Annotated in this window: 48 protein-coding genes; 31 read left to right on the forward strand and 17 right to left on the reverse strand. The window is 66.5% G+C overall.

Annotation, left to right across the window (positions count from 1 at the left end; genetic code table 11):
• The first annotated feature begins 632 nt into the window (after positions 1–632).
• The 10 genes from AC1RWI_RS25075 to AC1RWI_RS25120 all read left to right on the forward strand — a co-directional run bounded on the left by AC1RWI_RS25075 (position 633) and on the right by AC1RWI_RS25120 (position 14,917).
• On the forward strand, positions 633–1,628 hold the full coding sequence (locus AC1RWI_RS25075; RefSeq protein ID WP_492869426.1) for a fimbrial protein: 996 nt from the start codon (positions 633–635) through the stop codon (positions 1,626–1,628).
• A 126-nt stretch (positions 1,629–1,754) separates the two neighbouring features.
• On the forward strand, positions 1,755–2,015 hold the full coding sequence (locus AC1RWI_RS25080; RefSeq protein ID WP_492869428.1) for a hypothetical protein: 261 nt from the start codon (positions 1,755–1,757) through the stop codon (positions 2,013–2,015).
• A 365-nt stretch (positions 2,016–2,380) separates the two neighbouring features.
• Positions 2,381–4,066, forward strand: coding sequence for a ShlB/FhaC/HecB family hemolysin secretion/activation protein (locus AC1RWI_RS25085; RefSeq protein WP_492869430.1), 1,686 nt, complete (start codon positions 2,381–2,383; stop codon positions 4,064–4,066).
• Between the two features lie 180 nt (positions 4,067–4,246).
• Complete coding sequence (locus AC1RWI_RS25090) at positions 4,247–6,025, forward strand: filamentous hemagglutinin N-terminal domain-containing protein (protein WP_492869432.1); 1,779 nt, start codon at positions 4,247–4,249, stop codon at positions 6,023–6,025.
• A 610-nt stretch (positions 6,026–6,635) separates the two neighbouring features.
• Positions 6,636–7,373 (forward strand): hypothetical protein, encoded by a 738-nt coding sequence (locus tag AC1RWI_RS25095; RefSeq protein WP_492869434.1) that lies wholly within the window; start codon positions 6,636–6,638, stop codon positions 7,371–7,373.
• 396 nt (positions 7,374–7,769) lie between these two features.
• Positions 7,770–10,961 (forward strand): autotransporter outer membrane beta-barrel domain-containing protein, encoded by a 3,192-nt coding sequence (locus tag AC1RWI_RS25100; protein WP_492869436.1) that lies wholly within the window; start codon positions 7,770–7,772, stop codon positions 10,959–10,961.
• Positions 10,962–11,012: 51 nt separating this feature from the next.
• Complete coding sequence (locus tag AC1RWI_RS25105) at positions 11,013–11,183, forward strand: hypothetical protein (RefSeq protein WP_492869438.1); 171 nt, start codon at positions 11,013–11,015, stop codon at positions 11,181–11,183.
• An 81-nt stretch (positions 11,184–11,264) separates the two neighbouring features.
• Entirely contained in the window at positions 11,265–12,041 is a 777-nt protein-coding gene (locus tag AC1RWI_RS25110) for a COG4705 family protein (protein ID WP_492869440.1), read from the forward strand.
• Between the two features lie 199 nt (positions 12,042–12,240).
• The gene (locus tag AC1RWI_RS25115; protein ID WP_043346091.1) at positions 12,241–12,576 is read left to right on the forward strand and encodes an ElaB/YgaM/YqjD family protein; all 336 of its coding nucleotides are present in this window, start codon (positions 12,241–12,243) and stop codon (positions 12,574–12,576) included.
• A 40-nt stretch (positions 12,577–12,616) separates the two neighbouring features.
• A complete protein-coding gene (locus tag AC1RWI_RS25120) occupies positions 12,617–14,917 on the forward strand; it encodes a heavy metal translocating P-type ATPase (protein WP_492869442.1) in 2,301 nt (766 codons plus the stop codon).
• A gap of 35 nt (positions 14,918–14,952) precedes the next feature.
• On the opposite strand, the gene AC1RWI_RS25125 is transcribed toward AC1RWI_RS25120, so the two are convergent.
• Positions 14,953–16,212 (reverse strand): MgtC/SapB family protein, encoded by a 1,260-nt coding sequence (locus AC1RWI_RS25125; protein WP_492869444.1) that lies wholly within the window; start codon positions 16,210–16,212, stop codon positions 14,953–14,955.
• A 310-nt stretch (positions 16,213–16,522) separates the two neighbouring features.
• On the opposite strand from AC1RWI_RS25125, the gene AC1RWI_RS25130 reads away from it, so the two are divergent.
• The gene (locus tag AC1RWI_RS25130; RefSeq protein ID WP_492869446.1) at positions 16,523–17,008 is read left to right on the forward strand and encodes a phasin family protein; all 486 of its coding nucleotides are present in this window, start codon (positions 16,523–16,525) and stop codon (positions 17,006–17,008) included.
• On the opposite strand, the gene AC1RWI_RS25135 is transcribed toward AC1RWI_RS25130, so the two are convergent.
• From AC1RWI_RS25135 to AC1RWI_RS25150, 4 genes are all read right to left on the reverse strand, one after another.
• Positions 17,005–18,363, reverse strand: a complete 1,359-nt coding sequence (locus tag AC1RWI_RS25135; protein WP_492869448.1) for an MBL fold metallo-hydrolase RNA specificity domain-containing protein — start codon at positions 18,361–18,363, stop codon at positions 17,005–17,007. The two genes, AC1RWI_RS25130 and AC1RWI_RS25135, sit on opposite strands and share 4 nt — an antisense overlap.
• Positions 18,364–18,374: 11 nt before the next feature.
• Positions 18,375–19,211, reverse strand: a complete 837-nt coding sequence (locus tag AC1RWI_RS25140; protein WP_492869450.1) for a universal stress protein — start codon at positions 19,209–19,211, stop codon at positions 18,375–18,377.
• Between the two features lie 112 nt (positions 19,212–19,323).
• Entirely contained in the window at positions 19,324–19,968 is a 645-nt protein-coding gene (locus AC1RWI_RS25145; RefSeq protein WP_492869452.1) for a response regulator, read from the reverse strand.
• Positions 19,965–21,191: a PAS domain-containing sensor histidine kinase gene (locus AC1RWI_RS25150; RefSeq protein ID WP_492869454.1), complete on the reverse strand. Its 1,227-nt coding sequence runs from the start codon at positions 21,189–21,191 to the stop codon at positions 19,965–19,967. The genes AC1RWI_RS25145 and AC1RWI_RS25150 overlap by 4 nt, the downstream gene beginning before the upstream one ends.
• A gap of 241 nt (positions 21,192–21,432) precedes the next feature.
• Here AC1RWI_RS25150 and AC1RWI_RS25155 point away from each other — a divergent pair, with 241 nt between their 5' ends.
• The 3 genes from AC1RWI_RS25155 (at position 21,433) to AC1RWI_RS25165 (ending at position 23,443) form a co-directional block, all read left to right on the forward strand.
• Positions 21,433–21,951 carry a response regulator gene (locus tag AC1RWI_RS25155; RefSeq protein ID WP_492869456.1) on the forward strand — a complete coding sequence of 173 codons (519 nt, stop codon included), beginning with the start codon at positions 21,433–21,435 and terminating at the stop codon, positions 21,949–21,951.
• Positions 21,952–22,092: 141 nt separating this feature from the next.
• Positions 22,093–22,893: a helix-turn-helix domain-containing protein gene (locus tag AC1RWI_RS25160; protein WP_082054846.1), complete on the forward strand. Its 801-nt coding sequence runs from the start codon at positions 22,093–22,095 to the stop codon at positions 22,891–22,893.
• Between the two features lie 268 nt (positions 22,894–23,161).
• Positions 23,162–23,443 (forward strand): DUF1488 family protein, encoded by a 282-nt coding sequence (locus tag AC1RWI_RS25165; RefSeq protein WP_043346078.1) that lies wholly within the window; start codon positions 23,162–23,164, stop codon positions 23,441–23,443.
• Here AC1RWI_RS25165 and AC1RWI_RS25170 read toward each other — a convergent pair.
• Positions 23,440–23,721, reverse strand: a complete 282-nt coding sequence (locus AC1RWI_RS25170; RefSeq protein WP_492869459.1) for a hypothetical protein — start codon at positions 23,719–23,721, stop codon at positions 23,440–23,442. The genes AC1RWI_RS25165 and AC1RWI_RS25170 overlap by 4 nt on opposite strands.
• 204 nt (positions 23,722–23,925) lie before the next feature.
• Here AC1RWI_RS25170 and AC1RWI_RS25175 point away from each other — a divergent pair, with 204 nt between their 5' ends.
• Positions 23,926–25,497, forward strand: a complete 1,572-nt coding sequence (locus AC1RWI_RS25175) for a bifunctional aminoglycoside phosphotransferase/ATP-binding protein (RefSeq protein ID WP_492869461.1) — start codon at positions 23,926–23,928, stop codon at positions 25,495–25,497.
• Positions 25,498–25,533: 36 nt separating this feature from the next.
• Here AC1RWI_RS25175 and AC1RWI_RS25180 read toward each other — a convergent pair whose 3' ends face one another.
• From AC1RWI_RS25180 to AC1RWI_RS25190, 3 genes are read right to left on the reverse strand one after another with little or no spacing between them, the layout of a single operon-like run.
• Entirely contained in the window at positions 25,534–26,064 is a 531-nt protein-coding gene (locus AC1RWI_RS25180; protein WP_492869463.1) for a flavodoxin family protein, read from the reverse strand.
• 10 nt (positions 26,065–26,074) lie between these two features.
• A complete protein-coding gene (locus AC1RWI_RS25185) occupies positions 26,075–26,683 on the reverse strand; it encodes a lipid-binding SYLF domain-containing protein (RefSeq protein WP_492869465.1) in 609 nt (202 codons plus the stop codon).
• Positions 26,680–27,180, reverse strand: coding sequence for a universal stress protein (locus tag AC1RWI_RS25190; RefSeq protein ID WP_043346069.1), 501 nt, complete (start codon positions 27,178–27,180; stop codon positions 26,680–26,682). The genes AC1RWI_RS25185 and AC1RWI_RS25190 overlap by 4 nt, the downstream gene beginning before the upstream one ends.
• 276 nt (positions 27,181–27,456) lie before the next feature.
• Here AC1RWI_RS25190 and AC1RWI_RS25195 point away from each other — a divergent pair, with 276 nt between their 5' ends.
• The 4 genes from AC1RWI_RS25195 to AC1RWI_RS25210 all read left to right on the forward strand — a co-directional run bounded on the left by AC1RWI_RS25195 (position 27,457) and on the right by AC1RWI_RS25210 (position 31,510).
• Positions 27,457–27,912, forward strand: a complete 456-nt coding sequence (locus AC1RWI_RS25195; RefSeq protein WP_492869501.1) for a universal stress protein — start codon at positions 27,457–27,459, stop codon at positions 27,910–27,912.
• Positions 27,913–28,018: 106 nt separating this feature from the next.
• Positions 28,019–29,602, forward strand: coding sequence for a L,D-transpeptidase family protein (locus tag AC1RWI_RS25200; RefSeq protein ID WP_492869468.1), 1,584 nt, complete (start codon positions 28,019–28,021; stop codon positions 29,600–29,602).
• 34 nt (positions 29,603–29,636) lie between these two features.
• A complete protein-coding gene (gene mepK / locus AC1RWI_RS25205; protein WP_492869470.1) occupies positions 29,637–30,206 on the forward strand; it encodes a peptidoglycan L,D-endopeptidase MepK in 570 nt (189 codons plus the stop codon).
• A 221-nt stretch (positions 30,207–30,427) separates the two neighbouring features.
• Entirely contained in the window at positions 30,428–31,510 is a 1,083-nt protein-coding gene (locus AC1RWI_RS25210; protein WP_492869472.1) for an AraC family transcriptional regulator, read from the forward strand.
• Positions 31,511–31,583: 73 nt separating this feature from the next.
• On the opposite strand, the gene AC1RWI_RS25215 is transcribed toward AC1RWI_RS25210, so the two are convergent.
• The 5 genes from AC1RWI_RS25215 to AC1RWI_RS25235 form a co-directional block, all read right to left on the reverse strand.
• Positions 31,584–32,315 (reverse strand): DUF4410 domain-containing protein, encoded by a 732-nt coding sequence (locus AC1RWI_RS25215; protein WP_492869474.1) that lies wholly within the window; start codon positions 32,313–32,315, stop codon positions 31,584–31,586.
• Positions 32,316–32,577: 262 nt separating this feature from the next.
• Positions 32,578–33,969, reverse strand: a complete 1,392-nt coding sequence (locus tag AC1RWI_RS25220) for an ATP-binding protein (RefSeq protein ID WP_492869503.1) — start codon at positions 33,967–33,969, stop codon at positions 32,578–32,580.
• Positions 33,969–34,682, reverse strand: coding sequence for a response regulator (locus AC1RWI_RS25225; RefSeq protein ID WP_492869476.1), 714 nt, complete (start codon positions 34,680–34,682; stop codon positions 33,969–33,971). Before AC1RWI_RS25225 ends, AC1RWI_RS25220 begins: the two co-directional genes overlap by 1 nt.
• A 56-nt stretch (positions 34,683–34,738) precedes the next feature.
• Complete coding sequence (locus AC1RWI_RS25230) at positions 34,739–35,032, reverse strand: EF-hand domain-containing protein (RefSeq protein WP_043346057.1); 294 nt, start codon at positions 35,030–35,032, stop codon at positions 34,739–34,741.
• A gap of 89 nt (positions 35,033–35,121) precedes the next feature.
• Positions 35,122–36,051, reverse strand: a complete 930-nt coding sequence (locus tag AC1RWI_RS25235; protein WP_492869478.1) for a hypothetical protein — start codon at positions 36,049–36,051, stop codon at positions 35,122–35,124.
• A gap of 288 nt (positions 36,052–36,339) precedes the next feature.
• Here AC1RWI_RS25235 and AC1RWI_RS25240 point away from each other — a divergent pair, with 288 nt between their 5' ends.
• From AC1RWI_RS25240 to AC1RWI_RS25285, 10 genes are all read left to right on the forward strand, one after another.
• Positions 36,340–37,260 carry a sterol desaturase family protein gene (locus tag AC1RWI_RS25240; protein ID WP_492869480.1) on the forward strand — a complete coding sequence of 307 codons (921 nt, stop codon included), beginning with the start codon at positions 36,340–36,342 and terminating at the stop codon, positions 37,258–37,260.
• A 172-nt stretch (positions 37,261–37,432) separates the two neighbouring features.
• Positions 37,433–38,488 carry a LacI family DNA-binding transcriptional regulator gene (locus AC1RWI_RS25245; protein WP_492869482.1) on the forward strand — a complete coding sequence of 352 codons (1,056 nt, stop codon included), beginning with the start codon at positions 37,433–37,435 and terminating at the stop codon, positions 38,486–38,488.
• Positions 38,489–38,694: 206 nt separating this feature from the next.
• A complete protein-coding gene (locus AC1RWI_RS25250; protein ID WP_043346052.1) occupies positions 38,695–39,498 on the forward strand; it encodes a transporter substrate-binding domain-containing protein in 804 nt (267 codons plus the stop codon).
• Between the two features lie 55 nt (positions 39,499–39,553).
• On the forward strand, positions 39,554–40,312 hold the full coding sequence (locus AC1RWI_RS25255; RefSeq protein WP_043346051.1) for an amino acid ABC transporter permease: 759 nt from the start codon (positions 39,554–39,556) through the stop codon (positions 40,310–40,312).
• On the forward strand, positions 40,309–40,959 hold the full coding sequence (locus AC1RWI_RS25260; protein WP_492869485.1) for an amino acid ABC transporter permease: 651 nt from the start codon (positions 40,309–40,311) through the stop codon (positions 40,957–40,959). Before AC1RWI_RS25255 ends, AC1RWI_RS25260 begins: the two co-directional genes overlap by 4 nt.
• Entirely contained in the window at positions 40,946–41,680 is a 735-nt protein-coding gene (locus AC1RWI_RS25265; protein WP_492810102.1) for an amino acid ABC transporter ATP-binding protein, read from the forward strand. Before AC1RWI_RS25260 ends, AC1RWI_RS25265 begins: the two co-directional genes overlap by 14 nt.
• Positions 41,677–42,465 (forward strand): sugar phosphate isomerase/epimerase family protein, encoded by a 789-nt coding sequence (locus AC1RWI_RS25270; RefSeq protein ID WP_492869487.1) that lies wholly within the window; start codon positions 41,677–41,679, stop codon positions 42,463–42,465. The genes AC1RWI_RS25265 and AC1RWI_RS25270 overlap by 4 nt, the downstream gene beginning before the upstream one ends.
• Positions 42,462–43,406 (forward strand): sugar kinase, encoded by a 945-nt coding sequence (locus tag AC1RWI_RS25275; protein ID WP_492869489.1) that lies wholly within the window; start codon positions 42,462–42,464, stop codon positions 43,404–43,406. Before AC1RWI_RS25270 ends, AC1RWI_RS25275 begins: the two co-directional genes overlap by 4 nt.
• Positions 43,407–43,426: 20 nt before the next feature.
• Positions 43,427–44,404: a 2-hydroxyacid dehydrogenase gene (locus tag AC1RWI_RS25280; protein ID WP_492869491.1), complete on the forward strand. Its 978-nt coding sequence runs from the start codon at positions 43,427–43,429 to the stop codon at positions 44,402–44,404.
• A gap of 88 nt (positions 44,405–44,492) precedes the next feature.
• Entirely contained in the window at positions 44,493–45,308 is an 816-nt protein-coding gene (locus tag AC1RWI_RS25285) for a shikimate dehydrogenase family protein (protein ID WP_492869493.1), read from the forward strand.
• Between the two features lie 147 nt (positions 45,309–45,455).
• On the opposite strand, the gene AC1RWI_RS25290 is transcribed toward AC1RWI_RS25285, so the two are convergent.
• The 3 genes from AC1RWI_RS25290 to AC1RWI_RS25300 all read right to left on the reverse strand — a co-directional run bounded on the left by AC1RWI_RS25290 (position 45,456) and on the right by AC1RWI_RS25300 (position 47,924).
• The gene (locus tag AC1RWI_RS25290) at positions 45,456–46,004 is read right to left on the reverse strand and encodes a hypothetical protein (RefSeq protein WP_043346036.1); all 549 of its coding nucleotides are present in this window, start codon (positions 46,002–46,004) and stop codon (positions 45,456–45,458) included.
• 186 nt (positions 46,005–46,190) lie between these two features.
• The gene (locus tag AC1RWI_RS25295; protein WP_492869495.1) at positions 46,191–46,679 is read right to left on the reverse strand and encodes a GNAT family N-acetyltransferase; all 489 of its coding nucleotides are present in this window, start codon (positions 46,677–46,679) and stop codon (positions 46,191–46,193) included.
• 357 nt (positions 46,680–47,036) lie between these two features.
• On the reverse strand, positions 47,037–47,924 hold the full coding sequence (locus tag AC1RWI_RS25300) for a LysR family transcriptional regulator (protein WP_492869505.1): 888 nt from the start codon (positions 47,922–47,924) through the stop codon (positions 47,037–47,039).
• Between the two features lie 195 nt (positions 47,925–48,119).
• Between AC1RWI_RS25300 and AC1RWI_RS25305 the strand changes: the two genes are divergently transcribed.
• Together AC1RWI_RS25305 and mug are read left to right on the forward strand one after the other, a co-directional pair.
• Entirely contained in the window at positions 48,120–49,109 is a 990-nt protein-coding gene (locus tag AC1RWI_RS25305) for an SLAC1 anion channel family protein (RefSeq protein WP_492869497.1), read from the forward strand.
• A gap of 13 nt (positions 49,110–49,122) precedes the next feature.
• Positions 49,123–49,710, forward strand: a complete 588-nt coding sequence (mug, locus tag AC1RWI_RS25310) for a G/U mismatch-specific DNA glycosylase (RefSeq protein ID WP_492869499.1) — start codon at positions 49,123–49,125, stop codon at positions 49,708–49,710.
• Positions 49,711–49,772: the final 62 nt, after the last annotated feature.

Genomic DNA, 49,772 nt, shown 5'->3' on the forward strand with positions numbered 1-49,772 from the left:
CTCCGACGTCAAGGTGGCGCTTTTGGTCCTTGTCACGCTGGATCTGCGCAATGAAGCCCGCCCGCAAGCCGACGGCAACGCCGTGGGGCGAGCATTGCACTATGTCTACGCGCCCTGGAGCTTGCAGTTTGCCTATCGGCAATTCAATCACACCGGCCCTGTTCCTTGCTGAAAGCCCATGGCACCGCCCTTGTTGCGCCAACGGCGAAACGCCTTCTCGCCGACGGCGCGCAGTTTAGTACTCGTCCTATTCCAAACGGCCTGCAATCTCGATATCCTTGTTGCTTCAGGACGCCTTGTCGCCGGCATTTGCCAGCTCAATCACACCGGCCCGCTGCCTTGCTAATGTACTCGCTGCCGGTGCGGAAACGCACGGCGAAGTACGCGCCGCGCCAGAGCCTCGATCTGCCGTGCGTACGACTATGTGCCGACCGTGTCGAGTCGTGCGACTGCGCCGCACGGGATGCGACGTCAACGCGGGCATCTAGCCCAGGCAGAGATGGGAGCATGCACCCGATGATGCATTGCGGTGTTCGGATGGCATCAGGAACTTTGATGTATCCGACACGTATATGGCAAGTGGACTTCTTATGCTATTTAAAATGACTTCGAGCGCTCTAATCCTGGGCGTCATGTTTCTGTCTGAATCAACATTTGCTGCTTGTACGTTAGTTCCGAGTGTTACTTCGTTATCGCCGACACTTCCGACCACGCTCAGCCATGTTCGAGATTCGTTAGCCCCAGGGATTCAGTTTCCGTCATCGACTGGCGGAAGCGGATTTGTTGCAGGAATCTCCGAAACCGGCTGCCAGATCGATGCAATGGTCGTAACGCCGCTCGGGAGAGTGGTTCCGGGTGTGACGTATCAGGGCTACACCGGCCCCGCGGCTGTATTTGAAACCGGAATTCCCGGCATAGGTTACGCACTGGAAACAAAAAATGTCAACACGTCATGGGTGTCTATTGGGGCTGGGCCAACTGTGTTTCCGGCCGGGCAAACCGGCTCTAACGGTTGGGGTTACAACCAGCTGGCGACGCTCGTCGTAACGGGGGCTGTCGCAACGGGAACCTATCGTGTCCCGGCTCAAACCACCTCGACCCTAGGCGCCATGCTGAATGGAACTGTCGTGTCGAATCGACTGTCGTTAGGTATAGGTGCATTGAGCATCGCCGTTACGGCAAAAACATGCACGATCACGTCCGGCGCAACCAACGCGGTGGTCATGCCGCAGTTGGTGACGTATAGCCTGAAAGCGGTAGGAGATGTCTCTGCCGCCAAGTCGGCGCCGTTTTCGTTGGGACTCAAATGCGATGCGAACGTCAATGTCTTTGCAACCTTGACGGATGCGACCAATCCCGCGAATACCGGCAATATCCTTAGCCTGGCGAAGAATTCGACGGCAACTGGCTTGGGTATTCAGATAATGAAGCAAGGTACGACCAGTCCGTTGAATTTTGGGCCGGATTCATCGGCCAAGGGCAATAAGAATCAGTGGCTGGTTGGTAAATCGGCGGCATCTGGCAGTGTGATCTCGGTGCCCCTCGAAGCGCGCTATATCAAGACGGCGGAAACGATCAAGCCGGGTGCCATGAGCGCGCTCAGCACCATCACTTTTTCGTATCAGTAGTATCCACCGAATCCGGACGGAGAGACGCAGGCTTTCCGGCTGATGCTGTAAGTTTTCGGGAGATGGAGATGCCAGCAATGCACTGACAGGCCCGTTGGCGGCAATTCCACCGCCACCGGCATGGGCATGGGCATGGGCATGGGCATGGGCATGGGCATGGGCATGGGCATGGGCATTCAAATGTTCCGCTCGGGCGAAGCAACGCCGCCGGGGCTCGGTCCGGATTCGTCGGCGAAGGGAAACACCAACCAATGGTATGTCTGCCGCTCGCGGGCGTCGGGTGGCAACTTCAGCATTCCCCTGGCCGCAGAATATGTGAAGACCGAGCCGACCATCAAGCCGGGCTCGGTTGGCGCGCGGAGTACGATCACGTTCTCGTATCAGTAGCATCAACCCGCTTCAACCGGTTTCGGTTCGGTCTGTCTTGCCGCCCCCGCCACCGTCCTCATCTGGCGATGCGGCAGCACGCATCGGCCGCCGCGCCGGGTTTTCTTGCAAATTCCGCCGCATTTTCAAACTTGTCCGATTGTCTTCCCTGCACAAGACACTCAGAATCTTGTTACCTCGCTAACGACAGCAGCGACGCACGATGCACGACACGCACGCGCGTGCAAGACACCAAACGCAAGACACCAAACGCAACACACAGCGACTGCCACCCTGGCCCATCAAGCGGCTCGGGCATTGGCGGGCTGGCGTTTTCGCAACAAACCTGCGCCTGCGTTCCAGGCAACGCGCGCAGCATGGGCAGCATGAATTCCATCCGCATTATCGGCGGCGCAGTTGCGCTGCTCCTGCTTCGGCCCCCCGCGGCCACCGCACAGTCACTGACACCGCATGCGGCCGCCGAGACCACGGAAACGACACGCCGCCAGGCGCAGCAGGTCGACGAGGCGTTCTCACGCGCCTCGTCCGCGGCGCCTGTGCTGTCGGGCGGCGAGGCATCTCCACACGCGACACTGGTCTTTCCCGTGGAGTCGCCTTGCTTCAACATCTCGCGCCTTGCATGGAAGCACGCCGAGGCGTTCGCATGGCTCGTGCGCGCGGTCCAGGTGCAGGACGTGTGCGTCGGGTCCGAAGGCATCACCCGCCTGCGCGACCATCTGCGCTACCAGCTCATCGAGCGCGGCTACCTCACCACGCAAGTGCTCATCGGCGAGCAGGACCTGCGCGCCGGCACGCTGGAAATCGAACTCGTGCCCGGGCGCATCGGCAGCATCGCCGAGACCGGCGATGCCCCGGGCCGCCGCCAGATGGCAATGCCGATGCGCGAAGGCGACGTGCTCAACCTGCGCGATCTGGACCAGACGCTGGAGAACATCCGCACCGTGGCCGGCGATGCATCGGTACGGATGGTGCTGGAGCCAGGCAAGGCGTTTGGCCAGACCGATCTCGCCATTCACCATGCGCCCGAGGTGCGCCGCTGGCGCGCCATCGTCACCGCCGACAACTCCGGGATCGACGCGACCGGCAAGAATCAGCTCGGCGGCGTACTGGTGCTTGACTCGCCCCTGGGGCTTTACGACCAGCTCGTCGCCACCTACAACAACGATGCGCACCTGCGCAACCGAGCCGTCGGCTCGCGCGCGATGGGCCTGCAATGGACCGTGCCGCTTGGCTATGGCTCCTTCTGGCTGGGCGCGAACCAGTATGATTTCCTGCAGACGATCTCAACGACCGCCGGCAGCCTGCCCTACACGGGCCGCACGCGTACGTTCGAGGTGGGCGCCAGCAGCGTGGCTTACCGTACCGGCACGATGAAGGGCACGGTGCGCGCCAGGCTGTCGCGGCGATCGGACGACGTCCGGCTTGGCCAATGGCCGATCGGCGTGCAGACACGCGACATCACCAGCTACACACTCAGCTATTCCCACTATCAACGCACGAGCCGCATGACGTTCACCGCGGGCCTCGGCCTGCGCGGGAGCATTCCCGCGTGGTCGGCCAACAGCGGCTATGTGAGCGGAAAAACGCAATGGAACGGCCGCTACAGCATCCTCAGCGCCAATGCGAGCGTCGATGCCCCCTTCTCTCTCGCCGGGCAACGCCTGGGCTATCGCGCCAGCGCCAATGCCCAGGCCGCGCCGAATGCGATCCCGGCGACGGAAATGCTCTCGATCGGCAGCCGCTACACCGTGCGTGGCTTCGATGGCTCGCGCACGCTGATGGGGCAAAGCGGGTGGGTGCTGCGCAATGAAGTGGCGCTGGCGATCGGCAACACCGGGCAGGAAGCCTATGCCGCGGCTGACGCGGGCGGCGTGGGTGGCAGCGTGACGCGCGAACTCGCGGGGCGAACCCTCGTGGGCGCCGCACTCGGGGTCCGGGGCGCGTATGGCAGGGTTGGCTACGACGTGTCGGTTGGCATGCCGGTGGCCAAGCCGGCCGGGTTCGAGGCGGCCCGCGTGGCGGTGGCCGTGCAGCTATCCATGAGGCTATGACACCGGATGCACTGACATTGAATGGATCCACAACCTGACGGAGGAAGCCAACCACAGCCATCACTGAATCTCCCCCCCTGACCCGGCATGCCCGCCCCCAATCGGCACGGATCTCCGTATGCCGGCGGCCTGCCGTCTCTCACGTTACTTACCATGGCCCAAATGATGAAAACAACATCCATGATTACCCGCCCGCCCAGCTGCAGCATCCTGCTGCGCGCACTGTTGCTGGCCGTCCCGGCGCTTCACGCCTCCATCGCGTCCGCACAGATCAGCGCGGCGCCTGGCGGCCCGGCTATCGGCGCGACCGCCAACGGCGTGCCGCTCGTACAGATCAACGCGCCGAACGCCGCCGGCGTATCGCACAACCAGTTCCAGAACTACAACGTGGGCGCCAATGGCCTGGTGCTCAACAACAGCGCCAACGGTGCCGCCACGCAGATCGGCGGCAACGTCGCGGGCAATGCCGCGCTCGCCAATGGCGCCGCCAGCGTCATCCTGAACGAGGTGGTCGGCAGCTCCCGCACCATGTTGAATGGCGCCACGGAAATTGCCGGGCAGCGCGCCGCGCTGATCGTGGCCAACCCGAACGGCATCTCCGTCGATGGCGGCAGCGTGCTGAACGCCTCCCGCGTCACGCTGACCACGGGCACCCCGACCCTCACCAGCGGCGGCGCCGTATCCGGCTTCGCGGTGGCTGGCGGCGACATCGCCATCAGCGGCCGGGGGTTCGATGCCGGCACGGTGGACAAGGTCGACCTGCTGTCGCGCTCCATGAAGATCGACGCGGCAGTCCGTGCCAAGGACCTGATCCGCACCGTGGCGGGGCGCAACGATGTCGCCTATGACGGCGAACGCATCGATGCCGCGCAGACGACCAACGGGAAAGATATCGTTCCCGTGCACGCGATCGATGTGGCCGCGCTGGGCGGCATGTACGCCAACGCCATTTCGCTGCGAAGCACCGAAGGTGGCGCCGGCGTGAACATCGCAGGCAAGGTGCAGGCGCTCACGGGTGACCTGACGATCAAGAAGACCGGCATGGTCGTCACATCGGCAGGCCAGGGCGGCGAGCAGGCCAACGCCGGCATCGAGCCCGGTTTCGTCGTCGCCGGGAAAGCCACCGAGGACAAGCTCAGCGTACGGTCGGGCGCACAGCTGCTCGCGGCAGGCACCACCGATATCAATTCGAACAGCCTGGACAATGCCGGCGCGATCCGCGGCGGATCCGGCGCCTCGATCAAGGTGGCATCGCTGATCAATGACGGCACCATCGCGTCGGACGGCGACATCACGCTGAACACGGCCACGCTGCAGAACACGAAGACGATCAAGGCCGGCGGCACGCTTTCGGCCAAGACGGCGGACTTCTCCAATGGCGCGCAAGGCACGATGGAAGCGCAGCAGGACCTTTCCGTATTCGCCGCAACCCTGATTAACGATGGCGTTGTCCGTTCCAACGCGGGTGAGCTCAAGCTCGATGCCGCAACCATCACCAACACGGGCACGGTCAGCAGCGCGACTGGCATTGCCACGGTGAAGGCGGCGGAATTTTCGAACTCCGGCAAGATCACCGCGAGCCGGGACCTGTCGGTCAAGATAACGTCCGGCAGGAACGAAGGCACGCTGTCCAGCGAGCACGGCAACCTCGACGTCTCCAGCACCACCTTCACCAACCTCGACCGCCTGTCCGCCAAAGAGGGCGAGGTGACGGTGCGCTCGCCGATCTTCGTCAACTCCGGGACCATCGAGCAGGCCCAGCTTGTGGAGCTGCCCTTGGTGCCGGTCAAGCCTGTGGAGCCTGAGGAGCCAGTCAAGCCCGTGAAGCCGGTGAAGCCACCCAAACCCGTGAAGCCAGCCAAGCCCGCCAAGAACTGGTGGGCACAACAATGGTCCGCACCCGTCGTCGGCGCTTGGGGGCAAGCGACGCCCGTCAGCTGGAATACGCGCTGGAACTGACGCGCTGAAGGCATCCGCGGCATAGCGCGACGCGGATGACGAAAGGCGAAGCGGGCGCCTTCCCGGCGCCCGCCTTTCGCGGGCGTTTCGTATGCCAACCTTGGTGTCTGTTCTTTTGATCGCTGCCGCAACGCACCGGCGCGCTGCCAAAGCCGGCTTTGCCAACTTCGCGGACTTCGCCAGCATGGCTGGCTTTCGTGGCGCCGGCAAAAAAAAACCCAGGCTGTCACGGGGATAACAGCCTGGGGCGCGATTGCGGGTCGGAGGGGGTCCCCCACTCTGCAAATGTAGACCGTCGGCACATAGGGGTATGCCGACAAACGAAAGTCTAACGAGATTGCAGCGCGCAGGAAATCGGATAAGTCTGATTTTCTATGGCGCTCGCAATCGGATAAGTCCGAATTTAAAAACCGGCGCAATTGCCCTGCACCTCAGTCCAGGCGCGCATCGAGGCCGAAAACGCGGATTTCGAAAGCCGGTTCTGCGGTGATGCAGATTCGTACTTGTCCGATTTTCATCTGATTTTAGCGATGCTAATATCACTCCACTGACCAGCTTCGCCCGGATAGGCCGGCCGCGTTGCGTCGTTTTTGCGCTTCGGAGATAAGCCTTGTCTAGTTCCGTTATTCCTTCCCAACTCGATGTGCCGCCACCATGGGGCACACGCTTCGATGTGCGCGATACGCTTGCCGCGTACCGTGCGGAGGCCGTCAAAGTCCATCTTGCCACCACGGCCCCCACCCTGGCGCGGGCGTTGCGCCGCGCGCGGCTGCGCGGGCTGGCTGCCGGCACGGTGGGCTGCGGCATGGCGGCGGCGGCGGCGTGGCTGTTGGCGGCTTGGTTGACGGGCCCCGCGCCCGAGCCCTTGCCTTCGTTCCAGCCTGTGTCCATGCCCGGGTCCATGCCAGTGACCTCGCCTGCGCGATTGCCCGCACCGGATGCCGGGCTGCAAGCCGCTGTGGCCGACCGGCCGGAAGCCGTGGCGGCCACGGTTGACTCGCTCACGCCTGCGGCGCCTCTGCCCGCCCCTTTGCGGGCTGATAGCGCAACCGCCAGCACAACCACCAGTCCTGTGGCCGCACCGGTCGAGCACGTCGTGGCCCGCAGGCATTCGCATGCCGAACCGGTTCCTCCCAGGCAGGTGGCCGCGCGCAGTGCCAGGACGCCGGTAGCCGATGATGCTGGAGATAGCGCTCGCGATAGCGCCGGCCATAGCACTGGCGATAACGCTGGCTATATGTTGGCTGCGCCTGCGTACGATGCCGGCTCGCGCCCGAGCGCCGTGGCCTATCTGCCGCCCGACTCGCACTTCACGTTGCATGGGCACTCCCGGCTGATCGACGAGTAAGGCTGCTGCCTTCCACGTGCGCCGGTTTCATCGGCTCGATCCCGGGCGCCGTGGAAGTCAAACTGGCCGCGAGCCAAGCGCAACGCGCGTCGCTCCCGGCCAGCATCCTGACATCGACTTTTCCAGGCGCCCGCTTCGCTTTCGCTTTCGCTTTCGCTCGCGCTTTCGTTTTCGGTTGAGCAATGCGCCATGCCCGGAGACCGCGCTTTGTCGTCGAGCGCCACGCTTTTCGTACTTGTCCGATTCAAATCTGGCGAATGCGTATCTAGAATGCCCCGGCTGATCCCATTCTCTCAACGCTCCCCGTCAACGCCTCCATACTCACTTCATTATTTTAAATAACGGATTCAGGTCTGGTGTATTTGGTATTGGGCGGAGCAAGCCGGGCACGCCTCCATGAAACTGCAACCAACCGGAATTTCCGTCGCCATCCTCACCATGCTGTTCCCGGCCATTCCGCTGGCCACGGCAGCGACAGCCTACCCCAGCATCGATCTCTCCTCACCCGATGGGGAGAACCGGGTGCTCTTCCCCGGTGACACGGTCACGCGTGCGGATGCCGGCGCAGCGGTCAATATCAGGGGAACCAACAACTCCCTTTCGGGTAACGGCGTCAGCATCCGGGCCGGCATCGCAGGCACGAGCGTCGGCGCGCAGGGCGTCACCGTCAGCGCCGGCGGCACGCTGGGACTGTCCGACAGCAACCTTACCGCGCTGGGCGAGTTCAACGCCGATGCCTTGGTCGTGCGCGATGCGGGCAGCCTAGCGACCCTGAACGGCACGCGGACAACGACCGAGGGTCGATATTCCTACGGCGTGCACGCCATCGACGGCGGGCGCATCGAGGTGACCGGCGGCTCGGTTTCCACCCAGGGAGACGAAGCCCATGGCCTGAACGCAGCGGGCAAGGATGCCGTGATTACCGCCCGCGAAACGCAGATCACCGTCCTTGGCGACGGCGCCTCGGCAGTCCACGCAGCAGATGGCGCCAGCGTCGTCCTGGATCAGGCGAGGCTCCATGCCACCGCCGCCACGAATTGGGGCGGCAAAGGCATCAGCGTCGAGCGTGGCGCGGTGACCGCAACCAACACCGAGATCGTCTCGGTCCGTGGCACCGGCATCCACGCGGCTGGCGGCAGCATCTCGTACTTCAACGGCACCATCGACGCGTATCGCGACGGCGTGTATCTCACCAGGGCCGGTTGCGCGGTATTCACCCCGTCCAAAGCCAATTTGCGCGATGTGGTGGTGCATGCCGAGACGGGTTCCGGCATCGACGCAAACGGCGATGGTGTCTATGCCAGGCTGGAACGCGTGCGGATCAGCAGCAATGGTTCGTTCGTCGCTGGCATCCGGGTTCCGAGCGAGAGCGTCGTGCTGGCCAAGGACGTCTCCATCAGGATGACCGGGGAAAACGCCTTGGGCGTGGACAACCGGGCGGGCGCAGTCACCATGGACGGCGGCTCGATCACGACGCTTGGCGCCAGCGGGCACGGCATCTACGTAGCCGAACTCTATGGCGGCAGCGGCACCAGAGCGACGACCACCGCGCACGGCGTCGCCATCGAGACCTTCGGCAACGCTGCCATCGGTGTGGTCTCGCGCGGGTCCGGGTCCCGCGTCGTGCTGGAAGGTGGCTCGGTCACCACGCACGGCGACACAGCCTACGGCCTACTCGCCAACGGCGCGCGCCTGGAAGCAACCGGTACCATCGTGCGCACCGCTGGCGACAACGCCCATGGACTGATGATGGGCAACCAGGGCGCGCAAGCCAGCCTGGACGGCGTCGACATACGCACCGGCGGCAAAGGCGCCAATGGCTTGCAGGCCTACTCAAACACGCCAGGCGTCGACAACGCGATAGGGATCCGCAACAGCCACATCGAGGCCGCACTCGGCAATGGCATCTCGGTCGAAGGCGGCGGCCTCATCGCCAACCTGGTCGACACCACGATCATCGGCGGATCCCGCAGCGGCGAAGGCACATTGTTGTACCTGGGCGAACGGCGCCTCTCCACGCCAAGCGGCAGCACCACGATCGCCGCACGCAATGTGCAACTCAACGCGCAGCGCAGCCACCTGGAGGGTGACGTGCTGCTCGACAGCGGGTCGGCCAGCGTAACCCTGCGCGACCACTCCGTGTTGACCGGCACCTTGCGCAACAACGCCGGGCGGACGGTGGATACGCTGAGCATTGACGGCAGCAGCACCTGGCGTGTGCGCGGGAACTCGGCGGTGGCGCGGCTGGACAATGCGGGCACGGTGTCGTTCGCCACCCCGGGCAGCGGCTTCAAGGTGCTGGACGTGACCGGCAACCTCGGCGGCGGCGGCCTGTTCGAGATGCGCACCGACCTGGGCGCCGGCCAGGGGGACCTGCTGCGTGTCGCCGGCACCGTCACGGGCAATCACCGCGTGCTGGTCGCCAACAGCGGCGCCGAGCCATTGGCCGGCCACGGGTCCCTGAGGATCATTCAGAGCGAGGGCGGCCCGGGGTCGTTCGCGCTCGCCAACCGCGATCAATTGGTAGACGCCGGCACCTATCGCTATGCGCTGAAAAGCAGCGACACGGTTAACGGCCGCGCCACCGACTGGAGCCTCGTCAACGCCATCGAACTGTCGCCGGAAGCGGTGCCGGCGCCAGACCAGTCCCGGATCGGGCCGCCTGACAACCTGTCCACGGCCGCCAACGCCGCGGTCAATACGTCCAGCGCAGGTACCGCGCACGCAATCTGGCATGCCGAAACAGGCACGCTGGCCAAGCGGATGGGTGAGTTGCGCCAGGGCAAGAACGAAGGTGGCGTCTGGGTGCGGGGTTTCGGCGAGCGCCAGAAGCTCGACAATCGCGGCGGCCGCTCGTTCGAGCAGACCGTGGGCGGCCTGGCGGTCGGCGTCGACAAGTCCCTGCCGGTCGAAGGCGGGCGTTGGTACGTCGGTAGCATGACCGGATACAGTTCGACCGACCGCCGTTTTCGTGACGAAGGCACGGGCGGCGCCGATAGCTACCACTTCGGTGGCTATGCCACCTGGCTGGCTGACGCCGGCTGGTACGTCGACGGCGTGTTCAAGGCCAACAAGATCCAGCAGAACTTCGCGGTGGTGGCGACCGACGGCCAGTCGGTGAAGGCCGCCTCCCACCAGAACGCCATCGGCATGTCGGTGGAAGCCGGCCGCCAGATGCCGTTCGGTTTCGGCTGGTTCGTCGAGCCTCAGGTGGCGTTGTCGATGCTCCGCGCCAGCGGCGCCAGCTACCGCGCCAGCAACGGTCTGCAGGTCGATGCCGGCAGCGGCAATTCGATGCGCCTGCGCGTTGGTTCCCTGCTCGGCCGCCGCATTGCATTTGCCAATGGCAACGCCGTGCAGCCCTACCTCAAGCTGAGCCTGTCGCAGGAGCTTGACGGCAAGAGCACGGTACGCACCAACGGCGTGGCTACCCGGACCGATCTGTCCGGCGGCCTTGCCGAGCTGGGCCTGGGCGTTGCTGCGTCACTGGGCACGAACCACCGCCTGTACGCCGACTACGGGTACGCAAGCGGCGCCAGGCTCGACAAACCGTGGACGCTCAGCATGGGCTACAGGTACAGCTGGTGATCTCGGGCCAAAAACCCGAACCCAAACCCGAACCCGAACCCGAATGGTGTGGTGAACAGCGAGACGGCGGTCGCACGCGTCGAGGCAGCGTTGCAGACGGGCCTGGGCAAGGACAAGGTGGCCCGCACGCCGCCTCTGGCGACCAGTGAGTATTTCGCGGAATACGGCGGCGAGGGGATGCCCTTGATGCTGCTCTTTATGCTGTCCTTAATGTTGCCTTAAGCCGGCGCGGACTAGCATCTGCCAATGCTGGCGGGCAGGCGTTTGCAGCGCCACGCCCAACGCAGCACAAAGGAATTCAACATGACAGCACGCCCCACTTGCGAGGCCGGCGCGGCCGCAGCCAGCAAAGTGCCGGAAGTTACACTGGCATTCTGGCTGATCAAGATCGCTGCGACCACGCTCGGGGAGACCGGCGGCGATGCGCTGTCCATGACGATGGGACTGGGCTACCTGGTCAGCACAGCGATCTTTGCGGCGGTGTTCCTGGTGGTGGTCTGTGCCCAGGTGCGCGCCAGGCACTTCCGGCCGCTGCTGTACTGGGCCACCATCGTGGCCACCACCACGGTCGGCACAACGCTGGCGGACTTCGCGGACCGCTCGCTCGGCATTGGCTACGCCGGGGGATCCGCGTTGCTGGCACTGCTGTTGCTGCAGTCGCTGGCGTTGTGGTATCGCTGGCTTGGCACGGTCTCGGTTGACAGCGTGCATTCGCCGCGCGCCGAACTGTGCTACTGGGTCACCATCATGTTCTCGCAGACGCTTGGCACAGCGCTGGGAGACTGGACTGCCGACACGGCCGGGATGGGCTACGTCGGCGGCATGGCGATCTTCGGCTCGTTGCTGGCATTGCTAGCCCTGGCCTACTACCGCACGCGGATCTCACGCACGCTGCTGTTCTGGGCGGCCTTCATCCTGACGCGCCCGCTTGGGGCGGTGGTGGGCGACTTCCTCGACAAGCCCCTGCAATCCGGCGGGCTGGCACTGGATCGCTTCAGTGCTTCGGCAGCGCTGCTGGGCTTCATGGCGCTTTGCCTGCTGCTGATGCCGCAGCGGGCCGCGGCCCGGGCCCGGCACTAGCGGCCGGAGCCCGATGCATTCGCCTGCGGCGAGGATGCGAGCAGTGCCAGGAAACCAGCGGGGGCACCCTTCGTCCGACCCGGGTTTGATGGGCGGATTGATACCGATCAACCACCGGGCCGGCGCCGTACCTATAGTGTTATGTGGCTTGGCTTCATCCCGCCGAACCTTCATCGTTTCCATCCGCCAGGAGTGCGCCATGAACGACGTCAGATCCGCATTTTCCGTCCACCGCGTCGTGCTACAGCGCGATGTCAACGTCCTGCTGGCCGATGTGCAGGCATTGCTGCGCGACGCCGCCGCCTTGACCGGCGAGCAAGCCGGCCAGGCCCGTGAACAGTTCAAGGCGCGGCTGGAGGCGCTGCAGCTGCGCCTGCGTGAACTGCAGGCGCAAGGCCGCGACCAAGTGCGCGATCTGGCCGATGCGGGAGAAGCGTACGTGCAGTCGCACCCATGGCGCGCGCTTGGCGCGGCCGCGGCCGTTGCCGCCGTATGCGGGGTGCTTGTCGCGATGTCGGTCTCGCGCCGCGATTGAAGGCGGAATGATGGCGGATTGAAGGCGGATTGAAGGCAATATGGCGTCTGCGCAGCCTCGCTACCATCGCTGGCTCGACCTCGGGCTTTTGGCGACCTGCGCGCTCACGCTGAGCGCGGGATCGCTGCTGTACTGGTTCGAATCGGCGGCGCTTGCCCGCACCGCGTGGCTGATCGGCGTCCTGCCGGTACTGATCGCCCTGGCCGCCAGCACCGTGCTCGCGGCGTGGCGCCGCAAAGCCGGCGTGGATGTCCTGGCTCTGCTGGCCATCGGCTTCGCATGGTGGCTGGGCGAGCACTTTGCCGCCGCCGTGATTGCCCTGATGCTGGCCAGCGGACGCGCACTGGAAAGCTATGCGCAAGCGCGCGCCGCCAGTGAGATGAGCGCGCTGCTGCGCCACGCGCCGCGCGAAGCCAGCCGGTTCGAAGACGGCGAATGGCGCCCGGTACCGCTGGAGCTTGTGCGCCCCGGTGACCGGCTGCTGGTGCGCGCGGGCGAGGTGGTGCCCGCCGATGGGACGCTGCTCCAGGCTGCCGAGCTGGATGAATCCACCCTGACCGGCGAGGCCATGCCGCTGCGCCGCGCGCCGGGCGAGCCACTGCGCAGCGGCGTGGTCAACGCCGGCGCGCCGTTCGAGATGCTCGCCGGCGCCACGGCGGCACAAAGTACCTATTCGGGCATTGTCCGCCTTGTGATGGCGGCGCAACAAAGCCGCAGCCCGTCCATGCGCCTGGCTGACCGCTACGCCCTGCTGCTGGTACCGCTGGCGCTGGCCGTCGCCGGTGCGGCCTGGATCATGACCGGCGATGCGCGCCGGGCACTCGCGGTGCTGGTGGTCGCCACCCCCTGCCCGCTGATCCTGGCGGTGCCGGTGGCCATCGTCTGCGGCATGTCGCGCGCTGCCAGCCGGGGCATCCTGGTCAAAAGCGGCGGTGCGCTGGAGCGGCTGGCGCAATGCCGCGTGCTGTTTTTCGACAAGACCGGAACGCTGACCACGGGCCAGGCCCGCATCTCGGCCATCGAGGCGGCGCCGGGACACGCGCAGGACGAAGTGCTGCGCCTGGCAGCTTCGCTGGCGCAAGCCTCGGTCCATGCCAGCTCCCGCGCGCTGGTCGCCACGGCGCGCGAGCGCGGCCTGGCGCTGGCGTTGCCGGGCAAGGTCGCGGAGGATCCGGGCGCCGGCCTGCGCGGCACGATCGACGGGCATGTGGTCACCATCGGCTCCCTGGCGCACGTGGCCAGCGAAACCGCGCCCACGCCGTGGAGCACGGCATGGGTGCGGCGCATGGGCCATGAGGGCGCGTCGGCCGTCTTTCTTGGCGTCGATGGCGCCATGTGCGGCGCGCTGCAGCTTGCGGACCAGATCCGGCTTGACACGCCGCGCGCGCTCAGGCTGCTCAGGCAGGCCGGCATCCAGCGCATGGTGATGCTGACCGGCGACCGCGAAGACGTGGCGCGGATGACAGGCGCGATGCTGGGCGTGACGCAAGTGCGCGCCCAGCAAACGCCCGCGCAAAAGCTAGCGGCAATCCGCGAGGCACAACGCGACGGCACGGTCATCATGGTTGGCGACGGCGTCAACGACGCGCCCGCGCTGGCCGCCGCCGATGTCGGCGTGGCCATGGGCGCGGCAGGCGCGGCCGCGTCGGCGCAGGCTGCGGACGTGGTACTGCTGGTCGACCGCCTGGACCGCCTGGCCGAGGCGATGCAGATCGCCCGGCGCACGCGCCACATTGCCGTGCAAAGCGTCGTGGCGGGCATGGCGCTGTCGCTGGTGGCCATGATCGCGGCCGCATTCGGCTACCTGCCGCCACTGGCGGGCGCGCTGCTGCAAGAAGTGATCGATGTCGTTGTGATTCTCAACGCGCTGCGGGCACGCAAGCCTGGGCCTGAATGGCAGCCCGCGCAAATCACCGCGGCCGAGGCCGCCAGGCTGAAGACCGAGCATGGCGAGCTGGGGCAGGTGCTCGACCAGGTGAGATCGATGGCGGATCGCGTAGCCAGCCTCCCAGGTCAAGCTGCCGCGGCCGAACTGGCGGCGCTCAACCAGGCACTGCGCGAGCAATTGCTCGCGCATGAGATCCACGACGACGCCGACCTCTATCCTGAACTCGCGCGGCGCCTCGGCGGCCAGGACCCGCTGGCGGCGCTCAGCGGCGGGCATCGCGAGATATTCCACCTGGTCGGCATGCTGGAGCGCATCGCCGCGGACCAGCCCGCGGACGGCATTGAGCTGCAAAGCGCGCAGGAAATCCGGCGTCTGCTCTATGAGCTCAATGCGATCCTGCGCCTGCATTTCGCGCAGGAAGACGAGCTGTATCACGCGCTGGGGGACGTCTGACGATCTGCCCGCGGCACAGCATGCCCAGGCCGGCGTCAGCGCAACCACGCCAGCGCGAGCGCCGCGGCCCAGGTCACCGCGCCAGCCAGCACAAGCCCCGCACCGACACGCAAGGCAAAGGCACGCCCGCCCGCGGCAGCCAGCACGATCTTGGTCGCGGTGTTGGCGGAAAATGCCGCCAGCACCGGCCACACCGCCGCCTCTGCCGGCATGCGTCCCGCCGCTACCTGCGCGGCAACCGACACGGTTGCGGCATGCGCATCGGCAAACCCGCCGGCCACGGCAACCACCATCAGCATCCCGGCCCCGGACGAGGCCCGCGTGGCGCCATTGACCAGCAAGAGCAAGGCCATGAGCAGCACGAACCCTGCCGCTACGCGCCAGTCCAGCGAGCGGCCCGCCAGTTGTGCGCCATCTTGTGCACCGTCCCGCACGGCTGGCCTGCGCGCTGCCAGCCAGAGCCAGACGCCGGCATAGAGGCCCATTGCCGTGAGTCCGGCCGCAAGAGGCAATGCCAATGGCCGCAGCGCTGCCGCGCTGGTCGCGGCCAGCAACAGCAGCATCTGCACGAACGTGGCCACGCTGGAAAGCAGCGCGGCCGCCACGGCCGCATCGCGCAGGCCCGGCGCCCTGCGCACCATCGCCGCCATCGAGCCGATGGTCGCCGCGCTGGAGACGAAGCCACCGAAAAGGCCGGTCACCGGCAGGCCTACCCGCTCGCCGAACAGCCGCGTGGCAATATGCCCGGCAGCGCCCATCAGCATCACCAGCATCGCCACCAGCCAGAGCGTGCGCGGGTTCCAGGCGTCGAACGGGCCCATGTAGCGGTCGGGCAACAAAGGCCAGATCACCAGCGCCGCTACCGCCAGCATCAAGGCATCGCTCAGCTCCTGCCGGCTCAGCGCGTTGCGCACCAGGCCGTGCAGGGTTGCCTTGCCGTGCAGCAGGATCGCAAGGACGGTGGCAATGCCGGCGGCAAGGGCCGGATGCGTCACGGCCAGCGCGCCGAGCAAGACCGTGCACAGCAACGCAATCTCCGTGGTCATGCCGGGATCCCTGGCCGCTGTGTGGCGGTAGCCCAGGGCTGCCAGGCCGGCAATCGCCAGGAGGACCGCCGGCAATAATCCCGCGTTGGGCAGGAACGCGCCCAGCGCGCCGCTGACGCTGGCAATGGCAAACGTGCGCAAGCCGGCCGGCGCCTCGCCACCATCGGCCGCCTGGCTGCGCTCCCGCTCCAGCCCGATCGCAAGGCCGATGCCGAGCGCGACGCTAAATGCCACGACCGTGTGATCCATGCTATCCCCCCCCGGAAACGGTCAAGCTTACCGGCACCATTGCATCCAGTCTGGACCATGCCTGCGCAACCGGCTTGATGTGCCGCAAGCTTGATGCGGATCAACCAGCGCCGGCGGCACGCTTCTAGAATCATCGGATGGGCGAAACCGGGATCTTCCGTCGTCGCGCGACTTGCGTGAGACATATCCGGTGAGACAGGCCCGGTGAGACAGGCCCGCCCTGACCGCTGACAATAGTTGGCGGCACAGCAACAATCCACGCGCATTACCGCACTATCTCGTGTTACCGCGCGCATCCAGGAGATTCACCATGACAGACCAGACCGACATCCCCCTCGCATTTTTCACCGCCAATTGCGAGGCGGGCCTGCGCGCGCTGACCTTGATGCAGGAGAGCCGGCAGCGCTTTCTCGAACTCCAGCTCGATGCGGTACGCAAGGACATCAAGACCTTGCACGACGCAGGCGCGCAGCTGGCGAATGCCGGCGACTTCGCCACGCTCGCCACCCTGCCGGCCACCTTCGCGCAAAACCAGGCCGAGCACTACGCGCAGCGGATGCAAGCCTGGATGAATCTCGCCATTCACAATCAGACCGCCATGGTGGAACAAATGCGGGAAGCCGCGGAGACCTGGCAGCGCTGCCAGGCAGCGACGCTGCAGCAGGCCGGGAGCACCGCTTCGCTGCCCGCGCCAGTGCAGGAGATGTTCGAAAAATTCAGCCAGGCGGCGGCCATGCTGAACGGGACCGCCGGCGGCACCGGCGCCGCTACCCGGAAGCGGACCATGCCTGCCTAATCCAGCGCATACGAACGAAGATACTCCGGCATCGTGACAGCCCAGCGCAGTTCCCGCTCGATGCGCTGGCGCAGGGCATCGCTCGCGGCGGGCTCGCCGTGCACCACGAAGGTCTGCCGGGGCGCGCTGCCGAAGCCGCCGAGCCATGTCATCAGCTCACCGGCGTCGGCATGGGCCGAGAGCGAAGTAATCTGCTCCACCGAGGCCTGGATGGCAACCTGCTTGCCATGGATGCGCAGTTCACGCATGCCCGAGGCCAGCGCCGCGCCCCGCGTACCGGCGGCCTGGAAGCCGGATAGCAATATCGTATTGCGCGCATCCTGGCCATAGGTCTCCAGGTGATGCACCACCCGCCCGCCGGTTGCCATGCCGCTGCCGGCCAGGATGATCTTGGGCGCGCGGTCGCGGTTCAGCCACATGGACTGCTGCATGCTCTGGACCAGGACGGCGATATGGCAGGCCGCCGCGCAGGCGGTGCGGTCGATCCGCAGTTCGTCCGGGTGCAAGGCGAAGATCGTGGTGGCGTCGATCGCCATCGGGCTGTTGAGGTAGATCGGCACCTGGGGAATGCGGTTTTGCTCGCGCAGCTTGTAGAGGCAGTACAGCAGCGCCTGGGTGCGCCCGACGGCAAACGCGGGAATCACCACGCTGCCGCCGCGGCCGATGGTGCGGCTGACGACCTCGCCCAGCGTGTCGAGCGGATCATCCGCGGGATGGGCGCGGTCGCCGTAGGTGGACTCGACCAGCAAGTGATCCGCTTCGCGAAGGATCTCCGGGGGGCGCATCACGATGTCCTGCTGGCGCCCCAGGTCGCCCGAAAACACGATCCGCTTGCCATCCACATGCAGCGTCACGATGGCCGAGCCGATGATATGCCCGGCGCGATGAAACTCCGCCTCCACGTCGGGCGTCACCCTCACCCGCGTGTCGTAGTGAATCGGGTCGAGCCGGCGCAGGGCGCGCACGGCGTCCGCGCCGTCGTAGAGCGGCAACGCCGGCTGGTGCCGCGAGTAGCCCTTGCGGTTGGCGTAGTGCGCGTCCTCCTGCGCCAGGTGCGCGCTGTCGGGCAGCAGGATCTGGCACAACTGCGCGGTGCCCATGGTGCAGAACACCCGCCCCCGAAAGCCGTTGCGCACCAGCAGCGGCAGGTATCCGCTATGGTCGATATGCGCGTGCGTGAGCACCACCGCGTCCAGCGTGGACGGATCGACCGGCAAGCGGTCCCAGTTGCGCAGGCGCAGCGCCTTGTAGCCCTGGAACAGCCCGCAGTCGACCATCACGCGGCTGCGGCCGGTGTCCAGCACATACTTGGATCCCGTGACCGTGTCGGTCGCGCCGAGAAATTGCAGCTGCATGGCGCGCTCCGTCAATGCGACAACAGCAGAGGCACCGGCGCGTGATGCATCAACGTGCGCGTGGTGCCGCCCATGATCAGTTCGCGCATGCGCGAGTGTCCGTAGCCCCCGGCCACCAGCATGTCGGCGCCCAGCGCGCCAACCGCGTCGAGCAGCCTGGCGGCGACGGGCCCCGCCTTCTGCACGTTGCGCACGCCGGCCACGATGCCGTGGCGCTGCAGGTAATGCCGCAAGCCGGCCACCGGCTCCGAGTCTGCCCGCGGTTCGCCGCGATCGTCCCAGACGCCGATGATGGTGACGTGGCTGGCGCGCAGCAGCAAAGGCATGGCGTCGGCCACGGCCCGGGCCGCTTCGCGCTGCCCATCCCACGCGATCGCCATGTGCCCGCCATGCAGCCGGCGAAACGCCTGCGGCACCAGCAATACCGGGCGCCCGGCGTTGAGCAGCACATACTCGGCCGCCCCGGCGCCCAGGGAAGGCACTTCCTGCGTTGCCACCGGCCGAGCCATCACGGCCAGGTCGGCTACGCGGGCCTCCTGCGCCAGGACCCAGCCGGTCTCCTCCTCGACCACGCCGTGCGAGAACGGCACGCCCGGCGCATGCGCTGCCATGGTGCTGTTCAGTATCTCGCCCTGCAGCGTGGCCTGCGACAGCAGCCTGCCGCGCGACGCCGCCATATGCCGCGCAACGTCATCGCCCGCGCCCCGGGCCGGGTCCAGGCGCAGGCCGGTGGCGCTGACGCCGGTAACATGCGCGCCAAAGGAGGCTGCCAGGTCGGCAGCCATCCTGACGCGAGATGCGCAGTCGGGATCCGCTCCGAGCGCGACCAGCACGGTCCGGTAGTCCATGATGTGCTCCGTGTATTGGCGAGCCTGCCTGCGGGCAGGCCCAGTCCAATTCATGGTGGCACAGCACGCCGGCCGCACTTTGTCCCAGATCAAGCGCAGGCAAGCGCAGGGACTAGATCTCGCCTTCGCCGAACAGGCGATGCCGGATCGCGTAACGCACCAGCGCCGCCTCGCTGGGCAACTGCAGCTTTTCCATCAGCCGCATCTTGTAGGTGCTCACGGTCTTGGCACTGACGCACAAGCCAGCGGCGATCTCGGTCAGCGGCTCGCCCAGCACCAGGCGGCGGTAGACTTCCATCTCGCGGTCCGACAGGCGCAGGTGGGGATCCTCGCGGTGCTCGTCCTGCAGGCTGTTGGCCAGCTTCTCGCCCATCGCGGCGCTCACGTAGGTGCCGCCCGCGGCGACCTTGCCGATGGCGCTGACCAGCTCCGTGGCCGCGCTTTCCTTGGTCAGGTAGCCTGCCGCCCCGGCCCGGAAAGCGCGCACCACGTACTGCTCCTCGGCGTGCATGGTCAGCACCAGAATACGCAACTCGGGCTGCTCCACGCGCAATTGCCTGATCAGCTCCAGCCCGCTGCGACCTGGCATGGACAGATCCAGCAGGACGACCCGGGCCTTGCAGTCGCGCGCCATCTGCAGCACGGCCGCGCCATCCACCGCCTCACCCACCACCGCGAAGCCGCCCGCGCGGCTCAGGATGTGGCGCAGCCCGTCGCGCATTACGGCGTGGTCGTCGGCAATCATCACGGGGATCATGGGCTTGCCTCCTCGCTCGCGGTTGTGGCTGTGGCTGTGGCTGTGGCTGTGGCCGTGGCCGTGGCCGTGGCCAACGGAAAGCGCACGGTCAGGCAGAAGCCCTCGCCAGGCGCTTGCCTTGTCGCGACCGTGCCGCCAAGCAGCCGTGCGCGCTCCCGGATCCCCACCAGCCCCAGCGATACCCGCTCGCCACCGGCAGGCTGCGTGGCGGCGTCGCCGCGGCCATTGTCCCGTACGGTCAGCTCAAAATGGTCATCCTGGCGAACCAGCTCGATATCGACCCGGTCGGCCTGCGCATGCTGCACGACATTGCTGAGCGCCTCCTGCACGATACGGAATACCGCAGTGGCCGCATGCTCGCCGACGTCTTCCTCCTCGGCGGCATGGATGATGACATTGACGCCGTAGCGGGCGGAGAACTCCTTTGCCAGCCATTCGATCGCCGGGATCAGGCCAAGCTCGTCCAGCAAGGCCGGGCGCAGGTCGGCGGCGATGCGCCGCACCGAAGCCACGGTTTCGTCGATGACCAGATGCATGGCGGCGGCTTGGTCCAGCAAGGCAGGCGCCGTGCCGGCGTCCTTGAGGTCGCTGGCGAGGATGGCCAGGTCCATTTTCAGCGCGCTCAGGCGCTGGCCCAGGTCGTCGTGCAACTCGCGGGCGATGCGGCGGCGCTCCTCTTCCCGCGACGCCTGGACCCGGTCGGAGAGTTGCTGGAGCTCCTCGCGCGACTGACGCAAGGCCGTCTCCGCCCTCACCCGCTCCGTGGTGTCCCGCAGGATGACGGTAAACAGTCTTCCGGCGCCGTCCTGCGTCTGGGAGATCGAGGCCTCGATGGGGAACTCCGTGCCATCCTGGCGCAGCGCGTGCAGTACCCGCTGCTGGCCCATCTGCCGGTCCGTGACCCCGGTGACGCCGAATCGGCGCACATGCGCCTCATGCGCCACACGAAAGCGCGCCGGAATCAGGTCCGCCAGGGGGCGCCCGGCCACCTGCGCGGCGGTGTACCCAAAAAGACGCTCCGCCGTGGGGTTGAACAACACGATGCGCTGCGTTTCGTCCACCGTGATGATCGCCTCCATCGACGAGCGGATGATCGCTGCCAGGCGGGCCTCGCTGTCCTGGGTATGCGGCAGGTTGCCTTCCCCCGCGCGCCGCGGCCGCCGCAGGCGCACCAGCAGCAGGGAGAGCATCACGGCCACCGCCAGGCCCCAGGCGCCGAGCATCGGCGCGCGAGGCAAATTTGGTGAAGTAGGCTCGTTGGTCGCCATGGCTGGTCGCGAAGTGCTCCCGGAGGGTCGGCAAGTCCTACGTGGATCCCGCGAGGATCGCCGGAGGCTCTCCTGTAAAGGTAGGCGATTTGAGCGAAATGCACACGCCCTCTGTGATGCACGCGCAATATGGCGAGGTGAGCGCAGTGGGCACGGTTCGTGCTGTCGGCCGAGTCAGCGATGGTCCTTGTCAGGGTTGCCTGACAAGGACCTGCTTTTTTCCGACATCACTATCAGCCTGCGCTTCTTTCCGCCTGCCGCGGCGCAAGCCATACTCGATTGCATGGCTCCCATGACTCTTCCTGAACGTCTGACCGTCCTGCTGCTCGAGGACTCCGCCCTGATCGGCGCGCGGCAGGCCAGGATGCTGAGATCGATCAAGGACGTGGAACTGCTCGCCCTGGCCCGCGAGCCACGTGCCGCGCTGCTGGCCGCGCAGATCCTGCTGCCCGACATTGTCATCCTCAGCCTGAGCCGGTATGGCGGCTCGGGACTGTGCGCACTGCGGGGCCTGCGAAGAATGCGCCGCCAGGCGACCGTGGTCGTCCTGAGCAACTGCCCGGCGCCGCCAATGCGCAGTGCTTGCCTGCGGGCCGGGGCGTCGTATTTCTTCGACAAGACCATGGAATTCGACGCCTTGCGCAGCACCATGCTGCGCCTTGCGGCGGAAAAGATAACCGCCCGGGCGGCGGCGCCGGAACACACCGCGGCGTAGTGCGCGCAGCCCCGGCCCTTTGCCCGGCACCGGCGGCAAGCACGCCCGGCAGCGGTGGCCGGTCCGAGCGGCCAGGGGCAAGAGATAAGAGACCAGAAACCAAAAACCAAAAACCAAAAACCAGAGACAAAGGAATCAGCCATGTCAGCGTACCTGCAACAGCAAGCGAAAGCGCCTGCGGCGATGCCCCAGGCCTATCACGGCCCCCAATTGCTGGATTTCCTGCCCCTGGAACCCACCCCGCCGGCCACGGTGTCCCACAAGACAAATTGCTCGAGCTGCGCCATGCGCGCCATCTGCATGGGTGGCAACCTGAACGACGCGGATCGCTCCAGGCTCGATACCGTGATCCACAACTGGCGCATGGTCCGGCGCGGCGAAGCGCTCTACCGGGCCGGCGACGCCTTTCAGAGCATCTACGCGCTGCGTTCCGGTTCGTTCAAGACGGTGTTGGCGCACCAGAACGGCTGCGAGCAGGTCAGCGGCTTCTTCCTCACCGGCGAGACGCTCGGGCTCGATGGCATCTGCACGGAGCACCACGCCTGCGACGCCATCGCCCTGGAAGACAGCGCGGTGTGCGTCATTCCCTTCCATCTGCTCGAAGCGCTCTGCCGCGAAATGCGCTCGCTGCAGCAGCACGTGCATCGCATGCTGAGCAGCGAGATCGTGCGCGAATCGGGCGTGATGCTGCTGCTCGCCAGCTTGTGCGCGGAGCAGCGCGTGGCGGCATTCCTGCTCAATATCTCGGCGCGCCAGCATGCGCGCGGCTACTCCCGGCGCGACCTCGCGCTGCGCATGACACGCGAGGAAATCGGCAGCTACCTGGGCATGAAGCTCGAGACCGTCAGCCGCACCCTGTCGCGCTTCCAGCGCGACGGCCTCATCGAGGTCAAGGGCAAACGCGTGACCCTGCTGGATCTTGAGGCGCTGGACCGCATCTAGCCGCGCGCCGTCGCGCAAGCCGCTCCTGCCAGCCTTGTGCAAGCCGTGAGAGCGCGGCCCACCATCTTGCGCGCCTGGTTGACGTTGGCTTGACGTTGATCAGCAAACGCGCACGGTTCGGCTTGCGGCTGCAACCGTAGTGCCTAGACTGGCAGAAAGCACGCTGCTGCGTGCCCGCGGCGCTCGCCCTCCCGTGCTCCGCCTTGCACTGCATTGCGCCTTCCTTTTTGCGCCTTCCTCGTTTCCCTTCCCGGGGGAGGCAGATGCCATGACCATCGAGATTGTCTTTGCAAAAGCCATCCCCTCGTATTGCCCGGCTGACCTGTGCCTCGAATGCGCTGCCAGCGTCGATGGCGTCCCGGCCAGCTACGCGATCACGGCGGAGGCACTGGAAGACCACTTCGGTGCGCGTTCGCACCAGCCGGACGACCTCATCCAAGCCTTCGAAGGGCACCGCGAGGATATCGAATGCGTGGCACGGCAGTTGTTTGAAATCACCGCGGCTCACCACATTGTGCTGCACAGCGGTCATTTCCGATTCGCGCTCTAGGCCTGCCTGTGCGCCTGCCGGCGCGGCCCCTCGATGGCAACGGCACCGATTGCCAGCAACGGATCGAACGAATCGAACGAATCGGACTGATCGGACAGGCACATGGCATTCCGGGCATGCATCGCGGCGGCGGGTGCGACCGTGTCGGCCTTGGGCCTGGGCGGCCGCCACCACCCCGGTCCCGGCGCGCAGCCGGCGCAAAGCATGGCGGCCAGGCAAGCCGCAAGGCCGCGCCACAGTATGCAGCCGCCCGCGGCACCTTGGTGGGGAACTCTCATCTTCATCGCCGCCTCCAGTTGCCGGCGCTTGCGGGCACCGGCTTGTCACGCCCGCGGCCTGCCGCGTCGAACCCTCGTTCCGCTTCAATATAGGCGCGTGGTTGCCGCTCGGCTTGATCCGCATCAAGCTAACTTCCAGGCACGCGCATAGCATGAGTGCATGACCTGCCCGATCGGGGCGGCAGGCACCTGGGAGAGCGCGGCATGGAACCGGCGGCACTCACGCAAGCGTTGATGCGACCCGCGGCGTACCCGCATCCGGTGGGCAAGGTCAGCCTCATCGAGACGCACATCTCGCAAGTCTTCCTTGCCGGGCCCTTTGCCTACAAGGTGCGCAAGCCCGTGCGCCTGGACTTCGTCGACTTCGCCACGCTGGCCGCCCGCAAGGCGGATTGCCAGGCCGAACTCGAACTGAATCGCAGGATGGCGGCGGCGCTCTACCTCGGCGTGGTGCCGATCGTGGCGGGCGCCGGCCCCGGGGAGGTCCGGATAGGCGGTACTGGCCAAGCGCTGGAGTACGCGGTAAAGATGCGCCGCTTCCGCCAGCAAGACCTGTTCTGCGCGATGGCGCAGACAAACCGGCTAACCAGCACCCATGTCGAGACGCTGGCCCGCAGGCTTGCCGCGATCCACCTGGCTGCGCCGGTCGCCGACGGCGGCACGGGGCACGGCACGCCGGCACGGATCGCGGCGGTGGCGCAACAAGCCATGGCGGGCGTTGCCGCCCTCGCCTCGGACACCGGCGCGGCGGCACGCTTGGCGGCGCTGTTGCGCGAGCGGGCCGTAGCGCTGCAACCGGCATTTGCCAAACGGCTGGCAAGCGGCCATGTCAGGGAGTGCCACGGCGACCTGCACCTTGGCAACATCGCCTTGATCGACGGCGAGCCCACGCCATTCGATTGCCTGGAGTTTGATGCCGGGCTACGCTGGATCGACACCATCAGCGATACCGCCTTTGTCTTCATGGACCTGCTCCATGCCAGCCGGCAAGACCTCGCCTACCGGCTGATCAATACCTATCTGGAGTGCAGCGGCGACTATGCCGGCCTGGCGATATTGCCGTTCTACACGGCGCTGCGCGCCGTGGTGCGCGCCCGCGTGCTGCTCGAACGCGCGCACCAGCGCGGCGCCGCGGGAACCGGTACCGCCGCGGAAATGGCGGCGGCTCAGATGCGCTGCAACGATCTGCTTGCGCTGGCCAGCGCCGCGCTGACGCGCAATCCGGGCGCGATCACCATCATGCATGGCCTCTCGGGCAGCGGCAAAAGCACCGTTGCCCACCACTTGGCGCTGGCCGCGGCCATGGTGCGCGTGCGCGCCGATGTGGAGCGCAAACGCCTTGCGCCTGCACATGGCGATCAACAGGGCAATCAACCGGGCGATCAACTTGCCGATGCACCTGGCAAGCCGGCTGCGCACGGCGACCGGTACACGGCGCAACGCACCGCCCGCGTCTACCGCAGGCTGCTGGCAATCTGCCGGCTGGGCAGCGGCGCCGGATTCCCCATGATTGCCGATGCGACCTTCCTCGCGCGGGCCGAGCGGCTGCGCTTCGCGTCGCTGGCCGCGCGCCGGGGAGCGGACTTTTCCATCGTCGACTGCCATGCGAGCCTGGCCACCCTGCGCGAACGGATCGTCACGCGCGCGCGCCGGGGCGGCGATCCTTCCGAGGCGGATCTCCAGGTGCTGGAGTGGCAGCGGCGCGCGCAGGAGCCATTGGGCAGCGATGAATGGCGCCATGTGGTGCGCATCGGCGAGACCGTTCTGTCCGGCTGATGGCGCTTCGTGGAAATTTCGTGGAAATTTGCCCGCTCAGGCTTCCTTGGGCGATAGCCATGCCGGGCGCTGCGCGGCGCCGCTGCGCCCGTTCGCGGCTTCCACCTGCTCGGCAAAAGCGCGCAGGGCCTGCGTGGCCGCCCCGCTGGCCACGTCGGCCTGGAGCAGCGCCAGTACCGGCGACGGTGGCTGCGTGGCCAGGCGGGCGATCTCCTCTGCCGCCCTGAAAGCGCCTTGCCGGGCCATCACGCAGATCACCGACGTCTTGCAGGCCAGCGGCATGTGGTCGCGCAGGAAGCTGCGCATGGGCGCGGCCAGGTGGCCGACCCAGATGGGCGCGACGATGACAAGCCGCTGGCAATCGTCCAGCGCCGGGCCGGCGTAGCGGTAGCCTACATGCCGCTGCAACAAGATATCCAGCACGCAGCGCGCATCGCCCAGCAAGCCGGAGCGGCTGGCCTGGTCGCCGACTTCCGCCAGCGGCCAGCCGGATTGCGCCGCCAGTTCTTCTGCGGCCTGGCGCGCCGTGCCGGTGCGCGAGTAATAAACGATCAGGATCTTTTCCATCAATGGCTCCTCAGCTCTCGATCCGGGTTATGCGCGTGCCGACCAGCGACAGGCTGATCATGATGCCGCCGTTGGTCAGCACGAAGCCCACGATATCGCCCCGCACGGTGTTGCTATCCACGCTGGCACCGATGCCCAGGCTCAGGACGGACACCGACCCGTCCACGCCCACGGTCCAGCCCTGGCTGGCACGGAAGCGTTCCAGCGCCTGCCCGGTCAGGAACACCAGCACCACGGCCTTGGATGCCATGCCCGCCTGCGCCCCGAGCGAGGCGCCAACCAGCCGGTAGTAGGCCTTGTCCCCGCCTGCGCCACGCAGCATGCCGTCGCCCTGCTGCACGCCCGCCACCGCGCCGCCGGCGAGCACGTCGGGAAAGACCAGTACACCGCTGGCCTTGTCCACCAAGGCCCGCGCGCCGGGGTTGCGCGCAGTCAGGCGCGCCAGCACGGCTTCGCAGCGTGCATCGAGCTCCTCGGCATCCAGCACGCGCTTGTCGGCGGCTGAACCCGCCCAAGCGGCCGCCGGCAGGCCTGCGGCGCAACACAGCACGGCAGCCCCGGCGAGCGCCCGGCATGCCAGGCGCCGCCGCCTGGCGGCAGCCGGCAACGTGGAGGTCATGGCGCTACCGGCGCGCCTGATGCCGGCTTTGCGCCGGCCCTCGCCTCAGTCTGTGGTGCGTGCACCAGCAGTACCGGCTGGCGGCATTGCCGGACCAGCGCTTCGGCTACGCTGCCCATCAGCAGGCGCCGCACGCCACGCCGGCCGTGCGTGCCCAGCACCAGCAGCTCCGCCCCGGTCTGCTGCGCCACCTGCTCGATGGCGTTGGCCACGTCGCCCAGCGCCAGGGCTTCATCCACCATCAGCGTCTTGCATGTCACCTGCGCAGCCGCCGCCTTGGCCTTGGCTTCGTCCAGCAAGATCTGCCCGCCTTCGAGCAGGCCGGCACGCAGGTCTGTCAGGTCGACGTAGCCGACCTCGTACCTGAGGTAGCTGTTATCGATCACATGCACCACGGTGAGTTCCGAGCGCATCGCGGCGGCCAGGCGCAGCGCCTCCTCCAGCGCTCGATCGGCGGACTCGCTGCCATCCACGGCAACCAGGATCTTGCTGTACATCTTGTACCTCCCGCTAAAAAAAGACAGGCGCCGCAGCTTGCAGCCGACGCTTCCAGTTTGTACGCCCGGGCAAGCGTGGTGTTGATGTAGATCATGGCATTCGCTGCTTTCCCGGGTACCGCGCCGTTTGCGCGCTTTGCGCGCATCGCCCAGGTGGCTTGACGTGCATCAATACGTCCCGTGCCCAGCGCTCTAAGCTGCTGATGGAAGCCGCTGGCATGCGCGCTTTCCTATCGACATTGCAACATGGCGACATCCAGCCAGGAGGCACGGACCATGTACCAGAGAATATTGCTCGCGGTGGACGGCAGCCGCTCTTCGGACCTAGCCCTGAGCCAGGCCATCACGGTGGCCAAGGCGACCGGCAGCGAGGTAAAGGTGCTCTTCGTGGCGGACGACAACGATATCTTCTTCACGGCGGGCAGCTACGACCCCCGCAAACTGATGGACGGCATCCTGGCCGCGGGACGCGATGCGCTGGCAGCGGCCGCCACGCGCCTGGCGGATGCCGGCATCCCGCATTCGACGCTGATCCTCGAGAAGCCCGTTTCCCCCGGGCAGATCTCCACCACGATCGTGGAGCAAGCCGACCACTGGAATGCGGACCTGATCGTGATCGGCACGCACGGCCGCCGCGGCTTCCGGCGCCTGGTCATGGGCAGTGTGTCCGAAGGCGTGGTGCACAAGAGCAACAAGCCGGTGCTGATGGTGCGCAGCGAGATCGAGGAATGAGGGCGCCCCGCGAGCAACGGCTGCGACAGGTGCGACAGGCTGAACGACGGGCTCCATGCCGACGGGCGGGCTGATGCGAGGCGCTTGCCGGATCCGACGCAACGGCGTGGCCGCGCCCCGGGTCCTCGCCGGCCTGCTGGCTGCGTGGGCCTTGAGTTGCCATGGCATCGCGCTGGCCGCGCCCTCCGCGCCCTCTGCGCTCTGGTTTTCGCAGGGTCATCCCAATGCCCTGGCCTGGCAGGCCGCCGGCATCCTGGACGGCGCCACGGCCGACGGGCTGGAACCCCGCGACTATGATGCCGACGGCCTGCGCCGCGCGCTGGGCCAGGCTGCGGATGGGCCGCCGCTGGCACCCGAAGCCGCCGCCTCGCTTGACGAGAGGCTGACAGCGGCGATGCAGCGCTATCTCGCCGACCTGCACGGCGGCCGGGTCGATCCCGGCACGATCCACGAGAAATTTGCCCCGGCGCCGGACCGGCAGTTCGATTCGTCGCGCCTGCTGCGCGCAGCCATCGCCGGACAGGACCTGCCCGAGGCGGTCCGGCAGGCGGCGCCGTCGTTCCCGCTCTACGCAAGCCTGCGCGCGGCGCTTTCACGTTACCGCGCGCTGGCCGGCCACCCGGCCTGGCAGGCACCGCTGCCGCCGCTGCCCGGCAGGAAGCTGGTGCCCGGGCAGGCCTACGCCGGGCTGCCGGTGCTGGCACAGCGCCTGATCGCGCTCGGCGACTTGCCCGCCGCCACGCCCGTCCCGCAACACTATCAGGGCGAACTGGTGGAGGGCATCAAGGCGTTCCAGGTCCGCCACGGGCTGGCACCGGATGGCGCCATCGGCGCGGGCACGTTCGCGCAACTGAATGCGCCGCTCGCCGGCCGCGTACGGCAGATCGAACTGACGCTGGAGCGCCTGCGCTGGACGCCCCTGCTGGAGGGCCCGCGCATGATCGTGGTCAACGTGCCGGAGTTCGTGTTGCGCGCCTACGAAATCCACGACGGGGCCATCCAGGTCAAGGTGGAAATGAAGGTGATCGTGGGCAAGGCGCTCGATACGCGCACGCCGCTGTTCAAGGAGGACATGCGCTTCATCGAATTCAGTCCTTACTGGAACGTGCCGCCGTCCATCGCGCGCGCGGAAACCGTGCCCCGGCTGCGCCGCGATCCCGGCTATTTCGAGCGGCAAGGCTTCGAGTTCGTCAGTGGCGACGCCAAGGTGATCACCACCTTGTCGGCCGCCAGCCTGGATGCCGTCCAGCGCGGCCAGCTGCGCATACGGCAACGCCCAGGGCCGATGAATGCGCTTGGCGACATCAAGTTCGTCTTCCCCAACAACGAGAACATCTACCTGCATCACACACCCACCCCGCAACTGTTCGCGCGGGACCGGCGCGACCTGAGCCATGGCTGCATCCGTGTCGAGGCACCGGTGGCGCTGGCTGGCTTCGTGCTGCAGGACACGCCCGGCTGGACCGAGGCGCGCATCCGCGAGGCCATGGAGAAGGGAGAATCCAGCACGCTGCGGCTGCGCCAGCCCCTGCCAGTGGTGCTTGCGTACGGCACGGCCATCGTCAAGGCCGACGCTCGCGTCTACTTCTTCCCGGATATCTATGGGCTGGACAGCGTGCTTGACGAGGCGCTACGGCAACGGTCCGCCCGCCTGCGGGCTTCCGCCTTGGCCAGCACGCAGGCAAGATAGAGCCATTGCATTGCGCCAAAGGGGAGTGCTTTCGATGACCAAACCGCCCAGCGATCCTCGCCGCCTGTTTCTGCGGCACACCGGCGGGCTTGTGCTGGCTGGCGCGCTGCTGCCGTTGCCGGCCCGGGCGGCACTGGCGGCCCTGGCGAGCTTGCCGGATGCCCGCAGCCTGTCTTTCGAGCACACCCACACCGGTGAGCGCATCGCCTTGGTCTACGCCGTCGGCGATCAGTTCGTGCCCGAGTCGCTGGCCGCGCTCAATCACTTCCTGCGCGATCACTACTCGGGCCAGGTCGGCGTGATCGATCCGCAACTGTTCGCGCTGCTTTACCGCCTGAGGCAAACGCTGTGCTGCGCGGCCCCCTTCCAGGTCATCTCCGGCTATCGCAGCCCCGCCACCAATGCGCGGCTGCGCCAGACGCGCGGTGGCGGCGTGGCCAGCCATAGCCTGCATATGGACGGCAAGGCCATCGATATCCGCCTGCCCGGCGTTGCGCTGTCCGACCTGCGCGACGCCGCGCTCTCGCTGCGCGCCGGCGGGGTGGGCTTCTATCCGCAGGAGCAGTTCGTGCATGCGGATACGGGCCGGGTGCGGGATTGGTAGGCAAGGCGCCGTGAGAGGCCATCGGCAGGTTCCGGCCAGGCTCGCGCATCCGGGTTTTCCCCATCGGCGGCCCCCCTAGCCTGGGCGACCCGGACAAGTTATGCTTTTGGCCGCATATTAGCCCGCACGGGGTGGGCTAGCGCTCAATCGACAATCCCCCTGCTCCGGGCGGGCATATCTGGACGGAAATCAGCCATGCGCACCCCTGCACGAACAACCTCTTGCCCGCGCGCATGCCGCTAAGCCGGTTGTTGTTGCCTCCAGAGCCGCCCACGCTCGCGCCCGGCATCGCGCACAGCAGTTTCAGCGTGCAAGGCGACGCCCGCCAGAGCTTGCTGGCCTGGCAGGAGCGGATGAGCCCGGTCTACGATATCCGGCCCGCCACGGCGCAAGGCGAGCAGACGTTCGAAGCCTCGCTGTCTCGCTACTCCATCGACGATCTGAGCTTCTTCGACATCCGTACCGGCCCCAATCTGGCCGAGCGCTCGTTGGGGCGCGTGTCGACAGAGAACATTCGCGACATTACCTTCAGCGTGTTCCTGGAAGGCGCGCCCGCCCAGTTCATGGGCGGCAAGCCAGGGCTGGACGCGCCGCAGCGGCCCGGCGTGCCAAGCATCCTCGCGCTGGACATGGACCAGCCGTGCACCATCCGGAGTTTTCATGGCCGCATGCTGCTGTTCTTCGTGCCGCGCGCCCTGGTGGAAATGGCCTTCCCCGATGCCGCGTCGCTGCATGGCCGCCTGGTTGAGGCCACCACACCGCTGATGCGGGTGCTGATCTCGCATCTGGTGGCACTGAACCGACAAATCGTGGGCCTGAGCAAAGAGGAAGCCGACCGGTCATTTCGCACCGCGATCGAACTGCTGGCAGCCGCGTTCAGCCGGCACGCGGGGCTTTCCGGCAGCGCCCGCGCGGCGGTGCGGGCCGCGGTGTACGGCCAGGTGCGGCGCTATGTCGAGGCCAATCTGCATGACCCCGGCCTGACCCCTGACAGCGTGCTGCAATCGCTGCAGCTGTCACGCGCCAGCGTGTACCGCCTGTTCCTGCATGAAGGCGGCCTGGCCGCTTATATCCGCAGTCGCAGGCTGCGGGCGGCGGCCGATGAACTGGTGCGCTTTCCCGACATGGCGGTGCAGGACATTGCCTCGGGGCTCGGTTTCAACAATGCGTCGAGCTTTACGCGTGCCTTCCGCCGCGCCTATGACATCGCGCCGCAGGAATTGCACAGCTATGCCCCGCTGCTACAGCGCGAACAAGCACGGCTGCAGCGCCATGCACCCTGGCGCGCGGCGGGATTCAGGTAGGAATCCGTTCAGGGCACTGCCCCTCTGGCCACCTCTGGCCACCGCTGGCCACCTCTGGCGACCTCTCGCCCGATCACTCCACTGGCGCCGCCGCCATCCACCCGTTTGCGGCATTCGCCGCCACGACCTGTTTCGCGATCGAATCACCCAGGCGCCTGGCATCCGCGGAGATACTGTCGCGCTTGACCTCGGACACGCCATGCAAGCCCGCGCCGGCCGCGGCCGACATCGCGAGATGGCCGGCGGCGGCACCGACGCCGGCGGTTTCCGCCACGCCCGGCATGTGGCCGCTGTTGGCCTCTGCCGCGAAGCGCTGCAGCGGCATGGGCGCACCGTGCGCCGGCTGGTACAGGATCTGGACCGACGCGCCGACCTCGCTCTTGCCTGCGCCAAGGCCGATCAGCAAGCGGCGCCGACGCTTGCCCTCGTCGATCGTCTGGATGCTTGCCTCGACGATCAGCGCATTGCCGTGCGCGGGCACGGCGCCGTCCGCGCGTACCGCGCGCAGTCCCTGGGACTGCAGCTGGCGCACGATTTCATCGGACAGCTGCTCACTCGCTTCGCGCGCCGCCTGGCTCTGCTCGCTGGCGGCGGTCCCGCCGGCGACCATCGTCTTGAGCTTCCGAGCCATGCCGCTGTCCAGTTTCACCTGATCCGGGCTGGCATCGAAGGCTTGCACATAGATGATGTCCGCCCGCACCTGTGCCTGAGGCATGACGCTGGCCTGATGCGTCACGCCGGTGACGCCGGTGACGCCCCAGGCGCAGCCCGCCATCAAGAGCGATCCTGCCGCCAATGCTGTCATTGCCAGACGCGTAGCGTTGTGCTTGATGCGTGGGTATGAAGTCCGCATGTTGTTCCTGTCATCGGCACCATCGTGCCGCCGATTGCCGAAGAATTGCCGAGAAGATGTCGCCGACAATCATTCGATCCACAGGATCAGAAACCATCGGAGATCATGCCTGCTTGCGTGCGGCTCATCTGCTATCGGTGTGAGCCGCGACCCGCAGACGCAAGTATGGGAGGAACCGGCTGCACGCGCCATGCGGGAAATATGTCGCGCGATGTCACCCTTGCGTCGAGCCCGGGCGCGGGGAATGGGCGGCTTCGCCTGACGCCGATGGCCGGTGCAGCGGCAACGCCACAACCGCTTCCAGCCCCCCGCCCTCGCGAGCGCGGAACTGCAAGGAACCGCCGTGCAGGCGCGCAATGCGCTCCACGATCGCCAGGCCCAGGCCGGTGCCGCCCGAATGGCCGCGTGCGTTGCTGCCGCGGCTAAAGGGCGCCTTGAGCTGCTCCAGCTCCTGTGCGCTGATGCCGCTGCCCCGGTCGCACACGGCGGCATAGGCCGTATCGCCCTCGGCCCAGGTGCGCACGCACAAGCCGGTTCGTCCGTAGACGACCGCGTTGTGCATCAGGTTCATCAGCAGCCGCATCAGGGCCACCGGCCGGAACGAAAGCGCCGGCACGCTGCCGAGCGAAAGCGCGAACTCGTGCCCAAGCCCGGCATAATCCGCGGCGAGCTGGCTCACGAGCGCATTGAGGTCGCCAGGCTGTGGCACCTCGCGTTCGCCACTGCCCGCGTAGTCCATGAACTGCTGGAGGATCGTGTCGATCTGATCGAGATAGCCCTCCGCCGATGCCACGAAGTGATCGGCGGCGCCGCGCGGCATCGCCATGGCCATCGCCAGACGCAGCTTGGTGAGCGGCGTGCGGATATCATGCGACACGCCGGCCAGCATCAGCGCGCGCGTCGCCTCCGCCTGCTGCAATGCCTGCGTCATCTGGTTGAACGCGCTGCTCACCTGGGCGATTTCCGTCGGCCCGCTGGTGGGCAGAGGCACGGGGGCTTCGCCGGCGCTGACGTGGCGTGCCGCGCGCGCCAGATCCTGCAGCGGACGATTGATGTGCAGCTGGATCAGGTAACCGGTGAGCGCCGCGAGCAACGCGAAGGCCGCCGACAGCGCCAGCGCGGTGGTGACGCCGCTCGCCTGCGCGTCTTCGGTCATCGGCAAGGCGATCCATTGGGGTGCGCCATCCATGTGTACGCGAATCCATAGTTGCTCCCCTTCCCCCTTCCTCCCGCCTTTCCCCGTCTGCCATCGCACCGCCATGTCCGGCGGCAGATAGCGCTGCAATGCCTCCATGAAGACATCGCGCTGGTAGGTGCGAAAGAAGTGGAGCGCACTGGCATGCGGCGCCTCTACGCCTTGCTCCGGCGGCTGCGCCCGCGCCCCGAGCCGTGCCGCCGCCGCGCGGCCCTGCTCGGGCGGCATGGCGGCAAGGACGCGGTCGAGCGTCTTCACGTAGTCGGAAAAGATGATCGCCGCACGCTCGATGTGCGGGCGCTGCACGAAATGCAGCAACACGGTGAGCGCGCTGACCTGGGTCAGCGCCACGAGCGCCACCAGCAGGGCGATGTTGCGCGCGAGCAGCGAGCGGGGCAACGCGAGCCGCATCACGGCCCGACGCCGGCGACCAGCATGTAGCCGACGCCCCATACGGTCTTGATGAAGCGCGGCTTGGACGGATCGTTTTCGACGATCTGGCGCAGCCGCAGGATCTGTACGTCGATGCTGCGGTCAAGGGCGTCATGGTCGCGGCCGCGGGCTCGCGCCAGCAGGTTCTCGCGGCTCACCGGGCGGTTTGGCGACGACCCTAGCGCGTGCAGCAGCAGCATCTGCGCGGAGTGCACTTCGACCGGCTCACCGCCGCGCTCCAGCGTCTGCTTGCCGACGTCGAATGCGAAATCGCCGAAGTGCAAGGTCTGCGAGGTCACGGTCGGATCTCCAGCCGCCATCTTCTGCCGGCGCAGCAGCGCGCGAATCCGTGCCACCAGTTCGTCCGGAAGGAATGGCTTGGCGAGATAGTCGTCGGCGCCGGTCTCAAGCCCGGCCACCCTGTCGAGCGGATCGCCCTTGGCGGTCAGCATCAGGATGGGCAGCGTCTGCCCTTCGGCGCGCAGCCGGCGGCAAATGGCCAGGCCATCTTCCGGTTCCATCATCAGGTCCAGCACGAGCAGGTCGTACGGCTCGCGCTGCAGGTAGCGGTCAAGCCGCTTGCCATCGGCGACCGCGCGTACCAGGAAGCCGTGCCCGGTCAGGAACCGTTGCAGCATGTTGCGCAGCTCGGCCTCATCATCGAGCACGATAATCCTGTTCACCTGCTCCATGGCGCGTCTCCGGCAAGGATCGCGAATCGCCCGAAATCACCGGCGATCAGTGGTGATCAGCGAGCCATTGCCTTCTGTCTCATGAACCCCTCGATCTGCGCCAACGTGACGTATCCGGCCTGCTGCGTGTCGATCTCATCGAAATGGCTGGCGACCATCGGCATGCCCGCCGCCGCTTGTTCCCGGGTCAGCTTGCCGTCGCGCGTCGTGTTGGCATTGGCGAAGCGCATCTGCAATTGCTGCATCGCACGTTCCACCCGCGCGCTGGCGCCCGCTGGTGGCGCGACGCTCTGCGCGGATGCGCCTGCAGAAACAATACACAAAATCAAAACCGCGATCATCTGCTTCATGGTGTTCTCCGTGGTGTAGCCGACATTCGATGCCGGCGGGGGTAGTCGATCCGCATCGATCCGGAACAATCAGATTGGGCTGATGGCCGTCAGGCCCAGTGCGCGGGCACCCAGACGCGGCCGACCCAGTGTCCGGGCACAATGACCGCCGCACGCGGTGCCCGTGCCACGTAGACGGCACGCGGCGCGACATACACAACCCGAGGCGGGGGCGGCGGCGCAACCACCACCACCTTGGGCGCCGGCGGGGCGACGTAGACCGCCTTCGGGGGCTGCGCGGGCGGCAGGTAGACAGGCGTGGGCTGCACATAGGCCACTGGCGCGGGCGTGACGACCACCGGTGCGGCGCCAACCGCCACGGTGGCGCCCACCGTGGTCACCGTGCCGCCGGTAGTGACTGTGCCTGCGGTCGTCACCGTGCCGCCATGCACCACCGTCGCGGCGCCCGTCGTCACGACACCCGGCGCCACGCGCGTCGCGGTGCCAGAGTGGGTGACGGTGCCGCCGTCCGCGCCGGTCACCGTCCCCGAACGGGCGCACGTCGCGCCGGCGCAAGTGGTCGATGCCGCGTGGCTGACCGTGTTGCCGTTCGAGCCGGTGATCGTGCCCGACGATGCATACTGGCCCGGCGCGTCACGCGTCACGCTGCCCGCCGTGGAGACAGTCTGGCCGTTTGGCCCGGTGAGGTTGCCCGTGTGCGAACAGGTGCCGCCGGCGCAACTGGTGTCGCCAGCATGCTGTACCGAGCGGCCATTGGGCCCGGTCGCCGTGCCCGAGTTGGAGAACTGCCCCGGCGCGGTACGGGTCACCGTGCCGGTATTCGTCGCGATCCCGCCGTAGGGACCGGCGACGCCACCGGCGTGCGAACAGCTTGCGCCCGAGCATGAACCGGCATGCGCGCCGTTGTAGACGCCGTGCGGCGTGTAGGCCGCGCCGTGGCCCGACCAGCCAGCGAAGGCCGGGGTGCTGGCGAGGAGGATCAGCGACGCGGCCGCTGTGACAACGTGATGGCGTTTCATGGGATGTCCTTCGTGTTCGGGTTCGGGTTCGGGTTCGGGTCAGGTCACGCACTGCGGCCTGGCAACGGGACGAACTATAGGACGAGGGTGCGAAACATTCGCCATGGAAAACATGTCGCGGTGTTACACCGGCCGGGCTGACGGATTGGCTGACGGATTGGCTGACATCGGGCGACATATTTCCCGCCTGGCTCTGCCCGCGGCCGCCCACTACAGTGGCCTCACCCGACGCGACGGCGGTCACTGCCGCGCACGACGCGTCCCACCCCAACCTGTTCCGCGCCCATCATGCACACCACTGGAAACATCGCACTCTATGTCGCGTTAGCCACGTCGTTCATCGTCGCCGTCTCGCTGATCGAGGCTTTCGTGCTGACCCGAAAGCTGCGCGACAGCGCCGCGCCGTTCGACTGGAATGAAACGTGGCTGTCGCTGGCCGACCTGGCCGGCGGCAAGCTGTTCGCGCTGCTGCCGCTCTCGCTGGCAACGCCGATCTTCGCCTTCGCCTGGGATCATCGCCTCTTTACCGTCACGATCAACAGCGCGCTGATGGCGCTGCTGCTGTTTGTCGGCCAGGAGTTCTGCTACTACTGGTATCACCGCGCGTCGCACCGCATCCGTTTCTTCTGGGCCACGCATGCGGTTCATCACTCGCCGAACCAGTTGACGCTGTCGTCCGCCTATCGCCTTGGCTGGACCAGCAAGCTGAGCGGCTCGGCGATGTTCTTCGCGCCGCTCGTCTGGCTTGGCGTGCGCCCTGAGGTCGTGCTCGCCACGCTGATGTTCAACCTGCTGTATCAGTTCTGGCTGCACAACACGTGGATGCCCAAGCTCGGCTGGCTCGAATACGTGCTCAACACGCCGTCGGCCCACCGCGTGCACCACGCGTCGAATGCCGCTTACCTGGATGCCAACTACGGCGGCGTGCTGATCGTGTTCGATCGCCTGTTCGGCACCTACGTCGAGGAACGCGCCGACGAACCGTGCCGTTACGGCTTGGTCACGCCGACGCATACGCGCAACCCGCTCGTCAACCAGTTCGAGCACTGGGTCAGCCTTGCGCGGGATATCGCGTCGGCGGGCAATGCATGGACCGCCATCCGTTACGTGATGCTGCCGCCCGGCTGGCGCGCGGACGGCACTGGCCAGACCACGGAGAACCTGCGCCGGCGCCACTGCGCCTCGCCACCGCCTGCCTCTACTCGCTGACCCCGTGCGCAAGCCAGCCAAACTGGAACGCGACGCAAACACGATCGGCGTGCCTGTCGCGACCCGGCGGATCTGCGCGATGTGGCGGCATTCGCGCTCGACCCGGGGTGCTGGCAAGACAGGTACGCACGATGCATAATCCTGAAACTGGTTTCACCGAGACCGACTTCCCATGCCACACGCTGTGACACAACCCAAGTCCGACCTGAAGCCCGCAGAGACACTCACCATCCAGGACGTTGCCAACTATGCGGGCGTCTCCAAAGCGACGGTGTCGCGCTTCCTGAACCGGGGCGGCGAGCAGTTGTCCGCCGACGTGGAGGCACGCGTGGCCGCGGCCGTGCGCGCGCTGGGCTATAGCCCGAGTCCCATGGCGCAGGCGCTCAAGCGTGGCAAGTCGCGCCTGATCGGGCTGGTGGTGGCGGACGTTTCCAATTCGTTCTCGGTGGCCGTACTGCGTGGTGTGGAGAAGGCCTGCCGCGACGCTGGCTATATGGTGATGCTGTTCAACCTGGGCAATGACGAGCAGCTGGAGCGCGAAGCCATTCGCTCGCTGTCAGCCTACCGGGTCGAGGGCTTCATCCTGCACACACTGGGCCACGACGCCGGCGCCCTTGCCGATGCCGCGCAACTGGGCAAGCCGGTCGTGCTGGTCGACCGCAAGGTCGGCGACGCCCAGGTCGACCTGGTGGCCCTGGATAACCTCTCCGCGGTTCACGAGGCTGCCGCCCACCTGCTCGAAGCCGGCTACCGGCGCCTGCTCTTCATCAGCGAGCCGATCAAGGCCATCAGCTCGCGCAACGAGCGGGCCCGGGCCTTCCAGAACTTCATCGCGGAGCATGCGGACTCGCTGGGCGGAAGCGTGTTCGAAGCCCGTACCGGTGACGACGCCGCTCTCGACGAAGCGCTGCGCGCCCTGCGCCGCGACGCCGGCGAGGCGCCGGTAGCCGTGCTGGCGGCCAATGCGGTGATCTCGCTGCGCGTGGCCGCCGCCGCCGCCAGGCTGGGGTGGCAGCTCGGTACCGACCTCGGCCTGGTCGGGTTCGATGATCCGGAATGGGCTGCCCTGGTCGGCCCTGGCCTGAGCACCATTTCCCAGCCCACCGACGACATCGGACGCGCCGCCACCAACTGCCTGATCGAGCGGCTGCAAGGCGCGCAGCTTGCGCCGCGCCAGGTCCTGTTGCCTGGCACCCTGGTCAAGCGCGGGTCGACGCGCCGCGGCTGACAGGAAGCCGAAAGTCGTTCTTGGCGACGCGACGGCGTAACGAGCGCCACCCTCTCCCTCGCTCCATCCCCCCGTTCCACCCGTAAGGGTTTCCACTGCTGGAGTTCTGAAACCGGTTTCCTATAATCCTGAAACCGGTTTCAGAACCGTACTGCCGATCGCTGCGACGCCAGCGACACATTCCACAGAACGTGCAGGAGACATTGATGAACATCCAACGCTTGTTGCGCCAGATTGCCGCGCCCGTGCTCACGCTGCTGGTCCTGGCCAGCACCTCGGCCGGAGTCCAGGCGCAGACCGTCGCCGAGATCGTCAAGAGGGGCAAGGTCACCATCGGCGTGGTGACGGGCGCGCCGCCCTTCGGCACCACCGACGCCACCGGCAAGCCCGCCGGCTACGATGTCGACGTGGCCAACCTGTTGGGCAAGTACCTCGGCGTGCCGGTCGATATCGTGCCGCTCACCTCTCCCAGCCGCATTCCGGCGCTGGAAGCCGGCAAGGTCGATTTCCTGGTCGCCACCCTGGCGCCGACGCCCGAGCGGGCGCGGGCCATCATGTTCAGCTCGCCCTACAGCGCGTTCGAGCTGACCATCTTCGCGCCGGTCGCGGCCAGGTACGCCAAGCTGGCTGAGCTTGGGAAGAAGAAGGTTGGCGTGACGCGCGGCACCACGCAGGACACGGCACTGACCCGCCTGGCTGTGCCCGGCATGAGCATCGTCCGCTTCGAGGACGACGCGACCTGCGCGCAGGCGCTGATCAGCAACCAGGTCGAAGCCATTGCCCTGCCCAGCACCACCGGCAACGAGATCATGAAGGCACGCGGCGCCGGCAAGTTCGATGCCAAGTTCGCGTTCTCGGTGCAACCGAACTCGATGGCCGTGCGCAAGGACGCCTTCGAGCTGCGCCAGTGGCTCAACACCACCATCTCCTACGTCAAGCTCAATGGCGAGCTCGACGCCATTGCGCAGAAGTGGACCGGCAAGGCGCTGCCCGCGCTGCAAACGTTCTGACCCCGGCAAGCCCGACGTTGCGCGCGGGCGTCAGCCTGCGCGCCAGGAGACCCGCATGAACTATCAATTTGAATGGAGCCCGGTGCTGTCGCAGCTGGATAGCTTTGCGCGCGGCGCGGCCATGACGCTGGCGCTCAGCTTTGGCTCGATCCTGCTCGGCACGCTGGTCGGCACCGCCGGCGCCATCGCGGCAGCGTTTGGCGGCCCCTGGCTCCAGCGCGCCGCCAGGGTATACGTCGAGGCGATCCGCAACACGCCCTTCCTGATCCAGCTCTTCATCATCTTCTTCGGCTTGCCTACCATCGGCCTGCAGATCGATGCCATCACCGCCGCGGTGATTGCCATGACGGTCAATCTCGGGGCCTACTCGACCGAGATCATCCGGGCCGGCCTGCAGGCCGTCCACCGTTCGCAGCTCGAAGCCGCCGCCGCGCTGGGCATGACGCGCTGGCAGTTGATCCGCCACGTCGCCCTGGTGCCGGCCTTCGAGAAGGTCTATCCGGCGCTGACCAGCCAGTTCACGCTGATGATGCTGACTTCGAGCGTGGTGTCGGCGATCTCGGTGGAAGAGCTCACGGCGGTCGCCAGCCAGATCGATTCGCAGACCTTCCGCACCTTCGAGAGCTACATCCTTGTCATGTTCATCTACATCGGGCTAGCACTGCTCCTGCGCGCCATGTTTGCCCTGATCGGCAACCTGGTGTTCCGGCGGCGCCGCGTGGTGGCGCGCGCCAGGAAGGCCGCGCGCACTGCCCGCGTTGCACCGCTGGCGCATGCGGCGCTGACGCCGGCTGTGGCAGGGAGCGCGAAATGATCACCGAGTTCTCCTGGAATCATCTTGAAATCCTGCTCCTGGCAGCACGCTGGACGCTGTGGGTGACCTTGCTGGCCTTCGTCGGCGGCACGCTGGCCGGCTTCCTGGTGGCGCTGGCGCGGACCTCCAGAAACGCCCTGCTGCGCCTCGCCAGCACGGTCTATATCCAAATCGTGCAAGGCACGCCGGTGCTGATCGTGCTGTTCCTGAGCTACTACGGCCTCTCCGTGCTCGGGCTCAAGCTGTCGCCGATGGTGGCGGCCATGCTGGCGATGTCGATCTACGCCAGCGCTTATCTTGGCGAGATCTGGCGGGGCTGCATCGAGGCCGTGCCGCAAGGGCAGTGGGAGGCCAGCGAGGCGCTCGCCCTCACCCGCTGGCAGCAGCTGCGCCATGTCGTGCTGCCGCAGGCCGTGCGGCTGGCCCTGCCGCCCACGGTGGGCTTCTCGGTCCAGCTGGTCAAGAACACCTCGATCACTTCCATCATCGGCGTCATCGAACTCACCCGCGCCGGCCAGCTGATCAACAACGCGACCTTCCAGCCCTTCGCGGTCTTCGTCGTCGTCGCACTTATCTACTTCGCGCTTTGCTTCCCGCTTTCTTCGGCAGCCAGGCGCATGGAAAGGAGGCTCCATGCCCATCGTTGAAGCACAAGGCGTGCACAAATCCTATGGCCCCGTCGAAGTCCTGAAAGGCGTGTCGTTTGCCATCGAGCCGGGCCAGGTGGTCGCCATCATCGGCCGCAGCGGTTCCGGCAAGAGCACCATGCTGCGCTGCCTGAACGGCCTGGAAACCATCAACGCCGGCAATATCACGGTCGCCGGGCACAAGCTGGACCACGACAGGAAGCGGCTGCTCGACCTGCGCCGCGACGTAGGCATGGTGTTCCAGAGCTACAACCTCTTCCCGCACCTGACGGTGGGCGAGAACATTGCGCTGGCGCCTGCCATCGTCAAGAAGATGGCCACGGGCAAGATCGACGGCATCGTCGACCAGGTGCTGGCCCAGGTCGGCCTGCAGGACAAGAAGGACTGCTACCCCGAGCAGCTCTCCGGCGGCCAGCAGCAGCGCGTGGCCATCGCCCGTTCGCTGGCGATGGAACCCAAGGTGATGCTGTTCGACGAGGTAACCTCCGCGCTCGATCCGGAGCTGACCGCGGAAGTGCTGCGCGTCATGGAAAACCTGGCCGCTTCCGGCATGACCATGGTGCTGGTGACGCATGAGATGGAGTTCGCGCGCCGCATGGCGCATACCACCATCTTCATGCACCAGGGCAAGGTGCACGAGGCCGGCCCGTCAAAGGCACTGTTCGCGCAGCCACGGACACCGGAACTGCAGCAATTCCTCAGCGCGGGAGCCCTGAAATGACCCGGCGGCAACAAGATGGTTCTTTGCAGCCGCCGGTGCTGATCTCGCTCACGGCCTATGGCGCGGACCTGGCCCGGCGCGACGGGCAAGCGGCGCTGGCGCGGATTGCCGCGGCGGCCGGCGCGGACGGCGTGGAATACCGTGGCGAACTCCAGCGCGGACACAAGGATGAAGTCAGGGAACAGCGCGCGGTCGCCGAACAGCATGGGATAAGCGTGGTCTGGTCCAGCCCCGAAGGCCTCTGGAGCGAAACCGGTAGCCTCGACCTCGCCGCGCTCGACCGCGCCTTCACGACCGCGCTGGCGCTCGGTGCCGGCCGGGTCAAGATGTCGCTGGGCGGCTACCGGGAAGGCACTGCGCTTGAAGGATTGCTCCCGTGGCTGCGGCACGGCGGCATCGAGCTCGTCGTGGAAAACGACCAGACCGCCAGCGCCGGCACCGTACCGCCGCTGCGCGACTTCTTCGCGCGTGCCACGGCATTCGGCAAGACGGTGCCGATGACCTTCGATATGGGCAACTGGCACTGGACGGGCGAAGATCCCCTCGACGCCGCGCAGGTCTTCGCCGCCCAGGTGGGCTATGTGCACTGCAAAGGCGTGCTGCGCACGCCCGCCAAGTGGGTTGCCGTGCCGCTGGACCAATCGGCTGCGCCATGGCGCAGCGTATTGCGCCGCCTGCCCGCCGGCGTTGCGCGCGCCATCGAGTTTCCGCTGCAAGGCGAAGACCTGGTACAGGTCACGCGCAAGCATGTCGAACTGCTGCGTTCGGTGGAGATTCCCGCATGAGCCCGGATCTGGATGTGGTGACGCTGGGCGAGGCAATGCTGATGCTGGTGGCCGGTGAAGCCGGGCCGCTCGAAGGCGTGCAGACCTTCCACAAACGCACCGCCGGCGCCGAGACCAATGTGGCCATCGGCCTGTCGCGCCTGGGCCTGAAGGTCGGATGGGCCAGCCGCCTCGGCGATGATTCGATGGCGCGCTACCTGCTCGGTGAAATGCGGCGTGAAGGCGTGGATTGCAGCCAGGTGGTGTGCGAACCCGGCGAGCGCACCGGATTTCAGTTCAAGGGACGGGTCGACGACGGCAGCGATCCGCCCGTTGAGTATCACCGCCGCGGCTCGGCCGCAAGCCGCATGAACCCGGGACATCTGGACGACCGGTGGCTACGGCGCGCACGGCACCTGCACGTCACCGGCGTGTTCCCCGCGCTGGCCGAAGGCACGCAGGCCGCCACGCGCCAGGCCATCGCCATCATGCGGGCTGCCGGCCGCACGATCTCGTTCGATCCCAATCTGCGCCCCGCGTTGTGGGCCACGCCCGAGTTGATGCGCGAGACGCTCAATGGCCTGGCCCAACAGTGCGACTGGGTGCTGCCCGGCATCGAGGAAGGCCGCTTCCTGACCGGCCATGCCGAGCCCGAACGCATCGCCGCCTTTTACCGTGGGCGCGGCGCCAGGCTGGTCGTGGTGAAGCTGGGCGCTGAAGGCGCCTACTTCGATGGCGAAGCCGGCACCGGCCATGTCCCGGCGTTCAGCGTCGAGCGTGTCGTCGACACCGTCGGCGCGGGAGACGGCTTTGCCGTGGGCGTCATCAGCGCGCTGCTGCAAGGCCGGACGGTGGCCGACGCCGTCCGGCGCGGCGCATGGATCGGCGCGCGGGCGGTGCAGGTGCGCGGCGATACCGAAGGCCTGCCGACCCATGCCCTGCTGGCGGCCAGCAACCTGTGAAGTCACAGCAAGGATTTGCGATGCGCAAGAATGTACTGGTGTTCCGCCCCATTCCGCCCGACCTGCTCGCCCGGATCGAAGCGGAGCATGACGTGATCGTCGCCGACCCGCGCCAGCCGGCGCAACGGCCGGCCTTTCGCGCCGCGCTGGCGAACGCGCACGGCCTGATCGGCTCCAGCGTCAAGCTAGGCGCAGCCGAACTGGCAGAAGCCGGCCAGCTGGAAGTGATCTCGAGCATTTCGGTGGGGGTCGACAACTATGATCTCGCCTGCCTGCGCCGGCGTGGCATTACGCTCTGCCATACGCCCGGCGTACTCACCGAAACCACCGCCGACACGGTCTTCGCGCTCATCATGGCGGCCAGCCGCCGCCTGGTTGAACTCGCCGCCCATGTGCGCGAAGGCCGCTGGGCCGCCAATATCGGTGAAAGCCTGTTCGGCTGGGACGTGCACGGCAAGACGCTGGCGATCCTCGGTTTCGGGCGTATCGGCCAGGCGGTGGCGCGCCGCGCAGCGCTTGGCTTCGGCATGGAAGTGCTTTACGTCAACGAGACTGCCGCCGAACCGCCCGATCTCGCGGGGCGCGCCACCCGCACGGAACTCGACGACGCCTTGCGGCGCGCCGACATCGTCGCCGTCACGCTGCCGCTGACCGAAAGCACGCGCGGCTTGATGGGGCAGCGCGAGTTCGCGCTGATGAAACCGGGGGCCATCTTTGTCAACGGCGCCCGCGGCCAGATCGTGCAGGAAGACGCGCTGCTCGCGGCGCTCGACAGCGGCCACCTGCGCGCGGCCGGGCTCGACGTCTTTGCCACCGAACCGCTGCCGCAGGATTCGCCGCTGCGCTGCCATGCGCGGGTGACTGCCCTGCCCCACATCGGCTCAGCCACGCATGAAACCCGCCGCGCCATGGCGGAGCTGGCCACGCGCAATCTGCTGGACGCGCTGGCCGGCCGGCCACCCGCCGCGCGCTTCGACCTGACGGCCATGGCCGCTTGAATCGCTCATCGCTGCAATCGCTGCAATCGCTTAGGCCGCTCTAATCGCTTAAGCCGCTGCCCGAACTTTCCCGCAAGGACCATCCGCAATGCCCCGTTCCATTCCCACGCTGTGCGGCTCGATCATGGGTGAGCCTTTCACCTTCAATGTGCGCATCCACAACGCGGCCTACCGGGCGCTGGAGATCGACTACACCTTCGTCTGCTTCGGCGTGCAGGACGTGCCCGGCGCCGTGCAATCGATCCGCGCGCTGGGCGTGCGTGGCATGAATGTATCGATGCCGCACAAGCAGGCCGTGATCCCTCACCTCGACCACCTCGACGAGACCGCGCGCGCCATCGGCGCGGTCAATACCATCAACAATGTCGATGGCGTGCTGACCGGCTACAACACCGATTGCATCGGCGCCGTACGTGCCTTCCAGGAGGTGACCGAACTGCCAGGCAAGCGCATCGCGCTGCTGGGCGCGGGCGGCGCGGCGCGTGCCATGGCCTATGGATTGCGCGAGGCCGGCGCCGCCGTGACCCTATTCAACCGCACCGCGGCGCGCGGCGAGGAACTGGCCGCCTCGCTTGGCCTGCGCTTTGGCGGCGCGTTGTCCGACTTCCGGGCGGCAGACTTCGACCTGCTCGCCAACGCGACGGCCGCCGGCTTTCGCGCACCCGATGTCAACCCCGTGGCCGGGCTGCTTGCCGCCCACCTGATCGTCATGGACGCTGCCTTTATCCCGGTCAGGAGCAAGCTGATCCGGGACGCCGCCGAGCTTGGCTGCCGCACCATCGACGGCACGCGCATGATGCTGCACCAGGCTTGCGCCCAGGTCGAGTTCTACACCGGCTGCGCACGCGCGCCGATCGAAGCGATGGAGGCGGCGCTGCTGGAGGAGATCGCACGCCTGTCCTAGCCGCGCGCCGCCCACCACCCACCGCTTGCCTCCGGCCCTCGCCGTTAGCGGCTAGCCACTCGCTGCGAACCGTGCGAGCTTCGCGGTGAGTTCGCCGGTAGCGCAAGCCTTGCCGATTCCCTCATCGCGATGAAGGCCGGATGGCTCTCATCGTTCCGTGGCGAGACGCTCGGCCTGTCGCCGAACCCTGGCAAGCATACGCCGCCGGAGTAACCCACTGACAGGACGGATGACGTACCAGTAGGGCGCAAAGCGGCGACGAACTGCCGCGGTTGGACAAAACACCCGGGTCTCCGTGCTCAGCACGGACGCGCCTGACGCATCGGCATCTACGTTGAAGCTCATGACGAGCTGGCAGACGTCCAGTCTGACAGTCGCCTTGAAGGCTTCGGGGGACGCAATGTCCAGCAAACCGTAATCTGCCCGCCAGAACGCGCCTGTCAGTCCGAACGCTAGCCCGGCATCCCCCTCGCGGCCAAGAAATGTGAAATCGTCGAGATCAAGCGGGGGTCTGCTCGACCGGCTCATCAAGCGCGACGGCAGTTCGCGCAGGCCAATGGCCAGTCGTACCAGCGGATCATCTTGCACACGTTGGCGAGTAACGCAATCCAGAATCATGTTCGCCGGCGCGTGTACGCGCGCAGCGTGCCGCTCGCGGAAATCATAACGAGGCAGAAAATCGTCAATCAGAGTCATCTACATTTTTCCCACCGCATGCGAAATTTGCATCCTATGGTCCGCGGTCCGCTCCACGAAGCGGCCATTCGAGACGGCCATATGCACCTTGGTCTTTTGCCAGACAGGGAGACTACCGGAGCGCGACGAAGGCAGCAAGCATAGCCGGTTCGCATGGCTCCTCGCTGAATCCCCAAGCCGAAAAAGTCATCCGGCAGGCGCCAACGCAAGCTTCTTCACCATGGGCATGCAGGCCAGCCGAAGCCCCGAGGGAGATTGGTAGACAGACGGCTTATCGCCGATGAAACCACATCGCCGGTAAAAGGCGGCGGCGTTCAACGTGGCCTCGAGATTGATTTCAGTCAACTCGGCCTGGCGTGCCAGGCATTCGAGGTGGGTCATCATTTTCATGCCCAGGCCGCGCTGCATGAAGTCGGGGTGGACAAAGATTGCCCCCAATTCTCTCTTTTCGAAATCGATCATGCCGGTGGCGACGGGATCCCCCTGGATGCAGACCAGACGAAAGTGATTTTCCACCAGGTCTCTATACCACTCCGTGAGCGGCACGGTCGTCCAAGCCTGGACCTGCTCCGGGGTATAGGCGGTGCCGCATTGATCATGAATCGCCAGACGGCGAATATCGAATGCCGCCTGGGCATCGCTTCGCCTGGCTCGTCGAATTTCCAGCATTTCCATTCTCCGTTCATGGCCATCAGTGACGGAGAAGCAAAAAGCCCCGTCATTGTTGGCGGGGCTTCGAGTAATACGCTGAATCCTGGATGCGTACGACGTCATGGCCCGCCGAAGGCGGTCATGGAGAAGCACATCATGTTCATCTGGCGTATGTGGGGCATACCCGGATAGTGGTGGACGCTTTGCGGATTGTCAATGTCAAGGTCAAGGGCCGCTCCTGGCCGAGCTTATTGAAATACGCAATCTACCCACTGAGCAGACTGGGCCTGCCGGTTGCCAACCTCTCGGATCGGCCAGTGTTGCATCGACCGGTTGAATCCGCAACTCACCGGCGACGCACGCACCCTCGACCTGCAAACGTCAGACTTCCACCTCCACCACCCGAGCCTTCAAGCGCGGCGCGGCGAAATCAAGGAAAGCGTGCAGCTTCAGCGGCAGGATGCCCTGTCCGGTGTGAACAAGGCTGACGGGCCACGGCGCCGGCTCGAACGGTGCGAGCACGATCTTGAGCGCACCGGCGCGCAACGCGCTCGCCATCTGATAAGACGCCACGCGCGTGATCCCGACGCCGGCCACCGCCGCATCGACCGCGGCTTCGGCGGTGCTGACGGCAAGCCGCGAACGCACGGGCACCGCGATCTCCGACTTGCCCGACATGAAGGTCCAAACCTGCCTGGATGTCATCCGTTCAAACGTGATGCATGCATGCGCGGTGAGCTCGAGGGGGCTCGTCGGCATGCCGTGTTCGGCGAAGTAGGCCGGGCTTGCGCACACCACCCGGCGCACGGAGCCAATCCGTGCCGCGACGAAACTGCTGTCGGGCAGGTCGGCAACCCGCAATGCGACATCGACGTGCTCTTCAAGCAGCGGCACCACGCGGTCGGTCAGCACCATCCGCACATCGATGTCCGGATAGATCTTGAGGAAATCCGCGACCACCGGCAAGACGTGCAGGCGTCCGAAGACGAGGGGTGCGGTGATGACGATCTCGCCTTTGGGCGCCGCGTACTCCCCCGACGCCGCACGCTCCGCCTCCCCCACTTCCTCGAGAATGCGCCGGCATGCGGCGACATACGCTTGCCCGGCCTCGGTGAGGGAAAGCTGTCGGGTGGAGCGGTGCAGGAGCCGGGTTTTCAGGTGCGACTCCAGGTCTGCGACCTTGCGGCTCACCGTTGCGAGCGGCATCTTGAGCTGGCGCGCCGCAGCAGAAAAACTGCCTGCCTCGACGACAGCCACCAGGATCGACATGGATTCGAAGCGATCGGCCACGTTCTCAATTTTTGGGAGGATGATTTCCAATAATGGCAGATTATCTTCTTATGTGGAAGAGCATATTATCGGCCGCACTGCCCCGGCAAACGAGGCGGCGAACGATTTGAGGCTTGTCGATTGGCTGCTCTGGGCTGCCACGTCTCAGGTCCGCAAAAATCCGGAGAATGTGCTGTGTCAACGCTTTCGAGTCCCCACCCGCAGTCCTTGCGCGCAACCGCTTCCATCAAAAATCTGCCCGTCAACCTGTTTGCGTCGGTCATGGGCATTGCCGGACTGTCCATTGCGTGGCGCCAGGCCAGCCACGAGTTCGGGGTAAGTCCGCTGATCTCCGATGCAGCCGGCATCCTCGCCTTGGTGGTGTTCGTCGTGCTGGGCGCGGGCTATCTCGTCAAGGCAGTCAAACATCCTGAGGCGGTTGTCGCCGAGTACCGGCATCCCGTCGCCGGCAATTTCTTTGGCACGATCACGATCGCTATCCTGCTGCTTTCATCGGTCGTTGCGCCATTGAGCCCGACGCTCTCCGAAATCATGTGGACGGTGGGTACCATTTTCACGCTTGCGCTCTGCTTTGCGATTGCGGGCCGGCTGCTGCGGGGAAAGATTGACGCGGCGCACGCCGTTCCCGCCTGGTTCATCCCGGGTGTGGCCACGTTGGACATCGCCGTTACCGGCGGGACCATGCCAATGCCGTGGGCGCATGAAGTCAACCTCTTCGCGCTGGCCGTTGGCACAATGATTGCTCTCTTGTTCTTTACGATGATCATGTCGCGAATGATTCACCACGAACCGCTGCCCGCCGGCATGGTCCCTTCGCTGCTGATCCTGATGGCACCGTTTGAAGTGGGCTTTCTTGCCTACACCAACTTTACGCAGCACGTCGACACGTTCTCCGGGTTGCTGTTCTACTTCGGTCTCTTTATATTCCTCACACTGGCGCCCAAGGTGTTTCGCAGGGGAATGCCGTTCGCTTCGGGTTGGTGGGCAATCAGCTTTCCAATGGCAGCGCTGGCGATTGCGTCGCTGAAATACGCGATGTTCGTCCAGGCCTGGCCCGTGAAGGCGATTGCCATCATCCTGCTCGCCATGCTGACCCTCGCGATTGGGGTTCTCTTTGTCAAAACGCTGCACATTCTGCTTAACGGTAAGCTGCTCGGCGGTTGAAACGGCGAACGACATGACCGAAGTCCAGGACCTGCGCATCGTCTCCGACCCGACAGGCGGTGCGCCATCGCCATCACCATCGCTACCGGACGTGATATCGGAAGGCTTGGCAGTCGTTTTTTGTGGAATCAATCCCGGCATGAAAGCGGCGGCAGGCGGCCACCACTTTGAAGGCAATGGCAACCGCTTCTGGCGAGTCTTGCATCTGGCCGGTTTCACGCCAGTGCTGATGCGCCCGGAAAACGACCGGGACCTGCTCGCCCACCGGTGCGGATTGACAACGGCCGTTGCTCGGCCTACCGCGCGGGCCGATCAGCTTTCACCGCATGAATTCCATGCATCGACATCGGCGCTACTGAAGAAAATCGAACTTCATCGCCCCGCCTGTATCGCCTTCCTGGGCAAGGCCGCATACGCAGCGATATCAGGTCAGCGGCACGTGTCATGGGGACGCCAGAACGCTATGTTCGGCGGGTCGACAGTGTGGATCCTTCCAAATCCGAGCGGGTTGAACCGCTCGTTCAGCCTCGATGAACTCGTTGTGGCTTATAGAGCGTTGTACCTTGCGTATGCCTCGCCGAAAGCCTGGTTTGCGCAATAGACCGCAAAACACAGGACATCGGAAAGCCTCGGGGCCGCGGTGGCCCCCTTGCCCCCTTACCC

This window comes from Cupriavidus sp. MPR-AND1C (genome assembly GCF_058809705.1).

What these genes read in the sequence shown, in the direction of transcription:
- AC1RWI_RS25295 (WP_492869495.1), bottom strand. Translation starts at nt 46,679, where the DNA reads ATGGAAATGCTGGAAATTCGACGAGCCAGGCGAAGCGATGCCCAGGCG.
- AC1RWI_RS25140 (WP_492869450.1), bottom strand. Translation starts at nt 19,211, where the DNA reads ATGGACTACCGGACCGTGCTGGTCGCGCTCGGAGCGGATCCCGACTGC.
- AC1RWI_RS25125 (WP_492869444.1), bottom strand. Translation starts at nt 16,212, where the DNA reads ATGGATCACACGGTCGTGGCATTTAGCGTCGCGCTCGGCATCGGCCTT.
- AC1RWI_RS25175 (WP_492869461.1), top strand. Translation starts at nt 23,926, where the DNA reads ATGGAACCGGCGGCACTCACGCAAGCGTTGATGCGACCCGCGGCGTAC.
- AC1RWI_RS25090 (WP_492869432.1), top strand. Translation starts at nt 4,247, where the DNA reads ATGATTACCCGCCCGCCCAGCTGCAGCATCCTGCTGCGCGCACTGTTG.
- AC1RWI_RS25245 (WP_492869482.1), top strand. Translation starts at nt 37,433, where the DNA reads ATGCCACACGCTGTGACACAACCCAAGTCCGACCTGAAGCCCGCAGAG.
- AC1RWI_RS25235 (WP_492869478.1), bottom strand. Translation starts at nt 36,051, where the DNA reads ATGAAACGCCATCACGTTGTCACAGCGGCCGCGTCGCTGATCCTCCTC.
- AC1RWI_RS25120 (WP_492869442.1), top strand. Translation starts at nt 12,617, where the DNA reads ATGGCGTCTGCGCAGCCTCGCTACCATCGCTGGCTCGACCTCGGGCTT.
- AC1RWI_RS25255 (WP_043346051.1), top strand. Translation starts at nt 39,554, where the DNA reads ATGAACTATCAATTTGAATGGAGCCCGGTGCTGTCGCAGCTGGATAGC.
- AC1RWI_RS25195 (WP_492869501.1), top strand. Translation starts at nt 27,457, where the DNA reads ATGTACCAGAGAATATTGCTCGCGGTGGACGGCAGCCGCTCTTCGGAC.
- AC1RWI_RS25300 (WP_492869505.1), bottom strand. Translation starts at nt 47,924, where the DNA reads ATGTCGATCCTGGTGGCTGTCGTCGAGGCAGGCAGTTTTTCTGCTGCG.
- AC1RWI_RS25275 (WP_492869489.1), top strand. Translation starts at nt 42,462, where the DNA reads ATGAGCCCGGATCTGGATGTGGTGACGCTGGGCGAGGCAATGCTGATG.
- AC1RWI_RS25260 (WP_492869485.1), top strand. Translation starts at nt 40,309, where the DNA reads ATGATCACCGAGTTCTCCTGGAATCATCTTGAAATCCTGCTCCTGGCA.
- AC1RWI_RS25135 (WP_492869448.1), bottom strand. Translation starts at nt 18,363, where the DNA reads ATGCAGCTGCAATTTCTCGGCGCGACCGACACGGTCACGGGATCCAAG.
- AC1RWI_RS25085 (WP_492869430.1), top strand. Translation starts at nt 2,381, where the DNA reads ATGAATTCCATCCGCATTATCGGCGGCGCAGTTGCGCTGCTCCTGCTT.
- AC1RWI_RS25075 (WP_492869426.1), top strand. Translation starts at nt 633, where the DNA reads ATGTTTCTGTCTGAATCAACATTTGCTGCTTGTACGTTAGTTCCGAGT.
- AC1RWI_RS25225 (WP_492869476.1), bottom strand. Translation starts at nt 34,682, where the DNA reads ATGGAGCAGGTGAACAGGATTATCGTGCTCGATGATGAGGCCGAGCTG.
- AC1RWI_RS25290 (WP_043346036.1), bottom strand. Translation starts at nt 46,004, where the DNA reads ATGACTCTGATTGACGATTTTCTGCCTCGTTATGATTTCCGCGAGCGG.
- AC1RWI_RS25270 (WP_492869487.1), top strand. Translation starts at nt 41,677, where the DNA reads ATGACCCGGCGGCAACAAGATGGTTCTTTGCAGCCGCCGGTGCTGATC.
- AC1RWI_RS25165 (WP_043346078.1), top strand. Translation starts at nt 23,162, where the DNA reads ATGACCATCGAGATTGTCTTTGCAAAAGCCATCCCCTCGTATTGCCCG.
- AC1RWI_RS25160 (WP_082054846.1), top strand. Translation starts at nt 22,093, where the DNA reads ATGTCAGCGTACCTGCAACAGCAAGCGAAAGCGCCTGCGGCGATGCCC.
- AC1RWI_RS25150 (WP_492869454.1), bottom strand. Translation starts at nt 21,191, where the DNA reads ATGCTCGGCGCCTGGGGCCTGGCGGTGGCCGTGATGCTCTCCCTGCTG.
- mepK (WP_492869470.1), top strand. Translation starts at nt 29,637, where the DNA reads ATGACCAAACCGCCCAGCGATCCTCGCCGCCTGTTTCTGCGGCACACC.
- AC1RWI_RS25215 (WP_492869474.1), bottom strand. Translation starts at nt 32,315, where the DNA reads ATGACAGCATTGGCGGCAGGATCGCTCTTGATGGCGGGCTGCGCCTGG.
- AC1RWI_RS25145 (WP_492869452.1), bottom strand. Translation starts at nt 19,968, where the DNA reads ATGATCCCCGTGATGATTGCCGACGACCACGCCGTAATGCGCGACGGG.
- AC1RWI_RS25185 (WP_492869465.1), bottom strand. Translation starts at nt 26,683, where the DNA reads ATGACCTCCACGTTGCCGGCTGCCGCCAGGCGGCGGCGCCTGGCATGC.
- AC1RWI_RS25230 (WP_043346057.1), bottom strand. Translation starts at nt 35,032, where the DNA reads ATGAAGCAGATGATCGCGGTTTTGATTTTGTGTATTGTTTCTGCAGGC.
- AC1RWI_RS25110 (WP_492869440.1), top strand. Translation starts at nt 11,265, where the DNA reads ATGACAGCACGCCCCACTTGCGAGGCCGGCGCGGCCGCAGCCAGCAAA.
- AC1RWI_RS25250 (WP_043346052.1), top strand. Translation starts at nt 38,695, where the DNA reads ATGAACATCCAACGCTTGTTGCGCCAGATTGCCGCGCCCGTGCTCACG.
- AC1RWI_RS25190 (WP_043346069.1), bottom strand. Translation starts at nt 27,180, where the DNA reads ATGTACAGCAAGATCCTGGTTGCCGTGGATGGCAGCGAGTCCGCCGAT.
- AC1RWI_RS25080 (WP_492869428.1), top strand. Translation starts at nt 1,755, where the DNA reads ATGGGCATGGGCATGGGCATGGGCATGGGCATGGGCATGGGCATGGGC.
- AC1RWI_RS25240 (WP_492869480.1), top strand. Translation starts at nt 36,340, where the DNA reads ATGCACACCACTGGAAACATCGCACTCTATGTCGCGTTAGCCACGTCG.
- AC1RWI_RS25180 (WP_492869463.1), bottom strand. Translation starts at nt 26,064, where the DNA reads ATGGAAAAGATCCTGATCGTTTATTACTCGCGCACCGGCACGGCGCGC.
- AC1RWI_RS25280 (WP_492869491.1), top strand. Translation starts at nt 43,427, where the DNA reads ATGCGCAAGAATGTACTGGTGTTCCGCCCCATTCCGCCCGACCTGCTC.
- AC1RWI_RS25100 (WP_492869436.1), top strand. Translation starts at nt 7,770, where the DNA reads ATGAAACTGCAACCAACCGGAATTTCCGTCGCCATCCTCACCATGCTG.
- AC1RWI_RS25285 (WP_492869493.1), top strand. Translation starts at nt 44,493, where the DNA reads ATGCCCCGTTCCATTCCCACGCTGTGCGGCTCGATCATGGGTGAGCCT.
- AC1RWI_RS25265 (WP_492810102.1), top strand. Translation starts at nt 40,946, where the DNA reads ATGCCCATCGTTGAAGCACAAGGCGTGCACAAATCCTATGGCCCCGTC.
- AC1RWI_RS25220 (WP_492869503.1), bottom strand. Translation starts at nt 33,969, where the DNA reads ATGCGGCTCGCGTTGCCCCGCTCGCTGCTCGCGCGCAACATCGCCCTG.
- AC1RWI_RS25115 (WP_043346091.1), top strand. Translation starts at nt 12,241, where the DNA reads ATGAACGACGTCAGATCCGCATTTTCCGTCCACCGCGTCGTGCTACAG.
- mug (WP_492869499.1), top strand. Translation starts at nt 49,123, where the DNA reads ATGACCGAAGTCCAGGACCTGCGCATCGTCTCCGACCCGACAGGCGGT.
- AC1RWI_RS25130 (WP_492869446.1), top strand. Translation starts at nt 16,523, where the DNA reads ATGACAGACCAGACCGACATCCCCCTCGCATTTTTCACCGCCAATTGC.
- AC1RWI_RS25170 (WP_492869459.1), bottom strand. Translation starts at nt 23,721, where the DNA reads ATGAGAGTTCCCCACCAAGGTGCCGCGGGCGGCTGCATACTGTGGCGC.